The sequence below is a fragment of the Halomonas sp. genome (genome assembly GCF_029263665.1).
In the GTDB taxonomy this organism is placed as follows: domain Bacteria; phylum Pseudomonadota; class Gammaproteobacteria; order Pseudomonadales; family Halomonadaceae; genus Halomonas.
Genome location: NZ_JAJUFQ010000012.1, coordinates 1 through 57,671, shown reverse-complemented (window position 1 = coordinate 57,671; position 57,671 = coordinate 1). Strand labels below are relative to the sequence as shown.

The 57,671-nt window shown below is 57.5% G+C and carries 43 protein-coding genes and 1 tRNA gene (1 of these 44 running past the window's edge); 18 read left to right on the top strand and 26 right to left on the bottom strand.

Features of this window, described 5'->3' with window-relative positions:
* Positions 1-354: the end of a bestrophin family protein gene (locus Q1K07_RS13045; RefSeq protein WP_300311483.1), read on the top strand. 546 nt of this gene lie to the left of the window's left edge; the window shows 354 of its 900 coding nt (coding positions 547-900); its start codon lies off the left edge, out of view; its stop codon occupies positions 352-354.
* A gap of 124 nt (positions 355-478) precedes the next feature.
* The gene (locus Q1K07_RS13040; protein WP_300311481.1) at positions 479-1,411 is read left to right on the top strand and encodes a LysR family transcriptional regulator; all 933 of its coding nucleotides are present in this window, start codon (positions 479-481) and stop codon (positions 1,409-1,411) included.
* Between the two features lie 160 nt (positions 1,412-1,571).
* Here the strand turns inward: Q1K07_RS13040 and Q1K07_RS13035 are convergent, their stop codons facing one another.
* Both Q1K07_RS13035 and Q1K07_RS13030 read right to left on the bottom strand, forming a co-directional pair.
* The gene (locus Q1K07_RS13035) at positions 1,572-3,896 is read right to left on the bottom strand and encodes an FdhF/YdeP family oxidoreductase (RefSeq protein WP_300311479.1); all 2,325 of its coding nucleotides are present in this window, start codon (positions 3,894-3,896) and stop codon (positions 1,572-1,574) included.
* Between the two features lie 597 nt (positions 3,897-4,493).
* On the bottom strand, positions 4,494-5,369 hold the full coding sequence (locus tag Q1K07_RS13030) for an EamA family transporter (protein ID WP_300311477.1): 876 nt from the start codon (positions 5,367-5,369) through the stop codon (positions 4,494-4,496).
* A 110-nt stretch (positions 5,370-5,479) separates the two neighbouring features.
* On the opposite strand from Q1K07_RS13030, the gene Q1K07_RS13025 reads away from it, so the two are divergent.
* Positions 5,480-5,959, top strand: a complete 480-nt coding sequence (locus Q1K07_RS13025) for an Lrp/AsnC family transcriptional regulator (RefSeq protein WP_300311475.1) — start codon at positions 5,480-5,482, stop codon at positions 5,957-5,959.
* A 282-nt stretch (positions 5,960-6,241) separates the two neighbouring features.
* Positions 6,242-7,186, top strand: coding sequence for a bile acid:sodium symporter family protein (locus Q1K07_RS13020; RefSeq protein ID WP_300311473.1), 945 nt, complete (start codon positions 6,242-6,244; stop codon positions 7,184-7,186).
* 320 nt (positions 7,187-7,506) lie between these two features.
* Here the strand turns inward: Q1K07_RS13020 and Q1K07_RS13015 are convergent, their stop codons facing one another.
* Together Q1K07_RS13015 and Q1K07_RS13010 are read right to left on the bottom strand one after the other, a co-directional pair.
* Positions 7,507-7,926: a type II toxin-antitoxin system VapC family toxin gene (locus Q1K07_RS13015; RefSeq protein ID WP_300311471.1), complete on the bottom strand. Its 420-nt coding sequence runs from the start codon at positions 7,924-7,926 to the stop codon at positions 7,507-7,509.
* Entirely contained in the window at positions 7,923-8,177 is a 255-nt protein-coding gene (locus Q1K07_RS13010; RefSeq protein WP_300311469.1) for an Arc family DNA-binding protein, read from the bottom strand. Before Q1K07_RS13010 ends, Q1K07_RS13015 begins: the two co-directional genes overlap by 4 nt.
* Positions 8,178-8,238: 61 nt before the next feature.
* On the opposite strand from Q1K07_RS13010, the gene Q1K07_RS13005 reads away from it, so the two are divergent.
* From Q1K07_RS13005 to Q1K07_RS12995, 3 genes are all read left to right on the top strand, one after another.
* On the top strand, positions 8,239-8,574 hold the full coding sequence (locus Q1K07_RS13005; RefSeq protein ID WP_300311467.1) for a TAXI family TRAP transporter solute-binding subunit: 336 nt from the start codon (positions 8,239-8,241) through the stop codon (positions 8,572-8,574).
* 147 nt (positions 8,575-8,721) lie between these two features.
* On the top strand, positions 8,722-9,540 hold the full coding sequence (locus Q1K07_RS13000) for a type IV toxin-antitoxin system AbiEi family antitoxin (RefSeq protein ID WP_300311465.1): 819 nt from the start codon (positions 8,722-8,724) through the stop codon (positions 9,538-9,540).
* Positions 9,530-9,880 (top strand): nucleotidyl transferase AbiEii/AbiGii toxin family protein, encoded by a 351-nt coding sequence (locus Q1K07_RS12995; protein ID WP_300311463.1) that lies wholly within the window; start codon positions 9,530-9,532, stop codon positions 9,878-9,880. Before Q1K07_RS13000 ends, Q1K07_RS12995 begins: the two co-directional genes overlap by 11 nt.
* A gap of 98 nt (positions 9,881-9,978) precedes the next feature.
* On the opposite strand, the gene Q1K07_RS12990 is transcribed toward Q1K07_RS12995, so the two are convergent.
* The 13 genes from Q1K07_RS12990 to Q1K07_RS12930 form a co-directional block, all read right to left on the bottom strand.
* Positions 9,979-10,338 carry a nucleotide pyrophosphohydrolase gene (locus tag Q1K07_RS12990; protein WP_300311461.1) on the bottom strand — a complete coding sequence of 120 codons (360 nt, stop codon included), beginning with the start codon at positions 10,336-10,338 and terminating at the stop codon, positions 9,979-9,981.
* 178 nt (positions 10,339-10,516) lie between these two features.
* On the bottom strand, positions 10,517-13,390 hold the full coding sequence (locus Q1K07_RS12985; RefSeq protein ID WP_300311458.1) for a DUF499 domain-containing protein: 2,874 nt from the start codon (positions 13,388-13,390) through the stop codon (positions 10,517-10,519).
* Positions 13,381-15,810 (bottom strand): DUF2357 domain-containing protein, encoded by a 2,430-nt coding sequence (locus Q1K07_RS12980; RefSeq protein ID WP_300311456.1) that lies wholly within the window; start codon positions 15,808-15,810, stop codon positions 13,381-13,383. The genes Q1K07_RS12985 and Q1K07_RS12980 overlap by 10 nt, the downstream gene beginning before the upstream one ends.
* Before the next feature lie 6 nt (positions 15,811-15,816).
* Complete coding sequence (locus Q1K07_RS12975) at positions 15,817-18,330, bottom strand: AAA family ATPase (protein WP_300311454.1); 2,514 nt, start codon at positions 18,328-18,330, stop codon at positions 15,817-15,819.
* On the bottom strand, positions 18,327-18,923 hold the full coding sequence (locus Q1K07_RS12970) for a hypothetical protein (RefSeq protein WP_300311452.1): 597 nt from the start codon (positions 18,921-18,923) through the stop codon (positions 18,327-18,329). The genes Q1K07_RS12975 and Q1K07_RS12970 overlap by 4 nt, the downstream gene beginning before the upstream one ends.
* The gene (locus tag Q1K07_RS12965) at positions 18,916-19,965 is read right to left on the bottom strand and encodes an AAA family ATPase (protein WP_300311450.1); all 1,050 of its coding nucleotides are present in this window, start codon (positions 19,963-19,965) and stop codon (positions 18,916-18,918) included. The genes Q1K07_RS12970 and Q1K07_RS12965 overlap by 8 nt, the downstream gene beginning before the upstream one ends.
* A gap of 8 nt (positions 19,966-19,973) precedes the next feature.
* Positions 19,974-22,895 (bottom strand): DUF1156 domain-containing protein, encoded by a 2,922-nt coding sequence (locus Q1K07_RS12960; RefSeq protein WP_300311448.1) that lies wholly within the window; start codon positions 22,893-22,895, stop codon positions 19,974-19,976.
* Between the two features lie 8 nt (positions 22,896-22,903).
* Entirely contained in the window at positions 22,904-26,455 is a 3,552-nt protein-coding gene (locus Q1K07_RS12955; RefSeq protein WP_300311446.1) for a helicase-related protein, read from the bottom strand.
* A gap of 212 nt (positions 26,456-26,667) precedes the next feature.
* On the bottom strand, positions 26,668-27,000 hold the full coding sequence (locus tag Q1K07_RS12950) for a hypothetical protein (protein ID WP_300311444.1): 333 nt from the start codon (positions 26,998-27,000) through the stop codon (positions 26,668-26,670).
* A gap of 707 nt (positions 27,001-27,707) precedes the next feature.
* Entirely contained in the window at positions 27,708-28,172 is a 465-nt protein-coding gene (locus tag Q1K07_RS12945; protein ID WP_300311442.1) for a DUF86 domain-containing protein, read from the bottom strand.
* Entirely contained in the window at positions 28,165-28,449 is a 285-nt protein-coding gene (locus Q1K07_RS12940) for a nucleotidyltransferase domain-containing protein (protein WP_300311440.1), read from the bottom strand. The genes Q1K07_RS12945 and Q1K07_RS12940 overlap by 8 nt, the downstream gene beginning before the upstream one ends.
* 118 nt (positions 28,450-28,567) lie before the next feature.
* A tRNA-Ile gene (locus Q1K07_RS12935) sits at positions 28,568-28,644 on the bottom strand.
* Between the two features lie 170 nt (positions 28,645-28,814).
* Positions 28,815-29,852, bottom strand: a complete 1,038-nt coding sequence (locus Q1K07_RS12930) for a hypothetical protein (protein WP_300311438.1) — start codon at positions 29,850-29,852, stop codon at positions 28,815-28,817.
* A gap of 237 nt (positions 29,853-30,089) precedes the next feature.
* On the opposite strand from Q1K07_RS12930, the gene Q1K07_RS12925 reads away from it, so the two are divergent.
* The 11 genes from Q1K07_RS12925 (at position 30,090) to Q1K07_RS12875 (ending at position 45,638) form a co-directional block, all read left to right on the top strand.
* Positions 30,090-32,234: a TonB-dependent receptor gene (locus Q1K07_RS12925; protein WP_300311436.1), complete on the top strand. Its 2,145-nt coding sequence runs from the start codon at positions 30,090-30,092 to the stop codon at positions 32,232-32,234.
* A gap of 426 nt (positions 32,235-32,660) precedes the next feature.
* Complete coding sequence (locus Q1K07_RS12920; RefSeq protein ID WP_300311434.1) at positions 32,661-34,256, top strand: aspartate aminotransferase family protein; 1,596 nt, start codon at positions 32,661-32,663, stop codon at positions 34,254-34,256.
* 126 nt (positions 34,257-34,382) lie between these two features.
* Entirely contained in the window at positions 34,383-35,711 is a 1,329-nt protein-coding gene (locus Q1K07_RS12915; protein WP_300311432.1) for a SidA/IucD/PvdA family monooxygenase, read from the top strand.
* Positions 35,708-36,958: an MFS transporter gene (locus Q1K07_RS12910; protein ID WP_300311430.1), complete on the top strand. Its 1,251-nt coding sequence runs from the start codon at positions 35,708-35,710 to the stop codon at positions 36,956-36,958. The genes Q1K07_RS12915 and Q1K07_RS12910 overlap by 4 nt, the downstream gene beginning before the upstream one ends.
* 2 nt (positions 36,959-36,960) lie before the next feature.
* Positions 36,961-39,504 (top strand): GNAT family N-acetyltransferase, encoded by a 2,544-nt coding sequence (locus Q1K07_RS12905; RefSeq protein ID WP_300311428.1) that lies wholly within the window; start codon positions 36,961-36,963, stop codon positions 39,502-39,504.
* Between the two features lie 180 nt (positions 39,505-39,684).
* Complete coding sequence (locus Q1K07_RS12900) at positions 39,685-40,197, top strand: RNA polymerase sigma factor (RefSeq protein WP_300311426.1); 513 nt, start codon at positions 39,685-39,687, stop codon at positions 40,195-40,197.
* Positions 40,198-40,349: 152 nt separating this feature from the next.
* Positions 40,350-41,804, top strand: a complete 1,455-nt coding sequence (locus Q1K07_RS12895; protein ID WP_300311424.1) for a DHA2 family efflux MFS transporter permease subunit — start codon at positions 40,350-40,352, stop codon at positions 41,802-41,804.
* Positions 41,805-41,830: 26 nt separating this feature from the next.
* Positions 41,831-42,889 carry an iron-siderophore ABC transporter substrate-binding protein gene (locus Q1K07_RS12890; RefSeq protein WP_300311422.1) on the top strand — a complete coding sequence of 353 codons (1,059 nt, stop codon included), beginning with the start codon at positions 41,831-41,833 and terminating at the stop codon, positions 42,887-42,889.
* A complete protein-coding gene (locus Q1K07_RS12885; RefSeq protein WP_300311420.1) occupies positions 42,876-43,880 on the top strand; it encodes an iron ABC transporter permease in 1,005 nt (334 codons plus the stop codon). Before Q1K07_RS12890 ends, Q1K07_RS12885 begins: the two co-directional genes overlap by 14 nt.
* Positions 43,877-44,962 carry an iron ABC transporter permease gene (locus Q1K07_RS12880; protein ID WP_300311418.1) on the top strand — a complete coding sequence of 362 codons (1,086 nt, stop codon included), beginning with the start codon at positions 43,877-43,879 and terminating at the stop codon, positions 44,960-44,962. Before Q1K07_RS12885 ends, Q1K07_RS12880 begins: the two co-directional genes overlap by 4 nt.
* Positions 44,963-44,972: 10 nt before the next feature.
* Positions 44,973-45,638: an RraA family protein gene (locus Q1K07_RS12875; protein ID WP_300311416.1), complete on the top strand. Its 666-nt coding sequence runs from the start codon at positions 44,973-44,975 to the stop codon at positions 45,636-45,638.
* A 24-nt stretch (positions 45,639-45,662) separates the two neighbouring features.
* Here the strand turns inward: Q1K07_RS12875 and Q1K07_RS12870 are convergent, their stop codons facing one another.
* The 9 genes from Q1K07_RS12870 to Q1K07_RS12830 form a co-directional block, all read right to left on the bottom strand.
* Positions 45,663-45,950, bottom strand: a complete 288-nt coding sequence (locus Q1K07_RS12870) for a type II toxin-antitoxin system RelE/ParE family toxin (RefSeq protein WP_300311414.1) — start codon at positions 45,948-45,950, stop codon at positions 45,663-45,665.
* A gap of 4 nt (positions 45,951-45,954) precedes the next feature.
* Positions 45,955-46,245: a hypothetical protein gene (locus Q1K07_RS12865; protein WP_300311412.1), complete on the bottom strand. Its 291-nt coding sequence runs from the start codon at positions 46,243-46,245 to the stop codon at positions 45,955-45,957.
* A gap of 499 nt (positions 46,246-46,744) precedes the next feature.
* Positions 46,745-48,025 (bottom strand): diaminobutyrate--2-oxoglutarate transaminase, encoded by a 1,281-nt coding sequence (gene ectB / locus Q1K07_RS12860; protein WP_300311410.1) that lies wholly within the window; start codon positions 48,023-48,025, stop codon positions 46,745-46,747.
* 76 nt (positions 48,026-48,101) lie between these two features.
* Positions 48,102-50,108: an IucA/IucC family protein gene (locus Q1K07_RS12855; RefSeq protein WP_300311409.1), complete on the bottom strand. Its 2,007-nt coding sequence runs from the start codon at positions 50,106-50,108 to the stop codon at positions 48,102-48,104.
* A gap of 5 nt (positions 50,109-50,113) precedes the next feature.
* Positions 50,114-50,887, bottom strand: coding sequence for an aldolase/citrate lyase family protein (locus Q1K07_RS12850; protein WP_300311407.1), 774 nt, complete (start codon positions 50,885-50,887; stop codon positions 50,114-50,116).
* Complete coding sequence (locus Q1K07_RS12845; RefSeq protein ID WP_300311405.1) at positions 50,881-52,851, bottom strand: IucA/IucC family protein; 1,971 nt, start codon at positions 52,849-52,851, stop codon at positions 50,881-50,883. The genes Q1K07_RS12850 and Q1K07_RS12845 overlap by 7 nt, the downstream gene beginning before the upstream one ends.
* 49 nt (positions 52,852-52,900) lie before the next feature.
* Positions 52,901-54,316: a type III PLP-dependent enzyme gene (locus Q1K07_RS12840; RefSeq protein ID WP_300311404.1), complete on the bottom strand. Its 1,416-nt coding sequence runs from the start codon at positions 54,314-54,316 to the stop codon at positions 52,901-52,903.
* Complete coding sequence (locus Q1K07_RS12835; protein WP_300311402.1) at positions 54,309-56,102, bottom strand: IucA/IucC family protein; 1,794 nt, start codon at positions 56,100-56,102, stop codon at positions 54,309-54,311. Before Q1K07_RS12835 ends, Q1K07_RS12840 begins: the two co-directional genes overlap by 8 nt.
* A gap of 312 nt (positions 56,103-56,414) precedes the next feature.
* A partial coding sequence (locus Q1K07_RS12830; RefSeq protein WP_300311400.1) for a TonB-dependent receptor occupies positions 56,415-57,671 on the bottom strand: 1,257 nt, incomplete at its 5' end.

The window sequence follows — 57,671 nt, the reverse complement described above, 5'->3', positions numbered from 1 at the left end:
CGCCTGGTCGGGCTGTCGGAAGCACAGGCTAACTGTGAGCGCATCAAGACGACGCCCCTACCATTCCCCTACACCCTGCTGCTGCACCGAACCATCTTTATCTTCTGCCTCCTGCTGCCCTTTGCCATGGCCGAGCCGCTCGGGTGGCTCGCGCCTCTCTTCACCGCCATCGTGAGCTATACCTTTTTCGGCCTGGATGCCATCGGCAACGAGCTGGAGGAGCCCTTTGGGCGTGATGAAAACGACCTGCCCATCGATGCCATGGTGCGTACCATCGAGCGCGAAATACTCTGCGCCCTGGGAGATGACATACTCCCACCACCGCTGGAGCCCATCGACTATGTTCTGAGTTGAACGGTTCTGAGCTGAACGGTTCTGAGTTGAGCGGTGCTGAGCTGAACGGTGCTGAGCTGAGCATGACGATCAGCTAGTATCAACATTCAGGCCCCAGCCGCCGAATTGTCTCTCAGGTCATGTCATGGATATCAAACAGCTCAAGTTTCTCGTTGCCCTTGATCAAACCCGACACTTCGGCAAGGCCGCCGATCTTTGCCATGTCACCCAGCCGACGCTGTCCATGCGCATCAAGGGCCTGGAGGATGAGCTGGACCTGGTGCTGATAAGGCGAGGCCATCGTTTCGAAGGCTTCACCGAGGCCGGTGAAAGAATACTGGCCTGGGCCAGGACCCTGCTGGCGGCCCACGATGGCCTTCAGGCCGAAGCCGCCAATTGCCGTGGCCAACTGGTCGGAAACCTGCGGATTGGCATGGTGCCGCTGGCCAGCTTCGACCCCATGCAATTGCTGAAACCCCTCTCGCAACGCTACCCCGAACTTTCCTTCCAGCTCTCATCCATGAGTTCCGAGCAGATCATCGACGGTTTGAGCCGCAATGATCTCGACCTTGGCCTTTGCTATCTCGACAACCATCTCGGTAACTCTCTCAACAGCACTCTCGATAACGAGAGCACGGAACACTTCGAGACGATCGAACTGGATGTCACCAGCATGGGCCTGCTGTTTGATATTCGTTACTTCCACTTCGAGGGTGAAGCACTGAGCTGGCAAGCGGTCAGCGAAGTGCCCTTGGGCATGCTGTCGAAAGCCATGCGTTTTCGGCAGTCGATCATGCTGAAGATGAGCGGCCTGGGGCTACACCCGACCCCGGTACTGGAAAGCGACTCGACGTATCAGTTGGCACAGGCCGTCAAGTCCGGTATCTGCTGCGCTATCGTGCCATTGCAGAACGGCACCGATATCCTGAGTGATGAGCTGCGCATCATCCCGATTGCCAATGCCAACACCAACGCCCCCATCAGCCTGCTCATGCGGCGGGCGGAGCCACGTTCGGCCCTGGCCGAGAAGTGCTTTGAGCTGGCGAAAGAGATCTTCGCCAAGGAAAACTCGGTATAAATAAATGGCTGCGCTTCCCAAGAAGCAAAAGCGGTTCATCACGAAAGCTGTCCATCACGACATAAAACACGAAAAAGGGAGCCTCAAGGGGCTCCCTGTCTTGTTTAGCCTTCTTATCTAGCTATCTTGTCTAGCTGTCTCTTGCCTAGTCGTCTCTTGTCTAGAGAGCAGCGCTTGGAATGGTGCTGTCTTCCTGGGCCTTTTCCAGCTTGATCGCGATGAACTTCGATGTGGGGGTAAAGGTTCTTTCCCCGTAGCTATCCAGCGGTACCAAGGGATTGGTTTCTGGATAATAGGCGGCGGCCTGCCCTGCGGGTATGTCATAGGCTACCAGCATGAAACCGGACACACGGCGTTCGCGGCCGTCATCCCAGAGAGAGACCAGATCCACCTTGTCGCCTGGCGCGAACCCCAACCGGCGGATTTCCTCTTCATTGACGAAAATGACTTCACGCAGCCCAAACACGCCACGATAACGATCATCCAGGCCATACAGGGTGGTGTTGTACTGGTCGTGGGAGCGCATGGTCTGCAGGATCAGGTCCGGCTTGTCTCCCCGTGCTGTCACGCCCTCATTGATGAGGTGCGTGGGCAACGCACAGGGCTTGAACTGCGCCTTGCCGCTTTCGGTATGCCAGCGCCGTTCAGAGGCTGCATTGCCCAGATGGAATCCGCCTGGGTGCTGCAACTTGGCATTGAAATCGGCGAAGCCGGGAATGGTATCGGCAATCAGGTCACGAATGCGGTCATAGTGAGCAATGACATCGTCCCAGTCGATCGGGAGGTTGCCCAGAGTTGCCTTGGCCATGCCCGCAATGATCGCAGGCTCCGAGCGCAGGTGTTCAGAGCCCGGCGGAAGCTGGCCATAGGAAATATGCACCATGCTGAAGGTATCTTCGACCGTCACGCCCTGCGGTCCTTCGGCCTGCATGTCCACTTCTGTCCGCCCCAGGCAAGGCAGGATCAGTGCTTCCTTACCGGTCACCAGGTGGGAACGGTTCAGCTTGGTGGAAATATGCACCGTCAGGTCACACTTGCGCATGGCCTCGTGAGTCCGCGGCGTATCTGGCGTCGCCTGAACGAAATTGCCGCCCAGGCCGATGAACACCTTGGCATATTGATCCTCCATCGCCTGAATGGCGCGCACGGTGTTGTGGCCGTGTTGGCGCGGTACCTTGAAGGTGAAGCGCTGTTCCAGGGCATCCAGCAGCCAGGCGGGGGGCTGCTCATCGATGCCCATGGTGCGGTCGCCCTGCACATTGCTGTGCCCGCGCACCGGAGAAAGACCGGCACCGGGCTTGCCGACGTTGCCGCGCAACAGCATCAGGTTGGCGATCTCCTGCACCGTGGGCACCGAGTGGCGATGCTGCGTCACCCCCATGGCCCAGCACATGATCACCCGCTCGGCGCGGCGGTACATGTCAGCCGCCAGCTGGATATCGGACAGGCTCAAGCCGGACTGTTCGACGATCTGATCCCACGATGTGGCATCCACTTCCGCCAGGTAATCATCCAGCCCAACCGTGTGTTCTTCGATGAATGCATGGTCGAATACCGCTGGCTGGCCAGCCTGTTGCGCTTCACGTTCCCACTGCAACAGGAACTTGGCGATGCCACGCATCACGGCCATGTCGCCCCCCAGGGCGGGCCGGAAGTAGGCCGTGTTGGTCGGCTCGGAGCCATTGCTCAGCATCTCGAAGGGGTGTTGCGGATGCTGAAAACGTTCCAGGCCACGTTCCTTGAGCGGGTTGAAGCACACCACCTGCGCCCCCCGTTCGACCGCTTCACGCAGGGGTTCGAGCATGCGGGGGTGGTTCGTGCCTGGGTTCTGGCCAATCACAAAGATGGCATCCGCCTTTTCCAGGTCATCGAACACCACGGTGCCCTTGCCTACCCCGATGGTGTCGGTCATGCCGATACCGCTGGCCTCGTGACACATGTTGGAGCAATCGGGAAAGTTGTTGGTGCCAAAGGCACGCACGAACAGTTGATAGAGGAAAGCAGCTTCGTTACTCGCCCGCCCCGAGGTGTAGAACTCGGCCTGATCGGGAGAGTCGAGACGCTGCAGATGCTCGGCGATCAGAGCGAACGCCTCATCCCACGTGGTTTCGACATAGTGATCGCTGTTGGCATCGTAGCGCATGGGGTGAGTCAAACGCCCTTGGTATTCCAGCCAATAATCGCTCTGGCGCGCCAGCTGCGACACACTGTGCTCGGCAAAGAAACGCGGACCGACATAGCGCCCGGTGGATTCCCAGTTGACCGCCTTGGCCCCGTTCTCACAGAACTTGACCAGCCCCTTTTCAGGCGATTCGCCCCAGGCGCAGCCAGGGCAATCGAAGCCACTGTTCTGGTTGGTCTTCAGCATCGCCCGCAGGTTCTTGACCGGCTTCTCACTTCCCAGCCAGCTTTTCGTGACGCTTTTCAGCGCCCCCCAGCCTGCCGCGGGTCCCGCATATTCTTTTATCTTTCCTTTATCGGCCATTGAAGACTCCAAGTACTTTTTGCCTTAGATACAAAAAGTCGAAAACTTATGAGACCTTAATCCTGCCCCACTACTTCAAGCAGTCCGTCATGAAGCACTTGTTCAAGTACTTATTAAAGCACTTATTAAAGCACTTATTAAAGCACTTATTAAAGCACTTATTAAAGCACTTATTAAAGCACTTATTAAAGTGCATAATGATCCAAGACCTCAGCCCCATAAATCGATAAATATATAAAAATTGATAAAACTTTCTTAAAACATGGAATTATTTAAGAAATAAAACATTAAACTTATTTCCCATGTAAAGCATATACACACAACTTGCTGTTGAAACTGGATTTTTTCCCCACAGATTCATATGATGACGATGATACGCCTGTTAATGATTTTAGTCCAATCGATATATCTGAACCATTGATAAGAAGCGTCTATCGATGGTAGGAAAGCCAGATTCAATGAAATAAAAAATCGACTCACCGGGGCTTTATTTGTCGTGGCAAAGATGTGGTTACTCGCTTGCTGTCGTTAATTTGCTATAGCTCATTGGCTGTAGCTTATTGGCTATAGCTTATTGGCTGTAACCCAGGCATTTCATTATCTGGCCGGTCTGTGCACGGCAATGCCGAGCATGACAAGAATGATGCCGAGCAGATCCTGCAGGGTGGGAATCTGAGCCAGGACGATGGCAGCGATGATCGTCGCCGAGGCCGGCAGGAGTGCCAACAGCAAGGCAAATGACGCACGCGGCAGGCGCGACATGGCGAGCTGATCGCAGGCATAGGGAATCACTGACGAGCAGATGCCAACCCCCATGCCGGCCAATATTACCAGTGGCATGCCGAAGGCTCGCACGGCTTCGAGGAAGCCGATCGGCATCAGAATGACGAAGGCAATGGCCATTGCGGCCCCGAGGCGTTCCACCCCGCGGCTCGCGCCTGCTCCAGAAGCCTTGTGGCCAAGCACGATATAGCCGACGAACAAGGCTGCATTCAGGGTCGCCCAGAACAGCCCGAGCGGGTTGGATACCCACTTCACGTCGATCAGAATCACCACACCGACAACGGTCAGCACCAGGGCGAAGACATTGCGCCGGGTACGCAGCCCATACAGCGCAACCGCCACGGTGCCGACGAATTCCATCGCGGCAACCAGGCTCATCGGCAGCTTATCCAGCGCAAGATAGAAAGACGTGTTCATCACCGCCAGGCACACGCCGAGCCCGATCAACAGCCAACGCGTCCCGCTATCAGCCTCCCGGAGGGTACGCCAGGGTCGGGTGATCGGAGCAAACACCAGCGCCGCGGTCGCCACCCGAAACCAGGCCACGCCCAGTACGCCGACCACGGGAAACAGCAGCACCGCAAAGGAAGGACCGAGATAATGGAAGACCGCGCTGACACCGAACCACGCATGCGGTGGCACCGCCTCGGCAGCACGGTTCAAGGCGGTCGATCTGGCAATTTCCGACATCACGAAAGCTCCCTGATTCATCAGCTACATTATGAAAAGGAGACTTCGTGCTTTATATATCGAAAGCCAAGAATTCATGGCCTTTAACCTAATAAAAGCAGGTATTTATATTGAAACGCCTTCGATATGAAAACTGCGATCTGGACGAGATCGACGAGATGATTCTGATCACACTCGTCGACAACGGCAGAACGACGACGGCAGAACTGGCCCGCAAGGTGAAGCTATCATCACCCAGCGTGGCCGAGCGCGTCAGACGCCTGGAGGAAGCTGGCATCATCACCGGCTACAGCGCCTCGATCTCACCTGAAGCCATCGGGCTGCCGATCGCTGTCTGGTTCCGGATACGCCCGGTGCCTGGAGAAATGCAGCGAGTGGCAGAGATCATTCAAGGGATTCCCGACATCACCCAATGCGACCGCGTGACAGGTGAAGACTGCTTTCTGGCCCGGGCCCACTTTGCTTCCATCGCGGACATGGAGCGCGTGATCGACCTGATCGTGCCCTACGCGATGACCAACACTTCCATCATCCAATCCTCACCCGTGACGCCAAGGCTGCCGCCGCTTCCTGGTGCTGATCAAAAGTGATCGACCTGTACGAAAAGTGCCTACGCTTGCTCATACTGCGTTGGAATGGATCTCAAAATGCTCATTTACACCTCGTAAACTCCGCTTTTTCGATCAATTCCGCCTTGTCTGATCATCGCTCGCCTACTTTTCGTACAAAGCCAGTAGAGGTTTTTTGCTGTGTTTCTTTTCCCCTTATGCGGCTTTTACCTACGTTTCGGGCTTCACTGATCGTGGTGAATAGCGCAAAGTAGCGAGCTATCTAAAAGAGCCATCCAAAAAGTACTATTCCAGGATTTTCTTATGTCGATCTTCGAGCGCGTCAATCGCCTGTTTCCGCTGTGGGCCATTCTCTTTGCCCTCTGTGCTGCCTGGCAGCCAGAGTGGTTCACTGGCCTGGCTGCCCAAATTCAACTGCTGCTGGCCATCATCATGTTCGCCATGGGGCTGACGCTGTCACGGCACGATTTTCTCGGTGTGATTCGTGCGCCCTTGCCGATCGTGGTCGGGCTGATTCTGCAGTTCTCGATCATGCCGCTGGCGGCGCTGCTGGTGTCCTGGGCGCTTGGCCTGTCACCGGAATTGACCACCGGCATGGTGCTGGTGGGCGCCACTGCCGGAGGCACCGCATCGAATGTCATGACCTGGCTGGCAGGAGGCAATGTGGCGCTGTCCGTCTCCATGACCCTGGTTTCGACGCTGGTCTCGGTGGCAGCCACGCCACTGCTGACCTGGGCCCTGGTCGGCCAGAGTGTCGAAGTCCCCGTTTGGGGCATGTTCCTCAGTATTGCCAAACTGGTGATCGCGCCGATTGCGCTCGGTGTGATCATTCACCACTTCCTTGGCCAGCAGATCAAGCGCGTCGAGCCTGCTCTGGCGACCCTGGCGATGGTAGCCATCGTCATCATCATTGCCATTGTGGTCGGTCTCAATGCCGGACGCCTGGCCACGCTGGGCCCGATGGTGGCACTCGCTGTGGTACTGCATAACGCCATCGGCCTGGCCGGAGGATACAACATCGGCCGCCTGCTCGGCTTCGACAAGCGAACCTCGCGCACCATCGCCATCGAAGTCGGCATGCAGAACTCCGGCCTGGCCGTCTCACTGGCCAGCCAGTTCTTTTCCGCCACATCAGCGCTGCCCGGCGCCTTGTTCTCCGTGTGGCACAATGTCTCCGGCTCACTGCTGGCCGGTTACTGGAAGCGCCGCTCAGTGGATGACGAACCGGCACAGTCTCTCGCCAAGTAATCCATGGCTTGAGATGAGCCTTCGTTGAGATGAACCTTCAGGGCCGAGCATGTCAGCATGCTCGGCCTTTTTGATGGCTTCAGAATGGCTTCAGCAGTGGCCGAGCTCCTAAGGGAAACACTGCATGAACGCAGCATTTCCTTAACGACTCGGCTAGGGAGGAAGATGGGGGATGGTGCCATGGAGGAAGTGAACACAGAGAGCGCTAAGAAAGGTGATGACGCTTAGTCCGAGAAAGCAGGTACTATGTCCATCCCCTATTCCTTGATCATGCGTACGCGGTCTCTAGACCGCAAGACAGCAATGAGCCATCACAACTTTTAGCTTTCCCACGGATTGATAACCGGCACACCTGCCGCTTCGAACGGGCCGGTATCTCGCGTGGCCACAGAAAAACCATTGGCAGCCGCAATAGCGGCAATAAAACCATCAGCAACGGCAATCGCAAGACCAGCCTTCTGGGCCTTGGCGATCAGCTCTGCATAGGCTTGCGTACATGGAAGGTCAAACGAGAGGACGCGACCAGCGAACAGGGGTAGCACCCGCTTTTCCAGATTCTCCTGCAATCCAGCCCGACGCTTTCCAGTCGGAAGTAGCGCTATACCAGAGCGCAGCTCCGCCACCGTGATGGAAGAAAGGTAGAGGGTTTCCAGTGCCTGGGCATCAATCCACTCGATAACGCGAGGTTCTGGCTCCCGACGCAGTGGCTCCGAGATAACGTTGGTGTCGAGCAGGATCATTCGAAGTCCGTCGGCTTGGCAGGGGTTTTGTCACGGACTTGCTCAAAGACAGCGAATTCATCATCGGTCAGCTTGGCCTGGCGACCAATGTCGGCCAGAAGAGAGCCCAACTTTACCCGACCTTCAGGAGCTACTGCCCCCTCCAGGATCTCGCGCACTTCAGCTTCCATGCTGTGTCCATGTAGCGCAGCACGGGCACGCAAGGCGCGATGCACTTCATCAGGCAGATTGCGTACAGTCAACATTGCCATTTTAAAGACTCCACAACACTCAATGCATGCAGTTTAAAACTCTGCATTCACTTGCACAAGTGTGGCCCAGCCCACAGATGATGACGACCAACCCGAGATCACCACCTTCGGCGTACGCGCCACCCTGCTGGCCAATGACGCTACCAACCCCGACCAGGTATATGAATTGGTCGCCGCGGTATTCGACAACTTCGAACGCTTCACCACCTTCCACCCCGCCTATACCGTCCTCACCCCCGAAACCATGATCAAAGATGGACTTTCCGCACCACTGCATGAAGGCGCCCTGCGCTACTACCAGGAACAGGGGTGGATGGAAGCGGACGACGCGCTGGGGAGGACGACGTGGGAGATGGTGTGGAGGAGGAGACGAGCAGTGAAGCGGAAGAAGGTGTAGAGGGTACTGAGGGAGGAAACGAGTAAGACTTTGATGGCAAACCTTCTCTTTAATTTTTAGCTAATTTGTGTCCTTTTAGTGCACGAAAAAGACAGTTTTCAAAGAATCCAATGGCAACCTCTTTGATAAAGTCATAGTATGTGCCCTATGAGTGCACATAAAACAGATAAGCTAAAGAGCACCCTCGAAGCCATCCCTCCTGGGTTCATGGTTGATTCTAGCTGGCTGGATCGCCACGAGATCAGCCGCTTTCTCGCACGCAAATATGTTGATCGCGGGTGGCTGGAGCGTGTGACCCGCGGTGTTTTCAGCCGCCCGACAGCGGGCACAGGAAAAAACGAAACACTCGACTGGAAGACCTGCCTGCTCTCGATACAGCACTTGATGAATTACCAAGTCCATATCGGCGGCATGACAGCGCTTGCACTGCAGGGCTACAGCCATTATCTGCCGTTGGGCGGGAACGCTCCAGTTTGGGTCTATGGTGACGACATACCTAACTGGCTGGCTAGGCTACCGCTAAACGCACCGCTGGAAACACGCCACACATCCCTGTTCCTCGATCCGACAATCGGCCTGACGAAGAATGAGTCCGACACGACCGTACTACCTTGGGACTGGCAACTAAAGATGTCATCGCCCGAACGAGCGGTTCTGGAAGTGATGGACAAACTGCCCGAACATGAGAGCTTCCACAATCTCGACATGGTGTTCGAAAGCCTGACAACCCTGCGCCCCCGCACCCTGTCAGCGTTGTTGCATAGTTGCAGTAAGATCAAGGTTACGCGACTATTCTTCGTCTTTGCCGACCGCCACAACCACCCATGGCGCAAACGTCTCGACCCACAGGATTTCAACCTCGGAAGCGGTGACCGGGCTCTAGTTAAAGGCGGCAGGATACACCAGCGCTACCGCATCATGGTGCCGGAAGAATTTACAAGGATGGAGACAAGCGATGGCACGTGAAGATTACGAAGCACAGGTCGCCCTGCTGGTTCGAATCCTCCCATATGTCGCCGAAGAGGAAGTCTTCGCCCTGAAAGGCGGCACGGCCACCAACCTGTTCTACCGCGACATGCCACGTCTGTCAGTCGATATCGACCTGACCTATCTACCGGTCAAGGACCGTACTGAAAGTCTTGCCGAGATCAATGAAGCGATGGACCACATCGCCACTGCCATTGAGCGCCCGCAAGCTGCCAATCTCCCCGCAGTTCGTTGGAAACTGATCAACCTGAACAAACTGATCGAGCAAAATGCGGAAAAGTACCTAGCCCAGCGTAAAGAACTGGAAGCGCTGTTCTGACTTCAGGCTGTCACCATCTCCCATAACCGGTACTGCATACATCATTAGATGCCCGCTAGGCTGATAGGTCTCTGTAGAGAGCGAAAAGCACGCGCATATCATTCGCTCTGATAATGCGTATACTTTTTCGCACTTCCCTTCACCTGCTCCGCGGGATATTTCTTGGCATTCTTCTCCATTTTCTCCCAGCAAGCCTGTTCAATATCCACACCCAACTTGCCCGCCAGGCGAATCAGGTAAAGCTGAACATCGGCAATCTCATCACGCACAGCAGCCAGTTGTGCCTCATCCAGGTCCTTTGATTGAGCCTCCGTCAGCCACTGAAAGCACTCCTGCAGCTCCGCTGCTTCCACCGTCAGCGCCATGGCCAGATTCTTGGGCGAGTGAAACTGGTCCCAGTCCCGCTCGGTAGCAAACTGGTTCATGGCGACGTGAAGCTGCTTGAAAGGGTCTGACATGTAGGGTTCACCTAGTTCTGCTGTATTGGATAGTAGTGTGCATGCCTGCCCTACTGCTCGCTATCCAGCTAGCATCGGCATAGGCGGCCACCAGGCCGCCCATCTTCTTACAATATGGTCTTTAATCCATGAATCATGGCAGCCATTGCAAGCTCCATGGTTAACACAGTATCTCTCTTTACTCTCCCTCAAACTCCGAGCTGCTGAATTTCAGCACGTTGCAGTTTTCCTTGATGGTCCGCTGCAGCGCCTCATCGAAGCCGTCGGCACTGGTGGCCTCGATTTCCACGGAGATCTTCACCTCGACGCCGCTACGTAGGGTGAACTGCTCCACGACCTCATCGACCAACGTAGCGAAGTCCATCTTCGCCTTGAGAGGGTTCAGGTCTACGTTGCCGTAGAAGTGCTTCTTGATTGCATTAGCAACCTCTGTCTGATCGGCAGAGCCGCCTGCCAGCCCTCCGCCCACCGGTGCGCTGAGTCCAGAGGAACCTGTTGTGCTCGAGGCACCCTCTCCAATGGATGCAGGTACGGATTGATCACCTCTGCGCTCCTCCTGCACTTTGGCACGTTGAGCAGCCTCCGCTGCCAGCTTGTCACTGTACGCTTTAGCAGCTTCACGCTCGATGAATAGCGCCTCGCTATCTAAGCCACCGATACTGCCTTGGCCGAAGGTAAAACCGAGATAGGTATCTCCTTCCTTGCCTGAGGCATAGCCAAAGAAGTCTTCCGAGGCAACGCCTTGATTCATGGCATTCTTGAACACTTGATCGTTCACCAACCTCGGCAAGTAGAGATAATGGCAGCTATCCTGCCAAACCTTTAAGGCACTGACCTCGTTCACGCCATCTTTGAGATACCATTGCTTAAGGATATTGCGCAGAAAGATTGGCGACCATTCGTAGATCAGCCACTCCTCCTCACGGAGTTTATTTTCGATGGTCTCGACCAGATTTTGGGTAGTAGTGGATATCTGTACCACTTCCCACGCGAGTGTGGGTTTTCCCTTCACGAACTCCTCTGCCGGTGCCATCAGCCACTTGTAGGTCTCTCGTATGAGCTGAGACAACGATGATTCCGCAGCCTTGCTGCTCTGTTCAGCTTGTCTCAGGTGGACAAGGTCCTGATTGAGGATGTCATTATTGATGTCCTCGACGATGGATTTCCAAGCTAGAAAGGTCCGCGCCTGGTCCTTCAAGCGGCTTACCACATCAAAGTCAGCAGCCAGGAAGATCAGTCGGTTTTGCTTCTGCCGCGGCTGCTCCCCACGCATACGCAGAATCTCTTCGGCAGCCTTGTAGGCCTGGTTGGCTTCCGTGCGGCTATATGCAGCATCCATGGGCAATACAACTAACCGAGGCCCTATACCGTACTCGTCCGGCACATCGCTCGATGTATTGAAGACATGAATACCAGCAAAGTGATGCTGACGCCCCATCAGCCGATTAGTGCGCTCTTTAAGTAAGGGAATCAGTGCATCCCGCTCATTAATGTTTTGCTTGCGGCTCTCCATCTCACGGCGCAAATTGGGCTTAGTATCAAACCAGAAGCGGTCCTGCTCGGAATACAGATAGTGCAAGCGGTCACGTAAACGCTTAAGTACGTCTTCGAAGACACCGATCGACTGGGCCGGCTGAGCAGCTCCCAGCAAGATCCGCTCCTGCTTGATGCCGCGGGCTGCCTGAACACTATTGGAAGCAGCACTGCCCAGGAAGATAGTCCGTGCAGCTCGCCGGGCGGCCTGTACACCACCAAACAATGCGATTTGTTTATCCAGGTCCAATGCACCTGAACGCGGCCCATCAACCTCCCGTTCAATCACTGGCTGCCAGCCTTGCGGGAGATAGTGAAGACTCTTGTCACGTACACTGCTGTCTTCCAGCGGCAGTGACCCCGGCATGATCAATGCATCACGGTTTCCTGTTACCCACAGCTGATGGATCACGATCGCCATAAACTGCAACACACCACGGGTGCGCTGAAATTTTTCCAAGGTCGACCAGTCTTCATATAGGCGGTCGAACACCTCAGGATGGATCGGATAGGAGCGGCAGAGACGCTCAAAGTACTCATTGGACTGAGTCTCAGCGGGAAACTTCTCAGCATGCTGTCGATAGAACTCCGAGAATTGGCGGCAAACACCCTCTACCTCGCTACGATCGCCAGCACTCTCAAACAAACGGCGTCGCACGATCTCGAATGCTTCTTCAGTGCCTACTGGCTTCCACACCGACTCCACACGACCGAAATACTTTTCCAGTGCGATGAGAGTCTGTTGACCCATGCTCCCCCCCACCTCAAGCTCCGACTCGGGTAGAGATGCCAGCAGGATAGCGTTGGGGACTGCCTTCATTGCCTCGGTGAGCGCTTGGATGAAGCTGAAGTTACTGTCATAGGTCCCAGCGGGATAAGACTTGCCCAGCTCAAACTGACGGATGTAAGCCAATAGCTCATCAACCAAGATGACGCAGGGCGCCGCCTTCTTCAGTAGCTCCACCAGTACCTGCTTGCCGGGCGAGGTACCTTGCAGATGAGACTCCTTGACCATGGCCAGGCCTTCGTCGCCCAATAGCTGCCAGGCGAGCTCCCCCCATAGCGTAGAAACTATCTGGCCTTCCTTCTTCACCGACTGCTGGCTCGGCGCCATATTGATGCCGTCGATCACCGCCACCCGGGCACTCGGCAGCTCACTGACACCAGCCTCGTCCAGCAACGGCGGAACGCCATGTAGCTTATCGGTGGATGTCTTACGTGAGGCTAGGTGATAGACCGCCAGCATGGTGTGGGTCTTGCCCCCACCAAAGGCCGTCTGAAGCTGGATGACAGGATCCCCACCTTTCCCGGCAAGGCGCTGGGCCACAGAAATCAACAACAGCCGCATACCTTCTGTGATATAGGTTCGCGCGAAGAATTTCTCGGCGTCCTGGTATTCCTCTGGCGCGGTTCCAGTCGCCACTTGAGTGATATCGGCAGCGAATTCCGACTGTTTGAAGGTGCCTTCCAGGACATCCTTGTGCGGTGTAGCGATGTCTCGCCAGGCTTTCAGTGACATGATGACGGCTCCACGTCTGATTCTGCGATGAACTCGAGATGGTTCACTGGTCTACCAGTGCTCGGATCAGTGTTTTGTTTGCGCTCAACACGCACTACTCGGTAGCGCGTCTTCAACGTCTTCCATTTAATGTACTGCTCCCAGCTATCAATGAACTGCAGCTGAGGCTCTTGTTCGTCGATCGCCAATTCCAGGCCCAGCCGTGAAATGAAGTAGCGGCCAGTACGATTGCCCTTCATCTGGTGGCTCGATAACAGCTTGATGCGCTGAATCGGGCCTAGACGATAAACATAATAAGGTTGGTCAGGCTTACTAGGCGCCCATGTCGTGCCTGTTCGTGAGAGTTCATTGCCCACCAGCACTTCGATATCCTCTACTTCAGCCCAACCAATGATCGAGAGGCTAGACTGGTCATACAGCGCCACCGCCTTCACTTCATGCAGTGGATAGCGCGAGGAAGCCGGCCGCCGGGTATAAAAGACCTTGTGCTCGAAATGGTACTGCAGCCTCGCTGCCCGCTCCTTGGTGGGGATCAGCCCTACCATCACCAGATCCTTACTCGACTGGCGGCGCTGCTGATAGACCCGGTCATCGTAGTGGTAAAGCGACTCCGTGATCACCTCGCCTGGCTGCTCGAACAGGCTATCCAGGTATTGCCGGAACAGCGTATTCCTTCTCTTTCGGCCTGGCTGTAGTGGAATGGCTCCAATGTTGACCTTGTCGATGCTTTTGTAGAATGGGTGCTCAACGAAGTTCTGCTCATCCCCGGGGTAAGGAAACAAAATCACGCCACCAATACTCTTGTTGGCCACCTTAACTGTTTCATCCTGCCCCTGCTCCCAGAGGATGGCGTCTCGATAGCGATGCAACTGGGCGATAGTATCCAGTGGCGGCCCATAGGGAGTTGTTGATGAAGGGTAACCCACCGACTCACGATCGAAGCGGTACTTAGCATCCATCACTACTTTGAATGACTTCTTGCCCTTCCCCCGACCAAAGCCGTTACGCGAGAACTCGATAAACTGGTCCGGGCGTTGATCGAAGGTATAAGTGTAGGAATCACGCTTGAATGAGCGATTGAAGTAGATCGAGATATCGTCGCCGGTACCACGCTGAACAAAGTTAACCCCCGAGCATTTGCCCTTCTTCAGACTCACTTTGAAGCGGTTGTGCTCTAACTTGACAATGTCGTTGCTTGCTAAGTCGTACTTGGGGCTCTCCCGTAACAGGCTCACTGTTTTCAGGAAGCACCAATATTCGTAAATGGTGGCGATATCCTTATAGTCCATCTTGAACAGCGGATGCTCCGCCATGGCCAAGCCTTTCCGCAACAACAAGAAGCGGTGGTAGAACTCCTTATATCCCGGTGCCATGGTCAGTGCTGTGGAGAAGAACATCTGATGGTTGAAGGTACCCACCTCGCTGAGTACCGGACCACGCAAACGGCGGCGAAGGTGCGACTTACTACGCTCGAGCGCCTCAACCTCAAACCGGATACGCTGTTGATCAAGGCCCTTCTTGCCACTCAAGTGCTGTATAGCACGCTGAATCTGACGCATGATGTCCGTGATAGCCCAAGCCACAAAACGATTTTCCTGGGTGTCGTAGCTGATGCGCTTGTGTTGCTCGCTCAGATGCGAGAGCTGCACGCCATCAGCAACCTGCAGCCCTCCTCCGCGGCAGTAGCGGTCAGGACGCTGGGAGGCCGCTTTTATCGCCCTGGATGTCACCCGCTTCACTCGGTGAATCGGCTTCACGCGAGATTCCTTGCGCAGGTCAGACTTAGGTGAGTGCAGTAACGTATCCAGGCTCTGCTCAAGGCTGTGGTAGAGCGCCTTGAATAGATTCAGCCACTCGGAGGTCAGTTGGCGGTATGTCGAGCGCGGTTTGGTAGAAGCGAAAGTCTTAGTAAAGGCATCGAACGCTAGGGAATACAAGATCTCCGTGATCTCATCCAACATAGCCGGAAAATCATCTTTGTAATCCAGCTTCTGAGGGAACACTTCAGCGTCCAGCGCAAATAGCACTTTGCCATGATCATCGCGCACATCAAATCGTGTCAGCCCTACACTGTTCTCGAGGTTGATGGAACCCATCAGTCGAGTCTTGCCGTGCAATAGCTTGGACTTTACCCGCTCCTGAGGTGCATCATTGACGAACAGTCTGAGCGGAGGCTGAAACTGACATGTTTCACCCGGCTCAAACAACCATTCCAAGCGCTGCCATTCAAAGAACAATGGAGTCTCAACCGGGCCCTCCAGCTCTGAGTCTTGAAGGTTCAGACTCAACCCGTGAGGGGTAAAACGAGCCTGTGGGGCCTCATGATGCTGCTGCTCCAAAATCGCCTGAGGTAACCGCACATCGCTCACCAAAAGGTGGCAGATGGTACCGTCAGGATGGTCGAAACAGAGCGACGTCATATCAGCTCACAGCCAGTAGGAGGTGAAGCCATCGTCATGGAAGCGCTGCAGCATAAACAGCAGCTTCTTGACGCTGCGTGGATAGCGAGTGGCAAGCGGATCAACCTCCTTCTCGAGGATGTGGTATTCGGCCTCATCGTCTAGTGGCTTTTCTGCCAGCAGGCTCAGCAAGCGTGTCAGCACCTTGAGCACGCTGAGCGAGCTGCCCTGGATGCGTGGCAGCACCTTCTGCATCAGCTGAAAGTCCATGGCCGCATCAGCGTCAAAGCCATTAAGGCTCTCCAGCGCCTCCTCGCGATGCAGCGTCAGGTAGAAGGCCACCTCGTCACGCACGCGGTAACCGAAGTGCAGCCCGGCAGGCTCCAATACTCCATTGACTCGCATCAACAACTTCATTGGGGCCGTGAGGGCTCGTTTGTCGGCATCGCTTAAATCTACCGAGTTAAGAAACGGAGCCTTTAGTGCATCGGCATAAATACCTGAGACCGACGCCACATCTCGCTCCGGAGTCACCCATGTCAAGTCGATATCGTTCATCTCAATGGCGTTGGCACGATCGAGCACCTTGCGGCTGAAGGCATGGGTGGTCTCGTCCATATTCACCGTGCCCACCACCATCAGATTCTGGGGCAGGTAGACCGGGCGGCCGCCGTTCACATCGGCGCGGCTGATCAGCGCCTCGGTAACAACGACGTCATCATTGTCACGTTCCCGAGTCTCAATAAAACTCAGAAACTCGGAGAAGTAGTGCTCGACCCGGGCCAGGTTCATCTCGTCCAGGATGACAAAATAAAGCTCATCAGGATGCTCGATAGCGCGTGCCATCACATCTAGCAGTGGCTTGGTCTCGAACTTGCCCTGAATATTGGCGTAGCCAAACAAATCCGAGCTATCGGCCCAATCAGGGCGCACGGCGATCAATACGCAGTGGTCGGAATCACCGTAGCCAATGGCCTTGGCGAACTGGCGCACCAGCTGGGTCTTACCGGTCCCAGAGATGCCCGCTAACATCGCCAGTGGCTTAGTACGTAAACAAAGGTAGAAGTTGGCGACCTCCGCCAGCGAATAATGGAACCCCTGGCTGGCCATATAGGCTTGTACCTGGGGCAACCACTCTTTGGCCGGGGCTTGGGTCATCTCGATTGGCAAGCGGCGCTCCTGAGCTACCTCAGAAAGCGTATCGTCAATTACCGTTTCCTCGGTCTCTTCCACTATTTCGTCAAACGAAGGTAACCAGCGCAGGATCTCCTCGGGCAATGCGATGGAGCACCCTTCGAGCAGGATCGCCAGAGCTTCCCAGGTAAACTCAAACAGATACCCCTGATTACCCGTGCCATCGCGATTGTAGGGACCACGTACATCGGCAAGAGCTTTCTGTAGCAGAGGTCTCCTCTGCCGGATAGCATCCAAGGTAATGGGTTGCTTCAACTGGACCAGAACCTCTAAGTCAACACGCTGCCCTTCACCGCGCCACTCGTTGTCAACGCCATCCGGCTGAGGGGTCACGAAGGGCATCGAATCCGCCCGTGACACAGCTTGCACCTCGCTCGCAGCATGATGAACGACGATGTCACCGGGCCGGACATCACCAACGGCCTTCCAGTGGCTGAAGGAGCGCCCCCCTTTACCCTCGAGCGGCGCCCAGAGATAGGCCAGGCCCTGTTGAGGGGTGAAGGTTTTGCCCTGCATCACATACCACACACGAGGTTCATGCTGCTCAAGTTCATTAGGCTCGACGACTTGGGCTTGCAGAGCCTGGTAGCAGGTCTGCAGTTGCAGGGCGACTTCTTCCTCACGTGCAAACACCTCGAGCAGTAAATTGACCCGTTCCAGATTATTTCTGGCTGCGTTGGCACTGACTTCAGCTCCCGATATATAGGAGTGCTCACCGCTGCCGAAGGTTTTCCACTGCCAACCAAGCGGTGGATGCTGCAGCGATCTAACCTCAATGCTGACGAACTCTGGGTACTGGCCACTTACCTCAAAAGTCTCACCCTGATGAGTAAAGCGGCTGACGTGGCTCTCCTCATCAAATTCGGCGACGATCCTGGTGTCTTGAATGTAGCCAAACAGCACTCGGGAGGCGCTATTGTTGACCACGAATACCGGAGCACCCCGTTTCAACCTGGCGAACTTATCACGGTTCCAGTAAAAGCGGTTCTGGTTAGCCGAGAACAGGCGTTTGAAGTTCTCTTGTACCAGCGGCGGCTTTTTCACCTCGTAGACCATCACCGTCAGTTCGGTATCGCCGATCTGGCGAGGATTGCTAACCACCGTAAATTCACGCTCCCTAAGCGCCTCGATAAAGGGCTCGTAAAGCTCTTGCTCCAGAGCCTCAGGATCAACCTTGTGCTGCTTGGTTTGCGCCAGAGACTCCGCCACCAAGCGTTTGGGATCCAAGCGGCGTCCTTGATAAAGACATGAGTAGCGCTCTCCAGGCGGTATACGTTGACCGCTTGCTTCAATGGTGCGAATCATATCGCTGCGCGTGAGCTGCTCTATCGCCTGCTCAATGCTCATGCCTCACCCCTTGTCACCTGGCAATGCAACCCAGCGTCTCCCGGGTTCTGTTCGTTCACCACAAAGCCCCGGATTCCGTAGGGCGCAAGGGCGCGCTCTAGTCGTGTTTGCAGACGAGAGGCCAGGCGTTTGAAATCACGATGGTTCCATGTCAGCAGCAGCACGACCCTGAGCGCTGGCGATTGAGCTTGTACAACGTAAAAATCTGCGAGCTCGGGGGCAGCCTTGCGCTGGGCGATGGTGATCGCCGCGAGGGTATCGCGCAGTTTCTCCTCGACTTCATCGACGATAAACGGCTTGCGGCGAGCCACCTGCACCGAAGGCTTCAACCCTTGTTGATCAACCCACTCTCTTGCCTGGGTGACCTCAGCGGGCTCTGTTCCTGAGAACCGAGGACGGTTTTCTGGCTCGTAGCCCTCGCAATCCTTGACTTCGATCCACCAGTGGGTCGGGCCGCCATCGTGTGCCAGAATATCCACGCCCTTAGGGCGACTCTTCATCTGCTGGCGGTGCCAGTTACTGTCGTCATACTTGGCCAGTTGCCAGTCCTCGGGAAAACGGAACGTCAAGCGTCCTTCCTGCACCTCAGGCATCGGCCAGCTCCATCTCGCGATCGTACTGGGCCAACTCTTCATCTAGGCTGACTAGATGCTCCAGGCCGCTGAGGTGGTCGGCGGCCTCGATACGCTCAACCAGTCCCTCACCGCGAACCAGGGCAAAGTAGCGCTGCGCAACCGCTTGCTGACGAGTCAGCAGATCAAGCTCTTTGAGCAAGAAGTAGCTGTGAGTAGCAATCACCACCTGAATCCCCTGTTGGCTCAGCGCAAAAGCAGCCCGAGCCACTAGTTTGATCAGTTTGGGATTGAGATTGGCCTCGGGCTCATCCCAGAACAGATAGCCCTTGTCGAGCAGCGAGCCAGTGGTGATTAAGCGAGCCAACATCGCTAACTTGCGCAGTCCTTCGGCCACTAGCGGCATCTCCAGGTTACCCTGGCCGGGAATACGCAGGTAGAAACGCCCGTTTTTGTCTAGCACTACCTTGCCACCCATGGCCTCTTCCAGTGGGGCTACCAGCTCAGCCACGGCCTTTTCGCGAGGCCCTTTGATGGCGGGAGCACCCAACAGTTTGCAAAGATCGATATGGTGCTCTTCGATATCCACATGGCGGCTTTCATAGAGCGGCAGTAGCCAGTGATATTGGCTCAGCAGCTCACGCGTAGGCATAAAGACCGGCGCCTTCTCTTGCCATACACTGGGTAACCGGTCGATCTTAACCTCGGTCTGAGAGCGCGTACTGAAGCTAAAGGCAGTATCCTGCTGCGCCTGCTGAAAGGAGATAGAGACCTTGCAGGTCTGGGCTCCCTGGCGACGGCTGGCCAGCCGGCCTAGCGACTCTGGCCGAAATACCTTGATCAGCTTGTCGGCAATCCCTTTCTGCAGCAGCGCCTTGGTTGGGTCGACCACACTGGGCTCATTGTGCTGCTCGTATGCGTTGGCGATAGCGCTATAGGCCATCTTGAGCAGATGCGACTTACCGGTGCCGTTCTCACCAACAATGACATTCAGCCCCGGTGCTAAATCAAGCCGCGCGTGAGGAAAAAGCGTGAGGTTATCGATTTCCAACCGCTTCAGCATGCTGCCTCCTAAAGATCCAAGCCCACCTGTTCACCAGAATGCCCGGTCTCATGGGACGCCGCCACGATGGCATGCCAAGAGCCGATCAGCTCATTATAAGCGCGGGCTTCTTCGGCCCACTTCTTACGCTCACAAAGGGTATAGAGGTGATACGACAACTGACGGATCGCCTCGCCCTTCTCCGGCATCTTGGCCAACAGCTCGCCGGCGGCGGATTCGCCGTGGTTCTGCAGGCGGCGGATCATCTGGTGGCAGGCTTCCCACACCGGAGTGCGCTTGTCGTTGATGGGGTCCCAGTCCGATTCGTACTCACCCCACTTGAGCAGGCGAACATCTCCGCCGCCGGACTCAACAACACCAGCTTCCTTGATGCCATCCACGCTAGAGCCCTTGGCACGGGCCAAGGTATCGGCCTCACCGAAGGGCCCGGTGCTCCAGGCGTACTGGTCGAACCAGCTGGCACAGAACTGGGTATCGGCATCGAAGTTGCCGGAGTCCGGCGCCAAGAACTCGGTAATCGCCCGGTTGATCAACACCAGGGCATCGTGGACACTCATCCGCGAGCCATCCTGATTCAGCACCGCCTCATACTTGGAGTAGATGGCCATACCTGGGCCGATGGCCGCCTGAGCCAGATCCACCGGCGCGATGGGTGCCTGTCCTGACTCGCCACCAATCATAGCTTCCAGGGCCTCAGGCATCTCTTCACGCAGTTGACGTTGAAAGTTTCGGCGTGATGTAGTCTCGGCCGCAGGCATACGTTTACGGCAAACAAGAACAATGGAAGATGCTAAAGCATTCGAGTTTAGCCCTCTGAGCCTACCTGAGCCTTCGGTTCTCATCGGCCAAGTACCATGAATCTCCAAGCCAGACTCAATAACTGCCGCCAAAAATGTTTCCCATCCCGTATTACCCGCACCAACCTCGCTTTCGTTAACTTGTTTGAAAGCATAATAGATGGTAACGGGGGTAGCTGGATGCATCTCGCAAGAAAGCTTCTTCATGGCCTCCCCCATGCCTTTCATAAAAAAGGACTCAGCCACATCACGACTTTCATGCCTATGAGCAAATGCAACCAACTCCTCTGACTTTGGAACAGCAATAGTTGAGAAAATGTCCGGCCACATCTTCCTTAGCCCACGACGCATCCAGACATAGAAAAAGTCAGAAAGATCTGCATAAGGAACATTGTCATAATAGGGCGGATCAGTAGACACCACCTTATTCTTACTTATATCCTGAAGTGTCGCATCAAACTGAACAGCACTACCAAACTGACTAGCTGGAAGATGAGCTATAGACTTAGCCCCCTTATCAATAGCTGTTAGAAAGCTACCACCAGCCGAGGCAAAAGGGTTCGCTTCCGCATAGTCCCAAGTCATTTGTATTGCTTGTCTCGCAAATGTCTCCCTAAACGCACCCCTATCATTCATCCAAGAGGCCACTGTAGATCCAATATTTTCAACCTTACCTAAAGCGAAAACCAAATAAGAGCATATTGCCTGAGCATACGCTATTGAACCACGCCCACCCATGGACAAAGGCGCTTCATCTTCAGCTCCATTGACATCCCTAAAATCCTTTTCAATCTTTCCCTCAACCTCTCCAACCAGCCGCAAAAACTCATTTAAAGCAACAAGCTGTCTTTTTGTAAATAGCTCAGAAAATTTTTCGATCCCATATGGCTTAACACCTAAGTACTGTGTGCTCCCAGATATTGGTAGCTCTGGCTCCCAGTCCGGAACTGCACTCTTAGCAATCTCTTCGTGTTCAACACTAGGTGAGACATAGACTCTCTCTCTCCTCCCTTGCAACACGATCCCCATAAGCTTGCTACCAATGCGACCAAGCTTACCCTGTTCTTTCACATATTTATGCCCAATGGGGGCGCCAGAAACTACGCAAGAGAAATTTGCACCACGAGAAAGCTTGTTCCCTTTTTTTGCGCTCTCAGGGGCCTCACCTCTTCTAACTACGAACCTCCAATCACGTCCGTCTGCCTTCACCTCTACATAGTGATCATCACCCTTCTTCTTTGACAAAAGATAGGTTGAAGCCAATGGAACCCGCACATCTTCAAAAGCAGGGCTAGGGCTATTGACTGTTTTAACCCAAAGCCATGCTATTACAGTCAATTCTTCGTTTTCATACTTTGCAAGGTCAGGTCGCTCAGTGATCATCTCCGGAGTTATCTTGACCTTTTGGTAGAGGTGCCCTATCCGTTTGAAAGCTTCTTCATGCATCCAATGGCCGTAACGACGAACATCTTCAGCCAGCCCCCTGGCGCCCGACCAGTCCTCAGTTAGTCCACTGCCCGGCCGCAAGGTATCTTTGCCAGTTGCATCCTGTTCCGGCAACGGCCCCACCGGCGGCTGGCCGGCAAACTTCGGTGGAATCTCGATCATCGCTTTATTGATCATCACCGCCACGGGGTTAAGATCCGAAGCATGGCTCTCGAGCCCAAGACGCTGGGCTTCCAGCGGGATCGCACCACCACCGGCGAATGGATCATGAAAGGCCGGTAGTTTCTCAGGATCGAACAGCTCCGCCGCCTGGGGGTGATTACGGTTTAGATGGCAGGTCTCTCGCCAGCTCTCCCAAATAGCCTCCCGAGCACGGTTCAACACCTCCTCGTTGTTGGTATTCTCCCACTTCACAAGGTCGCGGATGATATCGAACAGCTTCTCGCGCTTACGCTCGGCCTCCTGTTTGTTGACGCCATAGCCTAGCTCGCGCTGATAGCCGGGATCGTTGACCAGCTGCGCAAACAACACCGCCCTTGCTGCCGCCAGGGGGCGCCGCGCCCACCACAGATGCAGGGTGCTAGGGTGGCCGTGACGGATCGACTTCTCGCGAGCAGCAGCAGCATTGATATCATCCAGCGGCAGCGCCACTTCGATGAGTTTCTTGGGAGATTTGATGTCTGTCATCCGGTTCCCTATAGCGTCTGTTGTGGGTCGGCAGCTTTCGAAAGCAGCTCGCCCAGGTCATAGTTGATGCTGGCCACGCCGAAGTCAGGCTCGCTGGTAAAGGGGTTCTTCACGTAGTGGGGCCCCTCGGCGCTATCGCCATCCACAATGACGATGGCCAGCCAGAATTTGTCGGCCTGATTGAGGCCGTAGATGATCTCGTTGCGTGAAACGGTGATGGTACTTTGCCCCTTGGCCCGGCCCTTCACCTCGATATGCCGGTCGGGCAGGATCGAGCCGTCCGGGTTAGCCGGCGGACGAGCGGTCACGTCCCAGCCACATTTCTGATCGGACACGTCGAACACCTGGTGGCCCATGTCGCGCTCGGCATCCATTACCGCCTGCATGGCGAACTGCTCGATGCGGGTGCGGGATTGGGTATCGACACTGAACTGAGTCTCGCCCTTGCGCTCGGCCAGCAGGCCACGAGGAATCACCAAGGCACCGCCGATCACCACTGGGGTGCTGGAGACCACTTGCTTCATGGCATCGAGCTCACGGCGGCGCTGGTTGAGGCGCTCGGTCAGTTCATCGACACGCCGTCGTGCCATCTCTGGCTGCATGCGCGGCTGCTTGCCGGCTTTCATATCGTCGGTAAGCTTAATGTAGCGGTCGGACCAGTAGTTGATCTCTTTGACCAGCCGCTCGTTGACTGCGTTGAGCACTTTGTCGGCGTGGCGCTCCCTTCTTCCCTTCACCTCACTGAAGTGTTCAGGCACCAAGGCCTGCACGGCATGATTGAGTGCCAAAGCTTCCAGGTCACCGGTGACCCATGGTGCCTTAAGCACATCCTGTACCAGCCCTAGGTCGTGTTCATCGATGGGATGTAAATCCAGGTGTGGTGCCCACCCGGCATGGATCGCTCTACCCTGCTCGTCAATCTCCACAAATTGCAGGCGACGCGATACTACCCGCGGTGAACGACTGCTTTTCCCTTCGATCTCACGCACCGTGTGGTCGACCATAAACAGCACCTTAGGCTCGATGCCATCGTCATTAGGGTCCACTAGAACAGCACCCTGTTTGAGCTTGCCACGATGGGCTTGCAACACTAGATCAGTGGTAGCGCGCATTAGTGGGTGCATGGGATGGATCAGATCAGCCATGGGCTTGCCCGCGAGGCGTACTTGCTCTTTCTCGAAGCAGATGCGTTCGTATTTCTTGAGCACTGGGGTACGACTCTCGCTAATTACTCGGTCGCGCTCGCGAATCGCTGCAGGTACATGGCGAACCTCGTAGCGGCCCGGTTCACGAGAACGCAGCTCACCACGTAACCCATGGAAAGCCTCAGTAAAAAAGGCTCGAATAAAGTAAGGCTGCAGCTTACGTGCTTCAGCCTTCTCCATTTCTTCCTTGACCGCATAGAGTTCCTCCAACCCCATATGCTGCTCAACCAAGGCGTTGCGACGGATAATTTCTCGTAGATGATCGGTATTCAGAGCGCCTTCAATGACTTGTTCCAGACGAGACTTGACCTCCTCAGACTCGCCATAACGGATCGCTTCTACAAGCAAGTCCTTGAGTGAAGTGTTTTCGAAGGCTTCTCCAAGGATGTCAAAAACCTTGCCCCCCAGTGCGTTCTTCTCCACCTCCAGCTTGTCAAACAGCTTCTGGAACACGGCACCTTCTCGAGTCTCATTAGCGACCAGGTTCCAAAGATGACAGACCTCTGTCTGGCCGATACGGTGGATACGGCCAAAACGCTGCTCCAGGCGGTTGGGGTTCCAGGGCAAATCGTAGTTGACCATCAAGTTGGCGTTCTGAAGGTTGACGCCCTCTCCCGCAGCATCGGTAGCCACTAGCACGAGTACATCGGGGTCATTGCGAAACTGTTCCTGGGCCTTACGGCGCTCATCACGACTGGTCCCACCATAGATAGTAATCACTGCTTCAGGCCGCCCTAGCAGGCTACGAATTCTATCTACCAGGTAGTTCAGGGTGTCCTTGTGCTCAGTAAAGATGATGAGCTTGCGGCGGCTGCCGCCAGTGGTGTACATCTCTGGACGGTCTTGCAGTAGGTAAGAAAGCTCCTCCCACTTGCGGTCGTTACCCGTCGCCACCAACTGTGAAGCCTTCTCCTCCAGCCCCTTGAGGCCTACGATTTCAGCTTCCAGCTCCGGCACCGTCTCAGCAGCAGTAGCTTGATCCACTACCTGTTCAGCATAAAGCTCGTACTCTTCTGCGCTCAGTTCTTCATCCAGTTCATCGAGATTCTCGGGCAGTTCGACCTGTTTCTGAACCACATAGGTCCCTAAGGTAGAGGAGACCTTGTTTTCCCTTGCAGACTCACCGCGAGCCATGAGCTTCATCTCGCTGAGCTTATCTTCCAGCTTGCGCCGACGACGCTTGAGAGATTGGTAGATCGCCTCAGGGCTGGAGGCTAGCCTCCGTTGCAGCTGGGTCAGCGCAAAGCCTACCGTGCCCTTACGCTTTCCGGAAAGTGCATCGGCACGATTCATCTCGTTACGGACATAGTCAGTAACCTCCTCGTAAAGCTCAGCTTCAGCGTCGGAGAGGTCATAGTTGGCTGTGTAGGCTCGGCGTTCAGGAAACAACGGGGTACCGTCAAACTTGAGCAGTTCCTCCTTAACCATGCGCCGCATCATGTCAGAAACATCGACTTTGTGGGCACCTTCGCGGAACTTGCCATAGAAGCGATCACTATCGATCAGCGATAACCAGATCTGAAAATCCTCTTCCTTGCCATTGTGAGGCGTAGCCGTCATTAGTAGGAAGTGGCGGGTAACTGAGCCCAGCAACTCACCAAGCTGGAACCGCTTGGTCTTGTTGATCTTGTTGCCGAAGTAGTTGGCCGACAGCTTATGCGCTTCATCGACGATGATCAGATCCCACTCAGTGCTGGCTAACTTTTCCTGGTACTGCTCGTTACGCGATAGCTGATCAAGACGGCAGATCAACAGATCTTGCTCGCCAAAGTAATTCCCTGAAGCGCACTGTTCCTGCTTTTCACGGCTGAAGATCTCGAACTGCACACCGAACTTCTCCAGCAGTTCATCCTGCCATTGATCGGTGAGCCCACCAGGCGAGACGATCAAGATGCGTTTGGCATCGGCACGCATCAGCAACTCACAGATCAACAGACCCGCCATGATAGTTTTGCCAGCACCGGGGTCATCAGCCAGCACGAAGCGCAACGGCTGGCGAGGCAGCATCGCCTCATACACGGCGGAAATCTGGTGGGGCAGAGGTTCTACATTGGAAGTGTGTACCGCCATCATGGGGTCAAACAGTGCTGCCTGGCTGATACGATAGGCTTCAAGGCCCAGCTTGAAGTCGGCGCCGGGAGCATCGAAAGCCCAAGGTCGGCCGGCTTCGGCCAGTGAGAGAGTAGGCTCATTGTCACGGAACAACATCTGTTCGTGTACAGCACCCTGACTGTCCTTAAAGTAGACAGTCAGCGCATCGGTACCCACTGGCACCACTGCCACGACCCGGACCACCTCATCGGGTCTGATACCGCGGACCTGAGCGTCCTGCTTGATGTCTTCCAACTTCAACATGCAGTTCCCTCCGCACGAAGGCGTGTTATTCCGGTTCAATCTGATCGTACTCAGGTACCAACTGACGATTCTTAACCCCATACAGAGCCGGTGAATTAGCCAGAGCTAACGAAGCCCCACTCCTTGTAGGGAGTAATCGAACGAGCAGTTGATATTCCGTCGACACAACAGGTAACCGGCCGATGCGGTACAAAGCTCCACAGTCAACTTGCCTAGCTGCATGCCGTAATCGCACTTGATAGCTTGGGGGCACGAAGATTGGGGTGCGGGATCAACTCGAGTTCGACGAATCGGTTCCACCGTCGGTCATACAGCCGACTCTCATGCTCCAGAGCAACGATCTGCTCGAGCACTGAAACTATCAGAAGGCGCGTGAAGACGAAGTTGCGAAACTCACCAATGTGGTGATCAAAGGCCCGCACGTGCCAACGTAAGCCGTTGTCGACCAGAGGGTGCGGCGCAATCCCGCGCTCTATCTCACCACTAGAAAGCAAAGGTAGCGCCTCATGCTGTAGAGCATGCTTGGGCTTTGCGACGTTGGGCACCAGCGGGGCTCCCTAGCCTGGCAGTCCGTGTGCCCTACTGAGCACAACCTAGTAGATAGTGTTTAGGCTGCATGATAGCAGATCGATACAATGCAGCGAACACTAGAGAATCATAGGAGAAGGGGCTTACTGGCCTGCCATACTCCGACATGCCACCTGACATTGCCGTTCATTTTCCTGCCTTACCAGACGGCCTGGAGCTCAAAATCAGCATTCCCTTGGGCATTGCATTGATATGTGTCAATTTTTATCGTGCAATACTCTTCCATGTATGTGTAAAACCTCTAGCACATGCGCCTATGTCGTGGAGGTAAAGTAGCAGCGAAAAAGACATCGCTATGCAGAGCCTTGCTAAACGTTGCAGCTAAACTCCGCATTCAACATGGTGCGGGGAGAAGGAATCGAACCTCCTCTCGTCTCTCTTGGATCTGGCAGGCAATTCACAGTTGCTGATCCCTCGCTCGGATTGGAAGTGTCCCACCAGGCCCGCAGAAACGCCACCCCGCACCAAACGCATGTAGTAAATACGATCAGATTTTCCATGATCATCTCCATTACGGCTTTCGCATTAACTTCAACATTCACTTCCAATCCGAACGAGATCATCGCTCTCGCTTCAATACCTACCGTTACTTCCAAGTCGTTGTGTTAAATTGTCTTAACAGTCATAGCACGAAACGCTCTGAAATATATTAGCGTTATGCATTCTATCGAGTTTCTGACCAAATCCTCTCCCCGTATATCGTATACCAGCTCAGCACGTGCATCGACATATCCACTAGCCTAGGGACCCTGCTTTCCATCCTCGTCCCTACTCTACTATTCACGGCATTGATCTTCTCTAACGTCTCCTGAAGCTCTGGAATGTTGTCCTGAATAATGCTCCAGATGGTGACATCATCAATGCCGAGGTATGCATGTGCTAGGCGGTTGCGCGGCGCGATAATCATGCGCCAAGGTACTTCAGTATGCTTCAGCCGTATGTCATTGGGTACTCGAGTCGCAGCTTTCCCAATTAGCTCGAGGTTGCGCAGCACAGTATCGTAGATGAGGTCATTGGAAATAAAGCTCTGTTGCTCTAGACCATCGGTATAGGATTGCACCTTTCGTGCGAAGCCGATCATATCGTCGATATAGAAGCGCCACTCTCGCTTGTGTGAGCCATCAGACATGCAAAGCCTCTCGCTCGATATATGATCTTAACTCCGGCCGCAAGGCCTTGTCCGTCACCAGATCAATAGGATGGTGTAACAGGTCTTCGAGATAGAACTGCAGGCCGAAGTAGCGTGCAGAAGTCGCTGGGCGCTTGAAGCTGATCAGGATATCAATATCGCTATCTTCCCTCGCCACGGGCAAAGGAGCCAAAAGCGCGAGCGTCTCGACATCAAATTCCGTGATCGGTGTCGACAGGTGGTCGTGGAGCCGCTGCAGTATGGCGTTTCTATCCATTCGGCCATCTCTGGTGCAAGGACCAAGAAGTATCAACAGCTCAAGGGACAATAGCACTGGACCAAGGGACTCATAATCCCCTGCTCTAGAGGAGGTCGTGAAGCTTGCTATAAAGCGGTGGTGGGCCCAGCTGGACTCGAACCAGCGACCAAGGGATTATGAGTCCCCTGCTCTAACCAACTGAGCTATAGGCCCGTCTTGCGAGGAAGGTGCGGTGGTTGCCGGGCTGTTGATCAGCCTGGCAACTCGACGCGGGCGATATAATACCCAAAGCTGCCTGGCGCTTCCAGTGTGCAAGGTCATGATCCGGCAACTTTTCTTATCTTGCACAGGGCACCAGGCTTTCTCTTCAGCTCACATGAGGCTCAGGCGAAGCCGAGGATGGTGTACAGCGCTTCGCAGGAGTGGCGCTCGTCTCGCTCGTCGACGCTGCCGAGCTGGTGGTTGCGGTCGTTGTCGTAGGCGACGAACAGCCGTTCTCTATCCAGCACCGCGAGGCCTTCTGCCTTGTGCTCGAACTCCAGCGGGGTGCCGTCTTCCAGCGTCACCAGGGTGGGCTCCTTGCCTTCATGGAAGTCTTCCAGCGACATCACCCACAGGTAGCCGCCAATCACTTCTTCGCCGTCGATCTCGGTTTCGAAGCTGGTCAGTAGATAGATCTGGCCGTGATAAGGATCGTACTCGAGGCTCGACAAGGCACACTCGTAGCGCACGCCTGCATGCTCACTGGGATCGAAGCTGTACACATCGTGCAGTGCATCGATGAATTCCAGGTTGTGGTCATCATTGATGATGAAATGGGCACCGATAACGCGGCGCTGATAGGCGAAGTCGTCGTGCGCCTTGCCCTGCTCGCGAATACCGAACAACAGCAGGCCATCCCCCTTGTCGCTGGGGATCGCGGCCAGGCCTTCGATCTTGTAGTAGGGATCGCCGACGGCACCGGTCATCTTGCGCCGCAGTTCCAGCGATCCTTCCACACCATCACGCGGGTCGGGGTCGACCACCTGCACTTTCTCCGGTTCACCAACCGGCCAGATCAACAGGTGGTTATAGTCGTTCAGGTCGTGGGAATGATCGTCGATACGGTCAAACCCGGTAGTCGCGATCATGTAGCGACCGTTGGTGGTCAGTGCGAAGTCCTCGTACTTCACCGCCTTCTTGATGCGCTCCTGAGTCAGATACTCCAGTCGGGAGTCGTCCGGCCCGTGGCTATCGAGTGGCAGCTTGAACACCGCTGAGCGCCCTTCTCCGGGAATCGGCTTGTCGCTGGCCAGCATCAGGCTCTTGCCGTCATACGCCACTGCCGACACTTCAACATTGACGTAATTACCCTCACTGTCCTTCAGTCCGGCGGGAAAGCAGTGAATCGTGCCCTGTTGCAGTATTCGCACCTTGGCCATGAGCTTCTCCATCTGATGAACGACAGGTACTCAGACCAACGTATCCAGGAGAAGTTTTTACTTTTGCACACATCACCGGCCTGAAGGGAAGGAATGGGGTTGAGGTGGCGAATTGCCAGTGAATGCAAATCCTTATCACTTTGATTGGTTTCTGGTTACAATTCATGCATGCGCAATGCTGCGTTCTAAAAATACCAACAACCCAATCGCATAACCCCTGGATCTTCAAGGCAAACCATGAACACTCGAACGACAACTGGCCTCGTGCTGCTTGCCGCGGCGGCGCCTGCTCTGGCCCAAACTCAGGTAACAGATAGTTCCACTTCGCCCAGCGCGGGCTCTCACGCGAGTTACGCAGAAGACACTGTCGTGGTGGTGGGCTCGCGTACGCCCAAGGCCATCAGTGAGATTCCCGGGGCAGTATGGGTCATCGAAGGAGAAGAGCTCGAAGACCAGATCCGTACGGGGGCGGACCTGAAGACGGCGCTTGGTCGCCTGGTACCGGGGCTGGACCTGGCGCCCCAGGGGCGCACCAACTATGGCCAGAACATGCGTGGCCGTAGTGTGCAGGTGCTGATCGACGGGGTCTCCATGAACAGCTCGCGTGGGCTGTCGCGTCAGTTCGATTCCATCGATCCGTTCAATGTCGAGCGGGTGGAAGTGCTCTCCGGTGCGACCAGCCTGTATGGCGGCGGCGCGACCGGTGGCCTGATCAATATCATCACCAAGAAAGGCGATGGCGCGGGCCGTCACTTCTCGACCGAAGCCGGTATCACTACTGGCTTCAATGATTCCAATGACATCGACTACCGCCTGGCCCAGTCCGTCAGCGGTGGCACGGAAAAGGTCAATGGCCGGCTGGCCGTGGCCTATCAGGATAACGGTCGCCAGTACGACGGCAACGGCGATGAGATCTTCCCGGATATCGCCCAGACTGACCTGCAGGACAACAACAGCATCGACATCATGGGCAGCCTCAATATTGCCCTGGCGGAAGATCAGGACCTGACCCTTGGTGCACAGCTGTATCGTTCGAAGTTCGATGGCGATCGGGATGTCTACTTCCCCAATCTCGATGCGCCAGAGCCCAACCTGAACGACGCAGAAATCCGCGATGGCTATTCCTCGGACCGCTCCCCGGCCACTGAGCGCACCATGGTCAACCTGCAGTATCACCACGCCAATCTGCTCGGCCAGAACTTCTACCTGCAGGCATTCCATCGTGAGGAAGAAGCCAGCTTCCATGCCTTCCCCTACGCCGCCGGTGATGAACTGGAATTCGCCACCTCGAAGCAGAATACCGATCTCTCCGGCATCAAGGCGCTGTTCGATGCGCAGTTGGGGGACAGCGTCGAACTGACCTACGGCGTGGACTATGACCGCGAATCCTTCGATGCCAACCAGATGTATTTTGACATCGACACCACCAATGCCAGCGGTGGCCTGGAGCAGAGGGAAGACCGCACCGAGCCGCGTTACCCGAGCTACGAGGTGGATACCCTTTCCGCTTTCGCCCAGAGCAGCTGGCATGTCACTGATGCCCTGACTCTGGGCGCCGGGGTGCGCCAGCAGCACATGGATGTGGAAGTGGACGACTTCCGCGATGTGCCCGGCGGCAGCAACGACTACGATGCCACGCTGGCCAACGCCAGTGCGCTGTACGACTGGGGCAACGGCAATCAGAACTGGCTGCAGTTCAGCCAGGGCTTTGAACTGCCGGATCCGGCCAAGTACTACGGCAAGAGCCCGGAAGTCAGCGTCGGCGACAACCCGTTGGATGCAATCAAGACCAACCAGGTGGAACTGGGCTGGCGCTTCAACAATGCCGACTGGATGACCCAGGCCGCGCTGTACTACGCCTGGTCCGACAAGGCAGTCGTCAATGGCCAGGACCTGAGCGTCAGCGTGATCGACGAAAAGAAGCGCGACTACGGCTTTGAAGCCTCCGCGACCCGTTACTTCGACCACGGCCTCGAAGCCGGCGGCACCCTGCACCTGGTGCGCTCCGAACAGAAGGAAGATGGCGACTGGGTCAAGCGCGATGCCCGCTATGCCTCGCTGTCATCCGCTACCGCCTTCGTCGGCTGGAAGGACTACAACAGCGGGCGCAGTGCCCGCCTGCAGGCCAACCATGCCCATAACCTGGAAGATGATGAAAACCGCCAGATCGACGGCTACACCACCTTCGACCTGTCCATGGCCCAGAGCTTCGACGTCGGCACCCTGAGCCTCGGCATCGCCAACCTGCTGGATGAGCAATACACCACCGTATGGGGACAGCGCGCCGCGATGTTCTACTCGCCCTACTACGGCCCAGAGTATCTGTATGACTATAAAGGCCGTGGAAGGACTTATACCCTGACCTGGTCGATGGACTTCTAAGACAGTGAAAAAGTGACTGCGCTCGGTGATGCTGCGTTGGTTCGCCGGGAGCGAACCTAGCCCTGACCGTCGCTCACCAACTTTTTCATGCACAGGTTGATACTGGCTTCACGCGCTCGCTGCATCAGCGGGCGCTTTTTCTATGCTCTACCACTCTTCGCTTCCCTACCCCACCGCTTAAAGCTCATAGCTTACGGCTTATAGCTCGAAACTCGCGGCTTCCCGCATCCCCCTCACCATACTTAGCCTTCTATCAATTCTGTGAACTTTCTGGTTCAGAAAGTCATCCTAGATACGTCTTATACGATGGATCTAAATCAATCGCATTTATATTTGCAGTGAATGATCGGTCCCGAGGCCCGCATTCGTCGCCAAAATGCGTAGGCCCCGTCTTGCTCCCCCGGCCAGACATGAGGACAACCAAGGATGACAGCCTGGATCGCCCCCGACCGGCAACATGCATCGCCGGAACATGATGTGTCACTGGATGCCACCCAGCTCTTTACCCTGCGTCATCGCGATGCCTACCGCGCGCAGGCACAACGCTGCATCGACCTGGTCCACCAGCATCTCGATGATGTCGAACGCCCCTTCAGCGGCGTCACCCCGGAAGAACTGCGCCCTTTGTTCCGCAGCCTCGACCTGGATGCTCCCCTGGGCCAGCTTGAACCTGCACTGCATGAACTCAAGCGTCTGTACCTGAACGACGCGGTCTACTTCCATCACCCTCGCTATGTCGCTCACTTGAACTGCCCGGTGGTGCTGCCCGGGGTGATTGCCGAGACCATCATCTCGTCGATCAATACGTCCCTGGATACCTGGGACCAGAGCGCCGGCGGTACGCTGATCGAACAGGCGCTGATCGACTGGACCGCCCAGCGCCTCGGCCTGGGTGAGAATGCCGATGGCGTGTTCACCAGCGGTGGCACTCAGTCCAACCTGATGGCCATGCTGATCGCCCGCGACCGCTTCTGCGTTGCCCATCCAGAAGGTGGTGATATCCAGCAGCAGGGCTTGCCGGGTTTCTCCTCTCGCCTGCGCATTCTGGCCTCGGGCATCAGTCATTTCAGCCTGAAGAAGGCAGCGGCATTGCTGGGGCTTGGCCACCAGGCGGTGATGCCGGTGGCCTGCGATGATCAGTTCCGCATGGACCCGCAGGCACTGCGCGAATGCCTGGAACAGTGTCAGCGAGATGACCTGCTGCCGATTGCCGTGGTCGCGACTGCTGGTACCACCGATTTCGGCAGCATCGACCCCATCGACGACATCGCCGCCCTGTGCCGGGCACATGGCATCTGGCTGCATGTCGATGCCGCCTATGGCGGTGGCCTGATGACATCGCGGCAGCATCGTCACCGCCTGCAAGGCATCGACCAGGCGGATTCAGTGACCATCGACTACCACAAGAGCTTCTTCCAGCCGGTCAGCTGCAGTGCCTTTATCGTCCGCCAGCGTCGAGACCTCGGCTATGTCACCTATCACGCCGACTATCTCAACCCCCGCGCTCAGGCCGAGGCCGGCACACCGGACCAGGTCAACAAGAGCCTGCAGACCACCAAGCGCTTCGATGCCCTGAAGCTGTGGCTGACCCTGCGCATCATGGGTGCCGATGCCATCGGCAACATGCTCGATCAGGTCATCGAGCTGACCGGCGAAGGGTACGAGCTGCTGCGCGAGCAGCCGGACATTGAAACACTGGTGGCGCCTTCGCTCAGCACCCTGGTGTTCCGCTTCCGCCCGCAGCATATGGCCCCCGACACCAATCTCGACGCCTTGCAGGACAACATCCGCGCCCGCCTGTCACGCAGTGGCGAAGCGCTGGTTGCCGCGACCCGGGTCCATGGCCAGCGCTACCTGAAGTTCACCCTGCTCAATCCCGACACCCACGCCGATGACCTGCGAGCGGTGATCAGTGCCATTCGCGAACACGGTTACGCCTGCCTTCAAGTGCCCCATGCCCCGCGCAGCGCAGCACGCGCCGGCGCAAGAACGGCGGATACGGCCATGGTCAGCCTGGGTTGAAAAAGACAGGTTGAAAAAGACAGGTTGAGAAAACACCGCCTGATAACAGACTCGCCAAGAAAGACCGCCAGATGCCTGCTCGCCAGCGACATCGCCCATCGCGATACAGAAAGGATGCAACACAAGATGACCTCTTCCGAAACCATCTACGACTTCATCGGCATCGGTCTGGGCCCGTTCAACCTGGGGCTGGCCTGCCTGACCGAGCCGCTCGATGACCTGAATGGCCTGTTCATCGATCAGGCCGACAGCTTTGACTGGCACCCGGGCATGCTGATTGAAGGTGCCCATCTGCAAACACCATTCATGGCCGACCTGGTCACCCTGGCCGACCCGACCAGCCGCTTCAGTGTGCTCAACTATCTCAAGCAGACAGGACGCCTGTACCCGTTCTATATCCGCGAGAACTTCTTCCTGCTGCGCGAAGAATACAACCGCTACTGCCAATGGGTGACGCAGCAGCTCGAGTGCCTGCGTTTTGGCGAGCGTGTCGAACGCGTGGAATGGGAAGCGGAGCATGAGCGCTATCGAGTCGACAGCCAGCGCCGTACCGATGGCAGCCAGATAACACGCTACGCTAAGCGACTGGTGCTCGGCACCGGCACTCAGCCGTGGATGCCGGAATGTACCCGCGATCTGGATCCGGCACCGGTGCACTCCTCGCGCTACCTGGAACAACGCGAAGCACTGAAGCAATGCGACAGTATCACCATTCTGGGCAGCGGCCAGAGTGCCGCCGAGATCTACCACGACCTGCTCGGTGAGATCGATCAGCACCAGTACCGGCTCGACTGGATCACCCGCTCGCCACGCTTCTTCCCGCTGGAATACAGCAAGCTGACGCTGGAGATGACCTCACCGGATTACATCGATTACTTCCATGCGCTGCCGGAAGAAAAGCGCGATGAGTTGCAGCAGTCCCAGAAAGGCCTGTACAAGGGCATCGACCTCGACCTGATCAATGCCATCTACGACCTGCGCTACACCAAGGAAGTCGCCGGTCCGCTGGACTCCACGCTGATCACCAACGCCAGCCTGGAATCCTGCCGCCATGTGGATGGCCATTACCTGCTCAACTTCCATCACTGTGAACAGCGGCGCGACTTCCAGCATCGTACTCAGGCGCTGGTGCTGGCCACCGGCTATCGCTACCGCCTGCCCGACTTCCTGGCCCCGATCACTTCACGCATCGCCTTCGACAACGCCGGGCGCTTCGAGGTGGGCCGCTTCTACGATATCGATGGCGGGCGTGGCGACCTGTTCGTGCAGAACGTCGGTATCCACAGCCACAGCCTGACCGCGCCGGATCTGGGCATGGGCGCCTATCGCAATGCCTGCATCATCCGCGCAATGACTGGACGCGAACCCTACAGCGTCGAGAGCAGCATCACGGCCCAGCGCTTTGGTGCGCCGCTTGAAACGCAGCTTGCACCGCAGGAGTCCGCTGCCGTATGAGCCCCAGCGCTGATCTCTCCAGCACGCTGTCGGGCCGTACGACACGCCATCAAATTGCCTTGATTGGCGTGACCGCTATCGCGGTGGTCAGTGATGCGGCGCTGCTGCCTTTCGCCCCCCAGGTGCTTGGGCAACGCTTCGGTGTGGAAAGCGATCTGCTGGTCGGCACCTTTCTGGCCTTGAGCACCCTGGTGGTATTGCTGGCACTTCCGCTATGGGCAAAGGTCGAGAAGCGCTGGGGTACGCTGCAACTGCTATTGGTCACGCAGACGGCCGCCTGCCTGCTGGGGTTGGCCTGCGCCGAGGTCAAATCGCTCACGACCTTCTGGTGGCTGGCGATGGCCATGTTCGTGGCCAAGGCCAGTTACCTGCTGGTCTACCCCTGGCTGATGCGCATGGCCAGCGATGAGCATCAAGCCAGCATCATCGGTGTGCTGGCGGTGGTCGTGCATATCGGCGGCATCGTCGGCGCCCTGGCCGGCGGATTGTTACTCGAAGCCTTCAGTGCCGCCGATATCTTCCGCCTGATGGCCGCGGGTGATGCCTTGCAGGTGCTGGTATGCGTATGGCTGCTGCGTCGTGGGTTGGCCTCCTTGAGCAGCACACCGGTCACGGCAACACCTGCAAGCCTGCCGCCGAGAAGCCGCGCCATGTGGCGACTGGGCATCATGATGCTGCTGTTCTATTTCAGCATCACCCTGCCTCGCCCCTTTCTCGCCCGTTACTGGATGGAACTGAGTGGTCAGCCCAGTGAGCTGCTCGCCGGGGTGGTATTCGCCATTCCAGCCATGTTGGCCGTGTTGCTGCTATGGCGCGACCACCGGTTCGGCAACAGCGGACACGCCATCGTTCGGCCTCTGTTGGTCGGCATTCTCGGCCTGCTGCTGGAAGCCCATGGCGATATCGCCATGCTGCTGATCGGCCGCGTGCTGTTTGGCTGGGCATTGTTCCGCCTTACGGTGCGCCTCGAAATGCGCATGTTCCGCCTCAGTCATCCCGACCGCTACGCCAGGGACTTCAGCCTGCTGCACCTGTTCCAGGGCGGTGGCGCCCTGCTGGCCGCTCTCGGTGCTGGCCTCGTTCAACAGCTTCTCGGCCCGGCCAGCCCTTTTCTTGTGGCTGCCCTGGGACTGTTGTGCTGCGCCTTGCTATGTCCCTGGCTGCTGGGCCCGCGCCAAGCCATCTCTTTCGATCCCGATGCTTCCTGTGATCGAACCGTCACGACCGATCAACTTGCAAGGAATTGACCATGTCTGTTTCTCAACCGAACCTGTATCAACCGTCTCTATATCAACCAACCCCGACCCTGCGTCCGGTCTTCCAGCGTCATGTTCCAGGTATCGGGCAGCTGGCGATCCGTCCGCTGGACGTAGACCAGGATATCGATCTAGTACATGCCTGGGTGAGTGCTCCCCGCGCCAGCTTCTGGGGCATGCAAGGCCACTCCACGCTCCAGGTCAGCGGCTTCTACCGCGACATGCAACACAGCGCCCACGCGCAGGGCTGGCTGGGCCTGTGCAATGGTCAGCCGGCGTTCCTGATCGAAATCTATGACCCACGCCACGACCCGCTCGGCGAACACTATGCCGTCGAGCCCGGCGACGTAGGCATGCACTTTCTGGTGGCCCCGGCGGAAACGCCTGTCTCCGGTTTCAGCCGTGCCGTCATCACCACCATCATGACGTTTCTGTTCGAATCTGCGGATACGCGTCGCGTGGTGGTGGAACCGGACGTCAACAATGCCGCCATTCACCCGCTCAACCAGCATGTAGGTTTCCGCTACCAGCACCAGATTCAACTGGCGGAGAAGACCGCCTGGCTGGGCATGGCCACCCGCAACGACCTGGCCAATGCCATTGCCTCACGCTCGCCCAGGTTGAGTGCCGATGCCCAGCTGCACATGACCGGCAGCACTGCACATCTGACACCCGAACGCTGGGCCGCCGCCAATCGCCACCTGGTACGCAAGGCCATCGCCGAATTCAGCCATGAACGTCTGCTTTCACCGGTTTCCCTGTCTGACGCCAATGCTGATCCTTCTGCCTCACAACCCTATCAACTACACAGCCCCGACCAGCGGGTCTGCTATCGCTTCACTGCCCGCCGCCTGGCGCTGGATCACTGGCTGATCGATGCCGACAGCCTCAGCTGTCAGGCCGATGGCCAGGAGCTGCCCATCGATGCCCAGCAGTTCATCAACGAATTCCGTCAGCCGCTGGGCATTCAGGTGCCGATGCTGCCGGTCTACCTCGAAGAAGTCTCGGCGACGCTGTTTGCCCTGGCCTACAAGCTGGATCCTCAGCGCCACGATGCGGATGCGCTGGTCGATGCCGAATTCCAGACCCTGGAAGCGGCCATGATCGAAGGTCATCCGGTGTTCGTGGCCAACAGCGGACGCATGGGCTTCGATGCCGTGGATTTCCACGCCTATGCCCCCGAGGCTGGCAGCGATGCTTCTCTGGTGTGGCTGGCCGTCCACAAGGATTGCGCCCACTTCAGCTGCAGTGCCGAGCTGGACTATCACCAGGTCATGGAAGAAGAACTGGGCCAGGCGCAAGTGCAGGATTTCCATGCCCGCATCGAGAGCCACGGATTGAAGGCCGATGACTATCTGCTGATGCCCGCGCACCCCTGGCAGTGGAGTCACAAGCTGGCCATCACCTTTGCCGCCGAAGTGGCCGAGCAGCGCATCCTGTGTCTGGGCCATGGGCTTGATGTCTATCGTCCGCAGCAGTCGATCCGTACCTGGTACAACATCAGCCAGCCTCAGCGCCGCTATGTGAAGACAGCGTTGTCGATCCTCAACATGGGCTTCATGCGTGGGCTGTCACCGCATTACATGCGGCATACGCCTGCCATCAACGACTGGGTGCATGCGCTGGTCGAGAATGACCCGGAGCTCAAGGCCCAGGGCTTCTGTGTGCTGCGCGAACAGGCCGCCATCGGCGTGCGCCGAGACGTCATCGAAGCCCACTTCGACAAGTACAGCGGCTACCGCAAGATGCTCTCTGCCCTGTGGCGCGAGAGCCCGGCCCGTTTCACCACCGGCGGACACCGCCTGACAACCATGGCGGCGCTATTGCATCAGGATCACCAGGGCCACGCGCTGCTGCCACGCCTGATCCGCGCCAGCGGGCTGTCTGCAGAGGCCTGGCTGGGCCGCTACCTGCGTGCCTATCTGCGTCCTCTGCTGCATTGCTTCTATGCCCACGACCTGGTGTTCATGCCCCATGGCGAGAACCTGATCCTGCAACTCAAGGACCATGTCCCGGTACGCGCGATCATGAAGGATATCGCCGAGGAAATCGGCCTGATGAATACCGAGGTCGAACTGCCGGAGGAAGTCGCACGCATTGCCGTGGAAGTGCCAGAGGAACTGAAGGTGCTGTCGCTGCTGACCGATGTGTTCGATTGCTTCCTGCGCTTCGTTGCCGCCATTCTGGTCGACGATGGCTGCATCGATGAATCGCGTTTCTGGCAGCAGGTCGCCCAATGCATCATCGATTACCAGCAGGACCATCCGCAGTTTGCCGACCAGTTCCAGCGCCACGACCTGTTTGCCCCGCGCTTTACTCTGTCCTGCCTCAATCGCCTGCAGCTGCGTGACCATCAGCAGATGATCGACCTGGCCGACCCGGCCGCCAACCTGCAGTTTGCCGGACAACTCGACAATCCGATCGCCGAGTTCCGACCTCAGCTGTCTCAACGATCATCTCAAGAACCATCTCAACAGCCATCTCAACGACCGTCTCAAGAACGGCCACAGCTCGAGGATGAAAGCGTGGCAGGGTGATCACGACAATCCAGCAGGCAACGGCCTTGCTGACAACAGTCCTTGTCACGACTTGCTGTATGACGACTTGCCACGGTGGCCTCAGGCCCCGTGGCCTCTTGCATTACTGAATCAGCGTTACTGAATCAGGTGTTGAACGAAAAGCTTCACTGCACCATGAAATCTCTACCGAGGAACAACATGCAGGCCCCACACGTCGAAGCCCTCTATCGCCAACATGCCGATGAGCTGCGCCAGTATATTGCGCGCCAGCTGGGCTGCCGCCAGTTGGCCGAAGACCTGTGTCAGGATGTCTTTGTGCGCCTGCAATCACAGCAGGGCCTGATTGCCATTCACGAGCCACGGGCCTGGCTGTACCGGGTGGCTCGCCACCTTGTCATCGACCATCGCCGCCGTGAAGGGGCACGCCCGGCCTGCATCGGCCTGGACGACCCTGCGCTATGCCTCGCCTGCCCGCGTGCCACGCCAGAACATGTCAGCGATGCCCGGCAAAGCCTGGAGCGTATTCGCTCATTGCTGATGCAACTGCCGGAGCATCTGCGCAATGCCTTGCTGTGGCATCGCATCGATGGTCTCGCCCAACGGGTCATCGGCCAGCGCCTCGGCGTCTCGGAAAGCATGGCGGGGCGCTATATCCGCCAGGCAGAGGAAAGCCTGCTTGCTCGACACGCCATCACAGGTGCCAACGGTTGATGCATCGCGACCAAAGCGTCACTCCCATTAGTTGATAATGCTTTGCATTAACTTTTGCGATATGCCATCCTTCCGCGTCCAGAAACGTTGTGATCGAAAATGCGCAACGCCCACGACATCCCAGCACAGGCCAAGGCGGAAGACGAGTGACCATGTCCCAGGTGAAGATGCACAGCAGTCGAGTATTGATCAGCGTACTGCTGGGCACCTTCACCGTCAGCCTGAACAACAGTGCGCTGAACCTGGCCGTGGCGGAACTGATGAACACCTTTCAGGCGAGTGCCGTGCTGGTCAGCTGGGTGGTGACGCTGTTTCTGATCAGCATGGGCATGACCATGCCCATGACCGGTTATCTCGCCGACCGCTTTGGCAAGAAACGTATCTACCTGCTGGGCCTGTGGCTGTTCCTTGCCGGTTCGCTGGCAGGTGCTGCCGCCCAGGGCCTGGGTGGCATCATTGTGGCGCGAGGTATCCAGGGTATTGCCGCAGGCCTGATGATCCCGCTTTCCCTGTCGTTGATCTTTGCCGCCTACCCCAGCGACCAGCGCGGCAAGGCCAGTGGCATCTGGGGCTTTGCGGTCATGCTGGCACCCGCCATTGGGCCTACAGTCGGAGGCCTGCTGCTGGAAGTCACTCAATGGCGTGCCCTGTTCCTGATGAACGTGCCCTTCGCTCTGGCCGGGCTGGTCTCCGCCCATCTTTACCTGTCTAGCGAAGCTCCCAATCGACAAAGGCGCTTCGACTTCTACGGTTTGTTCTTCGTCACTCTGGGCATGGGCGGTGTGCTGTTTGCCCTGGGCAGCATGCGCACCCTGGACGACCTGTTATCACTTGATCACCTTATCCCCCTCGCATTGGGCAGCGTTGCGCTTGCTGTCTTCGTGTGGGTGGAAAAGCGTGTCGCACACCCGCTGCTCAATCTGGGGCTATTCTCGGTTCAACGTTATCGTGCCAGCGTCATCATCGCCTGCATTCAGGCCGTGGTGACCTTCGGCTGTATCCTGCTCATACCGCTATGGATGCAACATGCCCAGGGCTACGGTGCACTGGCTACCGGTCTGATCTTCCTGCCCACCGCCATCGCCGCAGCCTGCTGCTCGCCCTATGCCGGTAGCTTGATCGATCGCTATTCACCCCGCTGGGTCATCACCGCGGGCCTGGTGGTTACCACCGCTAGCCTGGCAGGCATGGGCATGCTCGAGATAGCCGCGCCGTTGTGGGTGGCTGGCGTACTGATGGCCTTGCGTGGCATTGGCCAGGGTTTTGCTTACCTGCCTTCGACCACAGTTGGCCTCAATGACTTGCCCAACGACGCCGTGGCACAGGGTTCGGCGATGAACAATATTTCCCGTCGCCTGCTGTCATCGGTCGGGATCGTGGCCTTGTCGTTGTATTATGAGCTGCGCGTTTCACATCAGCTGGCGTTGGGTGTGCCGATGGCCGAAGCCAGTGCCCGGACATCGAGCGAGGCCTTCCTGGTGCTGGCCCTCATCACTTGCCTGGCCATTCCCCTGGCACTGTCCCTGCGCAGCCGTCGTGATCAACAAGAACGTGACCAACAAGAAGATGGTGAGCTGTTGTTAAGTGAGCATCGAAGCAAGCCTTGATGAGTCGCTACGAGTTAGGAAAGACGATGGTTCAACAACGGATGCGCCAAGTGCTGGGGAAGTCGACACTCGCCAGGCAGGCACTGGCAGGGCTGGTGCTCGCGGGGTTAATTCTCTCAGAACTGGCCCTGCCAGGGCTCGCCCTATCCGCGACGGCGGATGATGCACGAACGAGTGACGTGCGAACGATAGTGAATGACTTCGGGGAAACTCGTATCGAAGGCACTCCCCAGCGTGTCATTACCCTCTATCAAGGGGCCACTGATACTGCTGTGGCATTGGGCATCACTCCGGTCGGCGTGGTCGATTCCTGGTTGGAAAAGCCTATGTACCGCTATCTGCGCCCGGCCCTGAAGGATGTCGAGCACGTCGGCCTGGAAACCCAGCCCAACCTGGAAAAGATCGCCTGGTTGAATCCTGACCTGATCATCGCCACTCGCTTCCGTCATGCCCAGGTAAAGCCGTTGCTCGACAAGATGGCGCCCACCGTGGCCCAGCGCAGCGTGTTCGACTTCAAGGGTTCTCTGGCTCTGATGGGAGAAGCCACCGGCCGGGAGCAGCAAGCTACGGCACTGTTGCAGGACTGGGAAAACAGAATTGCAGACTTCCGCAGCAAGATTGCCGCCAAGCTTGGCGATGAGTGGCCGCAAAAGGCCGCTGTGGTGCGCTTCAAGAGTGACCATGCGCGGGTCTACAGCACCGGTTTCGCCGGTTCCATTCTTGACGAGATTGGCTTTCTCCAGCCGGAAGCGTTTCAGGACCAGGGCTGGGGCATGAAGCTGACCAGCATGGAAAACATTCCGGTGATGAACGCCGATGTGCTGTTTATCCTCATGGACGAGTCAGATCCTGCCATTCAGGCCAACTATCGCCGCTGGTCATCCCATCCGCTGTGGCAGCAGTTGGATGCGGTTCAGCACGGGCGTGTCTACCAGCCGGACCCCGTCACCTGGCTGATGGGCGGCGGTATTCTCGCCGCTAACGCCGTGCTGGATGATCTCTACGCGCTCTATGACCTTGAGAGCGGTCGAGAGAATGACCTGGAAAAGGAATCAACAAGAGGAGTCGTCGGTGCTGACCACTAGACTGGCAAAATTCACGGGACTGGCCTGTGGTCTGTTGTTTGCCCTCATCGCTTTTGTCGCCAGTGTGGCTTTCGGACACACGGCGATCAGCACCACCAATCTGGTCGATGCCGTGCTGCACTATGATCCCACCAACATCGACCAGATCATCGTGCGCAGCGAACGCTTGCCGCGTGCCATGATCGCCGCCATTGTCGGTGCCAGCCTGGCCGTTGCCGGAGCGCTGATGCAGACCATGACACGCAATCCGCTGGCCTCTCCCGGCATCCTCGGCATCAATGCCGGCGCCATGTTCTTCGTGGTGGTCTCTGTCACGCTACTGCCGCTGCATTCGCCCTCTCAATATGTGTGGGCTGCGTTGTTCGGTGCCTGTATCGCCGCCGCTGTGGTTTACCTGCTCGGCCGTGGCCGCCATGGCGAGCTGTCACCGCTACGTGTGGTGCTGGCCGGAGTTGCAGTCACCGCGCTGTTTGTATCATTCAGCCAGGGGTTGTTGATCATCGACCAGGAAGGCTTCGAGAGCGTGCTGTTCTGGCTGGCCGGATCCGTGTCGGGGCGCGAACTGGACATGCTCACTCCGTTGCTGCCGCTGTTTCTCAGCGCAGCCGTGCTCTGCCTGGTGCTGATGCGGCATGCCAATGCCTTGCTGCTGGGTGATGATGTGGTCAAGGGTCTGGGCCTGAGCGCCAATGTCATCAAGCTGCTGCTCGGTCTCGTGGTCATTCTGCTTGCCGGCAGTTCGGTGGCACTGGCCGGCATGATCGGTTTCGTCGGCCTGATTGTGCCGCATATGGCCCGAGGTCTGTTTGGCGTGGACCACCGCTGGATGCTGCCTGGTTGCATGCTGCTTGGTGCCGGCCTGCTGCTGTTTGCGGATGTCGTGGCACGTTTCGTGATCCCCCCTCAGGAAATTCCCGTCGGCGTCATGACCGCTCTGCTCGGTACCCCCTTCTTCATCTACATCGCCCGCAGGAGGCTCCAGGCAGCATGAGCCAAGAGCACATCAGCCAAAAACACATGAACCAGACACTGAACATGTGCGGTAGTGGCAGAATTAGTGGCAGAAACAGCTACCCTGCGCAACATGCCAAACGGCGCGCCCAGTGCATCCTTCTCAGTCTGGGTGCCTTGTTGCTGGCCAGTGCCTGGCTGTCGCTGAGCCTCGGCAGTTACCCTACCCACCCTCTCAAGGTACTTGAGGCGCTGGTTGCCCCTGCCACCAGCGATATCGGTTTCATCATCTGGGAACTGCGCCTGCCGCGTATCGTGCTGGCCATCCTGGTCGGTGCCGCCCTGGCCAGTGCCGGAGCCATTCTGCAGGGCATCGTACGCAATCCACTGGCGTCACCGGATGTGATCGGTATCACCGGTGGTGCTTCGGTCGCGGCGGTACTGTTTCTGGTCTCGCTCAGCACCACGCTGAGCATGCTGTGGCTGCCCGTTGCCGCCATTCTCGGGGCCTTTGCGGCAGCGCTGGTGGTATTCGCCCTGGCCTGGAGAAAGGGCATGACGCCGACACGTCTGGTGCTGGTCGGGGTGGGCATTTCCGCCGCCATGGGGGCAGTGACCACGCTGCTGATCGTGCTCAGCGACGATACCCTGGCCATGAATGCCTATGTGTGGCTGACCGGCAGTATCTACGCGGCCCAGTGGGGGGACATACAGGGCCTGCTGCCTTGGCTGGTTCTCTTCATCCCCCTCGCCCTGCTCCACTCCCGGCATATGGATACGCTCAGCCTGGGCGACGACACCGCCACCGGTCTGGGCGTCAATGTCACTAGAAGCCGCCTGTTGCTGATGATCTGCAGCGTGGCCTTGGCAGGCTCCGCCGTGGCCTTCGCCGGCGGCCTGAGTTTCGTTGGCCTGGTCGCCCCGCATATCGCTCGCCGCCTGATCGGTCGGGGCTTCGCCCTGCTGCTGCCGGTATCGGCACTGGTCGGAGGCCTGATCGTGCTGTATGCCGATTTGCTGGGTCGGGTGGCCTTCCTGCCGCGTGACCTGCCTGCCGGGATTTTCGTCTCCGGTATCGGCGCGCCGTTTTTCGTCTACCTGCTGTACCGGATTCGCCAATAGGACGTTGCCGATGTCACACGAACCGTCATGCCATGTTCCGTCGTTTCATATTCGACCACGCGAAGAAAAGATACCTGCGGAGCTGGTGCAGCGCTTCAGGGATATTGCCACGTCCACGCTGGGCCACTTCACCGACTTCGGGGCCATCACTTCTCTGCAGCCGATCCGGCGTCCGATCCGCATGCTCGGCACCGCCCTGACGGTGAGAATTCCGCATATCGACGGCAGCATCATTCGCCAGGCCTTGCTGATGGCGTGTCCCGGGGATGTGCTGGTCATCGACATGTCCGGCGACGAACGGCGGGCCTGCTGGGGAGAACTGCGTGCCTATGCCGCGCTACGCAAGGGCCTGGCGGGTGTGGTGACATCCGGAGCCATCACCGATTGGCACCATCTGTCACGCCTGGAACTTCCCGTATATTCACGCGGCACCAGCCCGCTGACCACCCGCGCACTGGAGCTCGAAGGCGAGATCAACGTTCCAGTCGCCATCGATGGCGTCAGCATCAATCCCGGCGATCTGGTATTGGGGGATGATGACGGCATCTTCGTCGTACCCCCGCACCGCGCTGCCACCCTGCTGGAACAAGCCATCGCCAAGCAGGCCCAGGAAGACCACCGCCGCCAGGAGCTGGCCGAAACCTATCCGCATTGGTTTGCCAGCGATACGCCGTGAGAATGTCGTCACTACATGTCGTCACTACACCCGCCGTTGAGCCGTCCTGTAAACCTCTTCTTCTCGACGCGCTCCGACGGCAATGATCAATACCTCAATGGCACCACCGTTCACTCGGTAAACAATGCGAGTGTTGCCTGTACGAATCCTTCGACAGCCTGACAATGTTCCGCGCAGTGGCTTGCCGATCTTGTCCGGCTCTCCGTCGCGAATTCGCTCCTCGATAACATCAAGGATACGGTTTGCGGCGGGTGTACCTAGTCGCTTCAGATCCAACTGAACATCCGGGTGATAGATGACGTTCCATGCCATCTAGTTACTCCTCTTTGCCGAAGAGCGCCCGCATATCATCGTGGCTAATCGCCTGTTCACTCTCGTATGTGGCCAGCCGGTCTCGGGACACCGCCTCGATGCGCAGATCCTCAAGCTCATCGATCATGTCCTGATATGCCTGTACGTTCATCAACACCGCTGCAGGCTGGTTATCCTTGAAGATCACCAGCCTGTCGGTCATCCGTGTAGAGACCTCTTTCAGTTTTGCACTGAAGCTACGTGCCATGGCAGTGGCGGACACAGCGTCTTCGGGGCGATCCAGCAAGCTGGCCATAAAGCTCTCCTGATGCCTATCTTTAGGCAAACTTTCTTTATGCGCACTTTTAAATGCATTTTTAAACGCACATTTATACGTAGAATTATACGCACCGACATTCAAGACTATCAAGGAACGTTAACCTTGGTCATCTATATCGCGGCCAGTAAAAATGCATCCAAGAGATCAAAAAAATCCCCGGGAGTGCTGCACTCCCGGGGATTCCTTCTTTGGGGAAACCGCTATCTCAGGAAACGCTGAATAAATCAGCCGAGCGGGATGAAGGCTATGTTCGTTCCCGACGAACAATCGCACTTCCCACATCCATGTGGGTCGCACTAGGCGCACGGAGCGCAACAACCGCAGCCTATAGGGTATAGGTGAGGATTGTGAGCACCGCGCACCAATTCGCCGGGAGCGAATTGGAACATTCTTCGGATGGCCCGAAGGGTAGCCGCCAGGGATGGCGGCTATAGCCCAGTGATTCGCACGCACAGGCATTTATGCAGTGTTTCCCTCAAGCCGCCGAGTGCAATGCCACGCTGCACTTGATACTGGCTTCCAGAATCGCCAATCCCGCCAGCAGATCCTCATCGCTGATCGTCAACGGACACAGACACTTCACTACCTGCCCGGCATGGCCGCTGGTCTCGATGACCAGTCCCTGGCGGAAGGCTTCGCTGGTGATGCGATCGGCCAGCTTTCCGTCTGCGACATCGAGCCCGCGCATCAGGCCACGTCCGCGCTCGGATGCAGCAATGCCCTGTCCCTTCAGCCAGGCGGCCATGTGCTGCATGTGTTCGGCTACCCGCTCACCCTTGCGCTGCACCTCCTGCTCCAGCGTGTCGTCGCGCCAGAAGGTCCTCAGCGCTGCTGTCGCGGTCACCATGGCCAGGCCAAAACCGCGGAAGGTACCGTTGTATTGCCCGGGCTTCCACTTGTCGAGTTCCGGGCGCATCAGCACTTGGGAAAACGGCAGGCCAAGGCCGGACAGGGATTTCGAGTTGGTGACGATATCCGGGGTGATAGCGGCATGTTCAAAGCTGAAGAACTTGCCGGTCCGACCACAGCCGGCCTGGATATCATCGACGATCAGCAGGATACCGTGCTGGCGGCACAGACGTTCCAGACCCTGTAGCCAGGCAACGCTGGCGACATTGATGCCGCCCTCGCCCTGCACCGTTTCCACGATCACTGCCGCGGGCAGGTCCAGGCCACTGGAGGCGTCGCTCAACAACTTGGCGAAATAGCCCAGCGTATCGCCGCCATCCCCCAGATAACCATCGAAGGGCATGAAGCTGGTGCCCTGCAGTGGAATGCCGCCCGTGGCCTCGCGGAACTTGCGGTTGCCGGTACAGGCCAGCGCGCCCATGGTGACACCGTGGAAACCGTTGGTGAAGGACACGATGTGATGACGCCCCGTGGCCAGGCGGGCCAGGCGAATCGCCGCTTCCACGGCATTGGCACCGGTTGGCCCTGGCAGGTGAACCTTGTACTCCAGCTTCCGCGGCTTGAGGACGGTCTCTTCCAGCGTCTCAAGGTAATCGCGCTTGGCCCGTGTCCACATGTCCAGGCCATGCACGATGCCATCACCGGCGAGATATTCCAGCAGCGCCTGTTTCAGCGCCGGGTGATTGTGCCCGTAATTGAGCGTGCCAGCCCCGGCGAGAAAGTCGATGTACTCATGGCTCTGTTCATCCGTCAGCCTCGCCCCCTTTGCCGCGGTGAACACTGTCGGGAATGAGCGCGAATAGGTGCGAACCTCAGACTCCATCTTGTCGAAGATTGCGGTCTGCATTTAGGTATATCTCCGATAATAGGCACCCCAGAGAACCAAGGTGCCTCTCACTCGTCAGCGGTTGATAAAGCCCGGCTTATGCCACGCTCTCCTGGGCTTCACGCTCCAGTCGGTTGCTTTCCAGTGCCTCGCTTTCCTTGGCCACGTTTTCTTCGACATCGATCTTCCGATCATGAGAAGCCGCACATCCGGCCTGGCGGAAGGGGTTGGTAGTTTCGCCCTTGCCGAACGGCATGCTGCCGGGGCCGCCGGCGCGCTCGATGATCGGAGCGATCAGCAACTTGTAGGGCCAGTTGGGAGCATTGAGCAGCTTTTCACGCAGCATGACACGATCTTCATCCTCGAACGGGATGGCTTCGATCTGCGTGTCGATGGCCTGTGCCATCACCTGCCACAGCGATGCAGCGTCGACCTCATAATGCCCCGCCAGGGTATCGATGATGGCGCGCAGGTTGACCTGGATCGCCAGGGTCTGCAGCCAGAACAGCAAAGCCTCGAGATCATCGTGATATAGCGTGTTGGCGTGGCCCTTCTTGATCCGGTAGCACGGGTCCTGCATACCATGCTGTTCAAGGCGGGATACGGCGATACGCAGGGAGTCGTGGTCACGCAGCAACAGGCCATCGCAACGGCCGTCCTTCCACACCAGCACGGCGTTCTGGCCATGCACTTCGGCCAGCATGCCAAGGCGGAACATGCGCAGGTTGATATCGAAGAAGCACTCGCACAGCTCGCCAAACAGCGCACTTACCGTCTGCGCGTTGATCTCTTCACCACGCTGCGCCAGCCAGTCGTCGAAGAAGTGGTGACCACCTTCCGGTAGCGGTGTGCCCAGTGCCGCCATCGGGATCAAGCGATACGAAGGATTATCCAGCAGCGCCTGGGGATAGCTGCGCACCATGGCCGACAGGTGACGCGGTGCTTCGTCGAACAGCGTCGCCTCGGGCGGCATGTAGGCCCACCACTTGCCTTCGTCGCACAGGTAGAGCCCTTCGACCAGATGCTCATCCTTGGCTCTGGCCTGATGCAGCAGGCGAGCGCTGAGATCGCCATTGAGCATCTTGACCGCCGGCAGGTAGCGCGATGCCCCCAGGGAATAGATCGCCATCGGCAGCTTCAGATAGTGAGCGGAACCGTCCATCGGCGCCATGGAGCGCAGCGAAGAGGTCGGCAGCCAGCGCTCATCGCTCACTTCCAGTGTCACGCAGTGGCCCGCCTCGAAGTCTTCTGCCAGCCACTTGGGCAAGGCATGCTGGTGCTGCCAGGGATGCACGGGAATGGCCACATGGCTATCGGCCAGGCCGTGTTTGTTCAGTTCCGCATCCAGAGCGTTGCGCAGTGCTTCATCTGCCACCCAGGCGCTGGGGCCCTGATCGCCTTCGCCAACACCGGCACCGCACAGCATCCGCTCTCTGGGAATCGCCACCCAACGCAGGCCGACAGGCTGAGCAAACTCGGCCATGTAAGCGCGGTATTCCTGCTCGTCCATGCCTTCCTTGGCCTTGGCCGTGGGATGATAGGGACGATCCAGCAGCGAGGCCCACTGCTCCATGATGGCGAAGAATTCCGCCGGGGAACGCTCCAGCAGCTGTTGCGTATCCACTCGGTGGTTCACGGAAGAAGCGGTCTGCCATTCACTGACGGCAAGCGCATCGAGGAACACTTGCTGGCCCGCGGTCAGCTCGTTCGTGTCGATGGTGTCATCCAGTGCGTTCATGCCTTGGTACACGGCACGCATCAGGTGCTGAGGCGTCAGCGCTTCCCAGGTAGCCTCTTGACCCTGCTGGCGTTGCTGAAGAACACGGCTGCCCGGTACCTTTTCCCAGGCCTGGGTAATCCCCGGACGCAGCAGCATGACCAGCGCCAATCCGGCTTCAGCGTCATAATGCCAGCGCCACAGGCGCTGTGCTGGATCAGATGTCAGCAGTAAGTATTCCGGCAGTTGGCCAATCAGCGCTTTGGCTTCTGCCGCTGTGCGCCACTCGATGTCGACCTTGTCGAAGAAGCCCTCGGCCAGCAGTCCATCCACCAGCGCCTGCTGGATCTGGGTTGCGGCATATTGCGGTGCGTTGCTTGCACTCATCTGTATCACTCCTGATGTTCCTTGGCGCTCGCTAGCGCACGTTGTAAGGCGCGAAATGCAATGCCTCGCTCATCACCGAGCATGAAGGCATGCACACCTTTCTCCCGCCATGCGGCCTGGGCTTGTGGATGACGGAGAAAGGCGCAATAGGGAATGGCGTGGCGCTGTGCGCCACGCTGTGTTGTTTCAAGGGCTTGCATGACACTCGGATGCTGGGTGTCCCAGGTCACGCCAAGTGACTGGGACAGGTCCGCAGCGCCTTCCAGTATCAGATCCAGCCCTGGCACAGCGGCGATGGCATCGATGTTGTCGACGCCAGCACGGCTCTCGATCATGGCCACCAGCATGATGTCGTCATTGGCGCGGGCGACATAATCCTTGAGCGGAAACTTGCCGAAGGATCCCGGGCGTCCGGCATTCAGGCTGCGTTGGCCAAGCGGTGCATACTTTGCTGCGGCCACTACCTGGGCCAGAGTTTCGGCATCTTCCACCTGGGGCACCACAATGCCCTGTGCACCGGCATCCAGCAGGCGCAGGACCACCTTGGCATCGCCGTCGGCCACGCGCACCAGCGGGGTCAGCTCATAGCTTTCGGCGGTGCGGATCATGTGTTCGATGGTTTCCGGGTTGATCAGCACATGCTCGGTATCGATGATCACGAAGTCGAAACCGGCTTCGGCGATCAGCTCGATGGAAGCAGCCACCGGCAAGGACGCCATCACCCCATACACTTCCTGCCCGTCCGCCAGCGCACGTTTGAGTCGATTGGGTCTCAGCATGTGGCCGTCTCTTCTGATGCATGGGCGACAGGCAAATCCTGAGGCCGGAACGGGGCCAGCGGGTTGGGTACGATCTTGATCTGGGCTTCGGCATCACCGAACAGACGCCGCTTGGTCAACGCTTCCACTTCGTAGGTCGGCGCGAACACGTCGAACAGCGCGAAGCGCTCGCGATGCTGCGGGTTGGTGTTCTGGTAATCGATGATGACCTTGGCGGCCATGGCCCAGAATTCGTTTTCAGCAAGATCAAAGTAACGACGCAGGAAGATCGCCATTTCTCCCAGCGCGATGAAGAAGAAGGCATCGCAGGAGAAATCACGTACCGCATTGACATCATCGGTGATGATGAAAGAGTTGCGGTTCAGCGCCGCATGACTCGCCGGCACCGGTTCCAGCTCAGGGGCCAGCTGCGGGCGAGCCAGATGCGCCGGGCTATAGCGAATGCCATCGTGGAAATCCTTGAGCGCAATCCGCTGCGGCCAGCCATCGCGATGGATGACCACGATATTCTGGCCGTGGGACTCCATGCCCATGCCTTCGGCATAGAGCATATGGATGATCGGCACAATGGTGACGTTGAGCAGTTGCTGCGTCCACGCCTTGAGACCGTGCTGCTCGATCCATCGGCCAATGAACGGCACGCTGGGCGTACCTTCGGCGTCCTTCTCATGCTGGCTGAGGCCATTGAACGGCACCGCCTGCTCGCCATCCTGCAGATAGCTGGCAACATTCTCGCGCCAGATGGCGCCCAAGGTGCCGTACACCTTGGGATAACGTGCAGCCGGGAAGGCCCGCTCATCCAGCGCCGCACCAGCCACCTCGCCGAGGATCACGAAGCCGGCACGGCGTGCGGTCTCGTCACTGGCAATCAGGCGCTGCAGCCACTGGGTGACGATGGGGCCATTGGTCACGGTATGCCGGGCCAGAATCCGCGTGCTGGAGGTGTTGGTGATGCTCATCGCCAGCTTCAGATAGGCCTTGCTGCTGTCTTGCGGGGCAAGAGTACGGATCGACTGCTGGGCGGTGAAGACCACATCGCCCTCGCCCAGGCATGCCACTTCCCCACTTGCCAGTTCAGCATGCAGCGCCTGGACCGTGCTGTTCTGCCACTGCCAGGGATGTACGGGAAGCAGAACGACGTCTTCCCGCGCCAGCTGACGGCGTTGCAGATACTCCGCCAAGCGCGCCAGCACGTCCTCGCCAGCCTGAGCTGCCACGAACGCCTGCGCGTCGAGCCTTTCTACCGCCGAAAAATGCGCATACTGCTTGGGCACTGCCAACCACAGCACGCGGATATCGGCACCAAACTCCGGCCCGTAGCGACGGTTGTCATCCAGCGAAAAACCGAGACGCGACTTGTAGCACGGGTGGTAGCTGTGCGCGTCGGTGAAATACTGCTCCAGGGCATCGGCATCCAGTTGCTGTGGAGCCTTCAGCGAATGAGGAGCCTTCAGCGCATGGTGAGCCTTCAGCGCATGAGAAAAAGCCTTGTCGAATGCCGTGTACTCCGCGGCGGACTGCAGGTCCTTGACCAGGGTCTGTTCCAGTTCCTCGACAAAGCCTGGCTGCATGGCCTGGTCGCCCAGTGCCGTCTTGAGATCAGCCAGAAAAGTGTGCAGATCCGGCTGTTCAGGCTCGTGCTGGACTGACATGCGCAGAAGAGAAGAATGATCCAAGCGAACCAGCTCGAAGCTGTCGCACAACCAGCCATGTACTTCGTAATTCACCGCGCCCAGTTCGACCAGAAAACGGCCATTTCCAGACCTGACATCGCGGGCCTCGCCGTTACCAGGCTCGGAGCTATCGGCGATGAGAGAATGGGGGACAAAACGGTAGCTCAGTACGTCTTCGTACAGCAGTGTCTGTAACAGCTGACCGATGACGCGCTGCTGGATGCGTGCATAGTGGCGCCACTGGGAAAACGCGATGAACGGCAGTGGCGTACATGATGGATGGGATGACATACATAACCTTCTTGATGAATGCGCTTGATGAATACGCGTGGTGAATGCGTTAGACGCAGGTGGCCAATGAACTCTGAGCTTCGGCTGGCGCGTGATCTGATTCAGGCTCCTGCACGAAAACCTGTGCAGGACGCGGATGACACAGAAAATCCGCGTGGGAAATGTTGTAGCCATAGGCCCCCGCCAACGGCAGCACCAGCAAGTCGCCGACCTTAACGCCTTGCATGCGCTGACCTCGGCTGAGCACATCCTTGGGCGTGCACAGCTGCCCCACCACGGTCCAGTCCTGTTCCTGGCCCCGTAGTGATGGCAGCGATGATGGCTCTGACAATGGCCCTGCCGATGACACGGGAGATAGCGCTGAGCGAGGCAGGTGAATCACGGGGTGATCATGGCTTTGTGCCGCTGGCAAACGGAACTGATGGGTGCCACCCCGGCAGACCAGGAAATGCTCGCCATGGCTGGTCTTCTGATCCAGCACCTCGATCACGTAGTAGCCACAGAAGGCACTGATGAAGCGGCCAATCTCGAAGCGCAGGCGCGGAGGGTTATCGATCTGCGCCAGCGCTTCTTCAATTCCCTGGCACAACAACGGCCAGTCGAACTGTTCACTGTTTTCGTGGGCCTGGCTGGCATCGCTGATCTGGCCGGCACTATTGATTTGGCTAGCAGCATTGATGTGATAATTCACCCCGATGCCACCGCCCACATTGAGTTGGGTGAGCGACTCGGGACGGCTGGCCAGAGCCCGCCACTGCGGCCAGCGCGACAGGTAGAAGGCAATCAGCTCACGATGGCGTGTGACATCCTTCTGGTGCGACATGGCATGAATATGGAAGCCGACAAGCTCAAGATGGCTGGCCACTTCCACAGCACGTACTGCTTCGCCCAGGTCACTCTCATCGATACCGAAAGGTGTCGGTGCCCCTGCCATCTTCAGACGGCTGCCGAAGGTTTCCGGTAATGATGGGTTGATGCGCAGCAGCACTTTCTGCGTCTTTTCAGGCTGTCCCTGCCCTTTTCCAGCCTCCGCCGCATGCTTGGCAATCCGTTGAAGGCGATCGATCTCATTGAGGCTTTCGACATGAAAGGCTTCGATGCCACCGGCGATGGCCTGTTCCATGTCCGAGTCGAGTTTTCCCGGCCCGGACAGCACCCAGGGCTTGGCCTGGGAACAGCCCAGTGCACGGGCGATTTCACCACCGGACGACAACTCGAAACCATCGACAATAGGGGCAAGGGTTTCCAGAATCGGCGCTTCGCTGTTGGCCTTGATCGCGTAGAACAGCTCCACTCCCTGGGGTAATGCGGCCTTGAGCCCACGGGCATGTTCAGCCAGTGCCGGCAGATCATAGAAGAACGCCGCCAAGGGATCGCGATGCTGTGCACGCTCTTGAAAACATTGCTGCTTGATGGCCGCAACAATGCTCTTGGGAATGCGCTCGGGCAAGGTTCCCTTATGCATAGATGGCCTCCTGGCTCTTTTCCTTGCACCACGGGCTGGGCAGGTGCACATATTGAGCCTGACGGTCCGCCTGGGCCGACAGGCGCAGCTTGAAGTTGGTCTTGCATGGCAGGGCTTCGCCGGCAATCAGGGCATCCAGTTCTGGCGTTTCCACCGCCAGCACCTCGCGTACCCGCTTGAGCTCGGCAAAGACCTGCGTCCAGAGCTGTTCGCCCAGCTCGGGACGCTGCCAGCTCAGTGCCAGAATGGCTTCTGAAAGGTGATTGATGAACAGGCAGTAGGCGATGCGCTGCCAGCCCTTCTCGCGGCTGTAGATCATCGACTCACGCACTCGGGAAGGCAGGTTGCACTCTCCCGCGAGCCAGTCGACGCCCTTGTCATCGGTGAGCTTGACGCCTTCGAAGTCGCGCAGCAGTATCCGTTGCGGACGGCCATCCTGATGCACCAGAACGCAGTTCTGCAGATGAGGTTCCATGACGATGCCATGACGGAAGAACAGCGCCAGCACCGGCTGGATCAGGCCGTGCAGATAGCCATCGAACCAGGCAGCCAGCGTATCTTCACTCGGTAGTTCTGACGTTTCAGAGCTCTCTCCTGCGACAAAGGCAGGCGCCAATGGCACCAGGCCAGTGTCACGGGCGAACAGCGTGCCTGCCATCAGGCAGTTCTCGGCACCTTCCTGGCGACAGAAGTTCTCGCGCAGGATGATCCCGGTCTGTTCACGGAACCACAGTTGGGTATCGTCATCTGCCCAGGCAGGCGCCCAATGCAGTGTTGCCGGCTCATGAGACACACACAGTGCCGCCAGGGCAGGATCACGTTGCTCCATCAACTGGTGCATGATGCGGTCGATGACCAGGGTACTTTCGAGCTCGTACCAGGCATTCTTGCGCACGCAGTTGGTAATGCGCACGTTCAGGGAACCCTTGATGAAGAAAGGATGGTCCGCGATGTACCAGGTACGCATCGACGCCGTCGGCGTCGCGGCAAAGCCGGTCTCCCCCAGGTCGCGCAATACGCCATCACGCAGCAGCGTCACGACTCGTGGATCCTGCTTGAACAGCGCTGCCTGCACGGGATGCATGCTGATCACTGCACGATCCGTACTCGCGGCATGACGCTGATCGGCCACACAGGCCAGTACCGCGTCTGAGCCGATACGATTGGCATTGATCTGCAGGCCGTCCCGCGGTACCTCGAACTGATACAAGCATCCGCCGGGGCGGAACTCCGGGCCATAACGATGAGCATCGAGTTCGGGGGGCCACTGTCGGGCCTTGGGCGAGGGATGGTTGGGATGGCCGAACCACAGCCCATGCTCGCTGCCGGGGTAGTCCTGCAACGGAGACTGGCTGTCGCCGGCATGCTGCACGATATCGTGCATGACATCTCGGCTCTGGCAGATCTGGTCCAGCAGTTCGGCGTTGCTGCCGCCATCCTCAAAGTGCTGGCAAGCTTTCACCAGTGCGCCAGCAAATGCCGCGAACTCCGGCACCTGCCAGGTTGCATTCGCTGTATCACGCAGATACAGATCCGACAGATAGTACTGACTGCCCAGGGTGGACTTCCTGTCGACCAGCACGAACAGGGAAAGCCCATTGGGCCATTCGATCAACAAAGGGATTCCATGACTCAACTCTGGAAGCCCTTCCTGGTTGGCAGGCCACTGATAGCTCAGCAGTCCTCCCGGGATGGCCAATTCCTTGACCGTGCAGTTGAGCAGAGCATGCCAGGATGCCTGTCGACTGACCTCGCATGGTGTACGAGGATTCAGGTGCTGACTCATATGGTCTCCGCAAATATGACGTTGTTACGCTCGATATTTGCTAGCCACACGGTAATTTACTGTTTTTATAAAGGCTTCTTGTGAGCCCTGATATACCGAGGAAACCTGAAAGAGAGCCGCCAAGGTAATGCTTCTCTCGCCAGGGCATACGGCAATATTTCCTTTGCGGGCTGCCATCCTGTCCTGAATGACAGCCTGCAAAAGACTTGCTATGACGTCTTGTTTCTTACCACTTGTTCATGACGACTTGCTGACAGATTTCCAGCCGATATCCAGGCCCTCGCCGGGGCAAGGGCCTGGAGGATCAATGGATCAGAAATCCACGCTGTACCCGACGGTCACGGTGCGTCCACGCCCCGCGAAGTAGCGCTCGTCATCGACCAGAGCACTCTGCGAGTAGTAGGTGATGTACTGCTCGTCGAACAGGTTGGCGACGCCAACATTGACCTGACCGACAGGCAGCTTGTAGCCCATGGCGGCATCGACCAGCAGGTAGCCATCGAACTCACGCTCTTCTTCATCGAAACTCTTGTCGAAGGCATAGTTGGCCTGGACGAAGGAGCTGATCTTTGGCGTCCAGTTGGCCGACCAACTGGCGATCAGACGGTCCGGAGCAACGTTGAGACCATTCAACTTGGCATCCAGAGTGCCGTTGTCGTTGGAATCATAGCGCCCTTCCATATGCGAATAGGCAAGGCGAGTCTTGTGCGCATCGTTGAAGCGGTAATCCACTGAGGCTTCAACGCCCTTGATCTCGTTTTCCTCGCGACGCAGAACGAAGGCATCATTCTCGCGGTCCACTCGGCCACCAAAGTCAGAGGACGACTCATAGTAGCTCAGCTCGGCACCCAGCCTGTCACCCTGGTAACGTACGCCGGTCTCGATGTTGTCCGTGACGATCGGCTGCAGATTCTTGAAGTCATCCACGGATTGCCCCGGCTCATTGATGCTGCGCAGGGCACGGCCCACATCCGGAATCGAGAAGCCTTCGGAATAGTTGGCAAACAGGCTCCAGTTATCGATTGGTGACCACACTGCGCCGAAGTTGTAGAGCGTTTCATCAAAGCTCGGCGATCCGCCTTCCACATCGACTCCACCACGACCATAGACGGTCTGATAGTCATCGACCTCGATCTTGGCGTACTCATAACGCACGCCTGCCGACAAGGTCAGGGAATCGATGGGTTTGAGTTCGAACTGGAGGAACGGCGACAGATCGGTGTAATCGGACTGGGGCACATAGGTGCGGTCCGTCTGATACAGGTACTGCTTGGTCTCATCGACCAGGGTGTCGAAGCCAGCAGTGACTTTCAGGCGGTCGTCCCACAGGTCGCCCCTGGTCAAGGACAGCTTGGTGCCGTACTTGGTCGTGGTGGCATTGGTCTGATCGTAGAGCGTGCCGACAGGTGCGATCGATGGATCCTGGAAGGACTTGGAGTTAGTCGCACCGAACAGCGACTCATAATCCTGGTAGAAGGCCAGGAAATTCATCTCCCAACCCGCCAGGTCATAATTGTCGTAGGTCAGGCCAGTGGTCCACACCTCGTTGTATGGCGCGGCGCCTTCCGG

Excerpts from the sequence above, each read along its gene's own strand:
- Q1K07_RS13040 (WP_300311481.1), top strand. The coding sequence starts at position 479 with ATGGATATCAAACAGCTCAAGTTTCTCGTTGCCCTTGATCAAACCCGA.
- Q1K07_RS13035 (WP_300311479.1), bottom strand. The coding sequence starts at position 3,896 with ATGGCCGATAAAGGAAAGATAAAAGAATATGCGGGACCCGCGGCAGGC.
- Q1K07_RS13030 (WP_300311477.1), bottom strand. The coding sequence starts at position 5,369 with ATGTCGGAAATTGCCAGATCGACCGCCTTGAACCGTGCTGCCGAGGCG.
- Q1K07_RS13020 (WP_300311473.1), top strand. The coding sequence starts at position 6,242 with ATGTCGATCTTCGAGCGCGTCAATCGCCTGTTTCCGCTGTGGGCCATT.
- Q1K07_RS13015 (WP_300311471.1), bottom strand. The coding sequence starts at position 7,926 with ATGATCCTGCTCGACACCAACGTTATCTCGGAGCCACTGCGTCGGGAG.
- Q1K07_RS13010 (WP_300311469.1), bottom strand. The coding sequence starts at position 8,177 with ATGGCAATGTTGACTGTACGCAATCTGCCTGATGAAGTGCATCGCGCC.
- Q1K07_RS13000 (WP_300311465.1), top strand. The coding sequence starts at position 8,722 with ATGAGTGCACATAAAACAGATAAGCTAAAGAGCACCCTCGAAGCCATC.
- Q1K07_RS12995 (WP_300311463.1), top strand. The coding sequence starts at position 9,530 with ATGGCACGTGAAGATTACGAAGCACAGGTCGCCCTGCTGGTTCGAATC.
- Q1K07_RS12990 (WP_300311461.1), bottom strand. The coding sequence starts at position 10,338 with ATGTCAGACCCTTTCAAGCAGCTTCACGTCGCCATGAACCAGTTTGCT.
- Q1K07_RS12985 (WP_300311458.1), bottom strand. The coding sequence starts at position 13,390 with ATGTCACTGAAAGCCTGGCGAGACATCGCTACACCGCACAAGGATGTC.
- Q1K07_RS12980 (WP_300311456.1), bottom strand. The coding sequence starts at position 15,810 with ATGACGTCGCTCTGTTTCGACCATCCTGACGGTACCATCTGCCACCTT.
- Q1K07_RS12975 (WP_300311454.1), bottom strand. The coding sequence starts at position 18,330 with ATGAGCATTGAGCAGGCGATAGAGCAGCTCACGCGCAGCGATATGATT.
- Q1K07_RS12970 (WP_300311452.1), bottom strand. The coding sequence starts at position 18,923 with ATGCCTGAGGTGCAGGAAGGACGCTTGACGTTCCGTTTTCCCGAGGAC.
- Q1K07_RS12965 (WP_300311450.1), bottom strand. The coding sequence starts at position 19,965 with ATGCTGAAGCGGTTGGAAATCGATAACCTCACGCTTTTTCCTCACGCG.
- Q1K07_RS12960 (WP_300311448.1), bottom strand. The coding sequence starts at position 22,895 with ATGACAGACATCAAATCTCCCAAGAAACTCATCGAAGTGGCGCTGCCG.
- Q1K07_RS12955 (WP_300311446.1), bottom strand. The coding sequence starts at position 26,455 with ATGTTGAAGTTGGAAGACATCAAGCAGGACGCTCAGGTCCGCGGTATC.
- Q1K07_RS12945 (WP_300311442.1), bottom strand. The coding sequence starts at position 28,172 with ATGTCTGATGGCTCACACAAGCGAGAGTGGCGCTTCTATATCGACGAT.
- Q1K07_RS12940 (WP_300311440.1), bottom strand. The coding sequence starts at position 28,449 with ATGGATAGAAACGCCATACTGCAGCGGCTCCACGACCACCTGTCGACA.
- Q1K07_RS12930 (WP_300311438.1), bottom strand. The coding sequence starts at position 29,852 with ATGGCCAAGGTGCGAATACTGCAACAGGGCACGATTCACTGCTTTCCC.
- Q1K07_RS12925 (WP_300311436.1), top strand. The coding sequence starts at position 30,090 with ATGAACACTCGAACGACAACTGGCCTCGTGCTGCTTGCCGCGGCGGCG.
- Q1K07_RS12920 (WP_300311434.1), top strand. The coding sequence starts at position 32,661 with ATGACAGCCTGGATCGCCCCCGACCGGCAACATGCATCGCCGGAACAT.
- Q1K07_RS12915 (WP_300311432.1), top strand. The coding sequence starts at position 34,383 with ATGACCTCTTCCGAAACCATCTACGACTTCATCGGCATCGGTCTGGGC.
- Q1K07_RS12910 (WP_300311430.1), top strand. The coding sequence starts at position 35,708 with ATGAGCCCCAGCGCTGATCTCTCCAGCACGCTGTCGGGCCGTACGACA.
- Q1K07_RS12905 (WP_300311428.1), top strand. The coding sequence starts at position 36,961 with ATGTCTGTTTCTCAACCGAACCTGTATCAACCGTCTCTATATCAACCA.
- Q1K07_RS12900 (WP_300311426.1), top strand. The coding sequence starts at position 39,685 with ATGCAGGCCCCACACGTCGAAGCCCTCTATCGCCAACATGCCGATGAG.
- Q1K07_RS12895 (WP_300311424.1), top strand. The coding sequence starts at position 40,350 with ATGTCCCAGGTGAAGATGCACAGCAGTCGAGTATTGATCAGCGTACTG.
- Q1K07_RS12890 (WP_300311422.1), top strand. The coding sequence starts at position 41,831 with ATGGTTCAACAACGGATGCGCCAAGTGCTGGGGAAGTCGACACTCGCC.
- Q1K07_RS12880 (WP_300311418.1), top strand. The coding sequence starts at position 43,877 with ATGAGCCAAGAGCACATCAGCCAAAAACACATGAACCAGACACTGAAC.
- Q1K07_RS12875 (WP_300311416.1), top strand. The coding sequence starts at position 44,973 with ATGTCACACGAACCGTCATGCCATGTTCCGTCGTTTCATATTCGACCA.
- Q1K07_RS12870 (WP_300311414.1), bottom strand. The coding sequence starts at position 45,950 with ATGGCATGGAACGTCATCTATCACCCGGATGTTCAGTTGGATCTGAAG.
- Q1K07_RS12865 (WP_300311412.1), bottom strand. The coding sequence starts at position 46,245 with ATGGCCAGCTTGCTGGATCGCCCCGAAGACGCTGTGTCCGCCACTGCC.
- ectB (WP_300311410.1), bottom strand. The coding sequence starts at position 48,025 with ATGCAGACCGCAATCTTCGACAAGATGGAGTCTGAGGTTCGCACCTAT.
- Q1K07_RS12855 (WP_300311409.1), bottom strand. The coding sequence starts at position 50,108 with ATGAGTGCAAGCAACGCACCGCAATATGCCGCAACCCAGATCCAGCAG.
- Q1K07_RS12850 (WP_300311407.1), bottom strand. The coding sequence starts at position 50,887 with ATGCTGAGACCCAATCGACTCAAACGTGCGCTGGCGGACGGGCAGGAA.
- Q1K07_RS12845 (WP_300311405.1), bottom strand. The coding sequence starts at position 52,851 with ATGTCATCCCATCCATCATGTACGCCACTGCCGTTCATCGCGTTTTCC.
- Q1K07_RS12840 (WP_300311404.1), bottom strand. The coding sequence starts at position 54,316 with ATGCATAAGGGAACCTTGCCCGAGCGCATTCCCAAGAGCATTGTTGCG.
- Q1K07_RS12835 (WP_300311402.1), bottom strand. The coding sequence starts at position 56,102 with ATGAGTCAGCACCTGAATCCTCGTACACCATGCGAGGTCAGTCGACAG.